Annotated in this window: 41 protein-coding genes; 29 read left to right on the forward strand and 12 right to left on the reverse strand. The window is 40.7% G+C overall.

The window, feature by feature from the left end; genetic code table 11:
• On the reverse strand, nucleotides 1-643 hold a 643-nt coding region (locus tag ICL16_RS42500), incomplete at its 3' end, for a tetratricopeptide repeat protein (protein WP_202895982.1).
• A gap of 189 nt (nucleotides 644-832) precedes the next feature.
• Here ICL16_RS42500 and ICL16_RS42505 point away from each other — a divergent pair.
• The 4 genes from ICL16_RS42505 (at nucleotide 833) to ICL16_RS45125 (ending at nucleotide 1,763) form a co-directional block, all read left to right on the forward strand.
• On the forward strand, nucleotides 833-1,051 hold the full coding sequence (locus tag ICL16_RS42505; RefSeq protein ID WP_273040177.1) for an element excision factor XisI family protein: 219 nt from the start codon (nucleotides 833-835) through the stop codon (nucleotides 1,049-1,051).
• 34 nt (nucleotides 1,052-1,085) lie between these two features.
• Nucleotides 1,086-1,142 carry a hypothetical protein gene (locus ICL16_RS47555; RefSeq protein ID WP_337907226.1) on the forward strand — a complete coding sequence of 19 codons (57 nt, stop codon included), beginning with the start codon at nucleotides 1,086-1,088 and terminating at the stop codon, nucleotides 1,140-1,142.
• A 93-nt stretch (nucleotides 1,143-1,235) separates the two neighbouring features.
• Nucleotides 1,236-1,502 carry a hypothetical protein gene (locus ICL16_RS42510; RefSeq protein ID WP_190838362.1) on the forward strand — a complete coding sequence of 89 codons (267 nt, stop codon included), beginning with the start codon at nucleotides 1,236-1,238 and terminating at the stop codon, nucleotides 1,500-1,502.
• 96 nt (nucleotides 1,503-1,598) lie between these two features.
• Nucleotides 1,599-1,763, forward strand: coding sequence for a putative toxin-antitoxin system toxin component, PIN family (locus ICL16_RS45125; protein ID WP_202895983.1), 165 nt, complete (start codon nucleotides 1,599-1,601; stop codon nucleotides 1,761-1,763).
• A gap of 18 nt (nucleotides 1,764-1,781) precedes the next feature.
• Here ICL16_RS45125 and ICL16_RS42520 read toward each other — a convergent pair whose 3' ends face one another.
• Nucleotides 1,782-1,904: a CHAT domain-containing protein gene (locus ICL16_RS42520; protein ID WP_190838429.1), complete on the reverse strand. Its 123-nt coding sequence runs from the start codon at nucleotides 1,902-1,904 to the stop codon at nucleotides 1,782-1,784.
• A gap of 230 nt (nucleotides 1,905-2,134) precedes the next feature.
• Between ICL16_RS42520 and ICL16_RS42525 the strand changes: the two genes are divergently transcribed.
• Nucleotides 2,135-2,557 (forward strand): hypothetical protein, encoded by a 423-nt coding sequence (locus tag ICL16_RS42525; RefSeq protein ID WP_190838364.1) that lies wholly within the window; start codon nucleotides 2,135-2,137, stop codon nucleotides 2,555-2,557.
• A gap of 199 nt (nucleotides 2,558-2,756) precedes the next feature.
• On the opposite strand, the gene ICL16_RS42530 is transcribed toward ICL16_RS42525, so the two are convergent.
• Complete coding sequence (locus tag ICL16_RS42530; protein ID WP_190838366.1) at nucleotides 2,757-3,371, reverse strand: hypothetical protein; 615 nt, start codon at nucleotides 3,369-3,371, stop codon at nucleotides 2,757-2,759.
• Between the two features lie 375 nt (nucleotides 3,372-3,746).
• On the opposite strand from ICL16_RS42530, the gene ICL16_RS42535 reads away from it, so the two are divergent.
• The 6 genes from ICL16_RS42535 (at nucleotide 3,747) to ICL16_RS42560 (ending at nucleotide 6,423) form a co-directional block, all read left to right on the forward strand.
• Entirely contained in the window at nucleotides 3,747-3,965 is a 219-nt protein-coding gene (locus ICL16_RS42535) for an element excision factor XisH family protein (RefSeq protein ID WP_420485340.1), read from the forward strand.
• A 58-nt stretch (nucleotides 3,966-4,023) separates the two neighbouring features.
• Nucleotides 4,024-4,359, forward strand: coding sequence for a XisI protein (locus ICL16_RS42540; RefSeq protein ID WP_190838369.1), 336 nt, complete (start codon nucleotides 4,024-4,026; stop codon nucleotides 4,357-4,359).
• A 54-nt stretch (nucleotides 4,360-4,413) separates the two neighbouring features.
• Nucleotides 4,414-4,581, forward strand: a complete 168-nt coding sequence (locus ICL16_RS42545; protein ID WP_190838371.1) for a hypothetical protein — start codon at nucleotides 4,414-4,416, stop codon at nucleotides 4,579-4,581.
• 122 nt (nucleotides 4,582-4,703) lie between these two features.
• The gene (locus tag ICL16_RS42550; RefSeq protein ID WP_190838373.1) at nucleotides 4,704-4,928 is read left to right on the forward strand and encodes a type II toxin-antitoxin system HicB family antitoxin; all 225 of its coding nucleotides are present in this window, start codon (nucleotides 4,704-4,706) and stop codon (nucleotides 4,926-4,928) included.
• Entirely contained in the window at nucleotides 4,921-5,163 is a 243-nt protein-coding gene (locus ICL16_RS42555) for a type II toxin-antitoxin system HicA family toxin (protein ID WP_190838375.1), read from the forward strand. The genes ICL16_RS42550 and ICL16_RS42555 overlap by 8 nt, the downstream gene beginning before the upstream one ends.
• 246 nt (nucleotides 5,164-5,409) lie before the next feature.
• Nucleotides 5,410-6,423, forward strand: coding sequence for a hypothetical protein (locus ICL16_RS42560; protein WP_202895984.1), 1,014 nt, complete (start codon nucleotides 5,410-5,412; stop codon nucleotides 6,421-6,423).
• 17 nt (nucleotides 6,424-6,440) lie between these two features.
• Here ICL16_RS42560 and ICL16_RS42565 read toward each other — a convergent pair whose 3' ends face one another.
• Entirely contained in the window at nucleotides 6,441-7,316 is an 876-nt protein-coding gene (locus tag ICL16_RS42565) for a hypothetical protein (protein WP_190838379.1), read from the reverse strand.
• A 172-nt stretch (nucleotides 7,317-7,488) separates the two neighbouring features.
• On the opposite strand from ICL16_RS42565, the gene ICL16_RS42570 reads away from it, so the two are divergent.
• The gene (locus ICL16_RS42570) at nucleotides 7,489-8,556 is read left to right on the forward strand and encodes a PstS family phosphate ABC transporter substrate-binding protein (RefSeq protein ID WP_190838381.1); all 1,068 of its coding nucleotides are present in this window, start codon (nucleotides 7,489-7,491) and stop codon (nucleotides 8,554-8,556) included.
• 333 nt (nucleotides 8,557-8,889) lie between these two features.
• On the opposite strand, the gene ICL16_RS42575 is transcribed toward ICL16_RS42570, so the two are convergent.
• From ICL16_RS42575 to ICL16_RS42585, 3 genes are all read right to left on the reverse strand, one after another.
• A complete protein-coding gene (locus ICL16_RS42575) occupies nucleotides 8,890-9,300 on the reverse strand; it encodes an RNA recognition motif domain-containing protein (RefSeq protein ID WP_190838384.1) in 411 nt (136 codons plus the stop codon).
• A gap of 172 nt (nucleotides 9,301-9,472) precedes the next feature.
• Nucleotides 9,473-12,451, reverse strand: a complete 2,979-nt coding sequence (pgmB, locus tag ICL16_RS42580) for a beta-phosphoglucomutase (protein ID WP_202895985.1) — start codon at nucleotides 12,449-12,451, stop codon at nucleotides 9,473-9,475.
• Between the two features lie 11 nt (nucleotides 12,452-12,462).
• Complete coding sequence (locus ICL16_RS42585; RefSeq protein WP_190838386.1) at nucleotides 12,463-14,877, reverse strand: sucrose synthase; 2,415 nt, start codon at nucleotides 14,875-14,877, stop codon at nucleotides 12,463-12,465.
• 787 nt (nucleotides 14,878-15,664) lie between these two features.
• Here ICL16_RS42585 and ICL16_RS42590 point away from each other — a divergent pair.
• From ICL16_RS42590 to ICL16_RS42620, 7 genes are all read left to right on the forward strand, one after another.
• On the forward strand, nucleotides 15,665-16,180 hold the full coding sequence (locus ICL16_RS42590) for a hypothetical protein (protein WP_190838388.1): 516 nt from the start codon (nucleotides 15,665-15,667) through the stop codon (nucleotides 16,178-16,180).
• A gap of 13 nt (nucleotides 16,181-16,193) precedes the next feature.
• Nucleotides 16,194-18,053: a protein kinase domain-containing protein gene (locus ICL16_RS42595; protein ID WP_190838390.1), complete on the forward strand. Its 1,860-nt coding sequence runs from the start codon at nucleotides 16,194-16,196 to the stop codon at nucleotides 18,051-18,053.
• A 200-nt stretch (nucleotides 18,054-18,253) separates the two neighbouring features.
• On the forward strand, nucleotides 18,254-19,564 hold the full coding sequence (locus tag ICL16_RS42600) for an ATP-binding protein (RefSeq protein ID WP_190838393.1): 1,311 nt from the start codon (nucleotides 18,254-18,256) through the stop codon (nucleotides 19,562-19,564).
• A 28-nt stretch (nucleotides 19,565-19,592) separates the two neighbouring features.
• A complete protein-coding gene (locus ICL16_RS42605; RefSeq protein ID WP_190838395.1) occupies nucleotides 19,593-22,448 on the forward strand; it encodes an AAA family ATPase in 2,856 nt (951 codons plus the stop codon).
• Nucleotides 22,449-22,594: 146 nt separating this feature from the next.
• On the forward strand, nucleotides 22,595-27,121 hold the full coding sequence (locus ICL16_RS42610) for an ABC transporter substrate-binding protein (protein WP_190838397.1): 4,527 nt from the start codon (nucleotides 22,595-22,597) through the stop codon (nucleotides 27,119-27,121).
• Between the two features lie 83 nt (nucleotides 27,122-27,204).
• A complete protein-coding gene (locus ICL16_RS42615) occupies nucleotides 27,205-29,169 on the forward strand; it encodes an ATP-binding protein (protein ID WP_190838399.1) in 1,965 nt (654 codons plus the stop codon).
• A gap of 15 nt (nucleotides 29,170-29,184) precedes the next feature.
• Entirely contained in the window at nucleotides 29,185-30,174 is a 990-nt protein-coding gene (locus ICL16_RS42620) for an ABC transporter substrate-binding protein (protein WP_238361201.1), read from the forward strand.
• Nucleotides 30,175-30,277: 103 nt separating this feature from the next.
• Here the strand turns inward: ICL16_RS42620 and ICL16_RS42625 are convergent, their stop codons facing one another.
• Nucleotides 30,278-31,183 (reverse strand): carbohydrate ABC transporter permease, encoded by a 906-nt coding sequence (locus ICL16_RS42625; RefSeq protein WP_238361202.1) that lies wholly within the window; start codon nucleotides 31,181-31,183, stop codon nucleotides 30,278-30,280.
• Between the two features lie 194 nt (nucleotides 31,184-31,377).
• Here ICL16_RS42625 and ICL16_RS42630 point away from each other — a divergent pair, with 194 nt between their 5' ends.
• The 5 genes from ICL16_RS42630 (at nucleotide 31,378) to folE (ending at nucleotide 36,146) form a co-directional block, all read left to right on the forward strand.
• Nucleotides 31,378-32,073: an aldehyde oxygenase (deformylating) gene (locus tag ICL16_RS42630; protein ID WP_190838403.1), complete on the forward strand. Its 696-nt coding sequence runs from the start codon at nucleotides 31,378-31,380 to the stop codon at nucleotides 32,071-32,073.
• A 115-nt stretch (nucleotides 32,074-32,188) separates the two neighbouring features.
• On the forward strand, nucleotides 32,189-33,214 hold the full coding sequence (locus ICL16_RS42635; protein WP_190838405.1) for a long-chain acyl-[acyl-carrier-protein] reductase: 1,026 nt from the start codon (nucleotides 32,189-32,191) through the stop codon (nucleotides 33,212-33,214).
• Between the two features lie 64 nt (nucleotides 33,215-33,278).
• A complete protein-coding gene (locus ICL16_RS42640) occupies nucleotides 33,279-34,274 on the forward strand; it encodes an acetyl-CoA carboxylase carboxyltransferase subunit alpha (RefSeq protein WP_190838407.1) in 996 nt (331 codons plus the stop codon).
• Between the two features lie 344 nt (nucleotides 34,275-34,618).
• Nucleotides 34,619-35,341, forward strand: a complete 723-nt coding sequence (locus ICL16_RS42645; protein WP_190838409.1) for an SDR family oxidoreductase — start codon at nucleotides 34,619-34,621, stop codon at nucleotides 35,339-35,341.
• 97 nt (nucleotides 35,342-35,438) lie between these two features.
• Nucleotides 35,439-36,146, forward strand: coding sequence for a GTP cyclohydrolase I FolE (folE, locus tag ICL16_RS42650; protein ID WP_190838411.1), 708 nt, complete (start codon nucleotides 35,439-35,441; stop codon nucleotides 36,144-36,146).
• A gap of 49 nt (nucleotides 36,147-36,195) precedes the next feature.
• On the opposite strand, the gene ICL16_RS42655 is transcribed toward folE, so the two are convergent.
• Nucleotides 36,196-36,825 (reverse strand): phosphoribosylanthranilate isomerase, encoded by a 630-nt coding sequence (locus ICL16_RS42655; RefSeq protein WP_190838414.1) that lies wholly within the window; start codon nucleotides 36,823-36,825, stop codon nucleotides 36,196-36,198.
• Nucleotides 36,826-36,935: 110 nt separating this feature from the next.
• On the opposite strand from ICL16_RS42655, the gene psaK (ICL16_RS42660) reads away from it, so the two are divergent.
• From psaK (ICL16_RS42660) to ICL16_RS42670, 3 genes are all read left to right on the forward strand, one after another.
• Nucleotides 36,936-37,190 carry a photosystem I reaction center subunit PsaK gene (psaK, locus tag ICL16_RS42660; RefSeq protein ID WP_190838415.1) on the forward strand — a complete coding sequence of 85 codons (255 nt, stop codon included), beginning with the start codon at nucleotides 36,936-36,938 and terminating at the stop codon, nucleotides 37,188-37,190.
• 245 nt (nucleotides 37,191-37,435) lie between these two features.
• Nucleotides 37,436-37,714, forward strand: coding sequence for a photosystem I reaction center subunit PsaK (psaK, locus tag ICL16_RS42665; RefSeq protein ID WP_190838417.1), 279 nt, complete (start codon nucleotides 37,436-37,438; stop codon nucleotides 37,712-37,714).
• A gap of 205 nt (nucleotides 37,715-37,919) precedes the next feature.
• Nucleotides 37,920-39,116 carry a site-2 protease family protein gene (locus tag ICL16_RS42670; RefSeq protein ID WP_190838419.1) on the forward strand — a complete coding sequence of 399 codons (1,197 nt, stop codon included), beginning with the start codon at nucleotides 37,920-37,922 and terminating at the stop codon, nucleotides 39,114-39,116.
• 5 nt (nucleotides 39,117-39,121) lie between these two features.
• Here ICL16_RS42670 and sipA read toward each other — a convergent pair whose 3' ends face one another.
• Nucleotides 39,122-39,367 (reverse strand): regulatory protein SipA, encoded by a 246-nt coding sequence (gene sipA, locus ICL16_RS42675; protein ID WP_190838421.1) that lies wholly within the window; start codon nucleotides 39,365-39,367, stop codon nucleotides 39,122-39,124.
• Nucleotides 39,368-39,433: 66 nt separating this feature from the next.
• Nucleotides 39,434-45,700 (reverse strand): EAL domain-containing protein, encoded by a 6,267-nt coding sequence (locus tag ICL16_RS42680; protein WP_190838423.1) that lies wholly within the window; start codon nucleotides 45,698-45,700, stop codon nucleotides 39,434-39,436.
• 47 nt (nucleotides 45,701-45,747) lie between these two features.
• Here ICL16_RS42680 and ICL16_RS42685 point away from each other — a divergent pair, with 47 nt between their 5' ends.
• Together ICL16_RS42685 and ICL16_RS46550 are read left to right on the forward strand one after the other, a co-directional pair.
• Nucleotides 45,748-48,351 carry an exo-alpha-sialidase gene (locus ICL16_RS42685; protein ID WP_337907224.1) on the forward strand — a complete coding sequence of 868 codons (2,604 nt, stop codon included), beginning with the start codon at nucleotides 45,748-45,750 and terminating at the stop codon, nucleotides 48,349-48,351.
• Nucleotides 48,352-48,373: 22 nt separating this feature from the next.
• Nucleotides 48,374-48,541 carry a Uma2 family endonuclease gene (locus ICL16_RS46550; RefSeq protein ID WP_190838440.1) on the forward strand — a complete coding sequence of 56 codons (168 nt, stop codon included), beginning with the start codon at nucleotides 48,374-48,376 and terminating at the stop codon, nucleotides 48,539-48,541.
• 95 nt (nucleotides 48,542-48,636) lie between these two features.
• On the opposite strand, the gene ICL16_RS42695 is transcribed toward ICL16_RS46550, so the two are convergent.
• The gene (locus ICL16_RS42695; RefSeq protein WP_337907225.1) at nucleotides 48,637-49,380 is read right to left on the reverse strand and encodes an Rpn family recombination-promoting nuclease/putative transposase; all 744 of its coding nucleotides are present in this window, start codon (nucleotides 49,378-49,380) and stop codon (nucleotides 48,637-48,639) included.
• Between the last annotated feature and the right edge of the window lie 37 nt (nucleotides 49,381-49,417).

Here is a 49,417-nt window from a genome sequence, read left to right on the forward strand (position 1 = left end):
CCACCGCACGATACAACGGCAGTGCTTGGTTGTAATATGAAAGTGCTTTGTGTTTTTCTCCTAAATCTGAGTAAACTTGCCCGATATTATTGAGGGTAGTAGCTTCCCCACTTTTGTCCCCCACCGCACGATACAACGGCAGTGCTTGGTTGTAATATGAAAGTGCTTTGTGCTTTTCTCCTAAATCTGAGTAAACTTGCCCGATATTATTGAGGGTAGTAGCTTCTCCACGTTTTCCCACCACCGCACGATACAACGGCAGTGCTTGGTTGTAATATGAAAGTGCTTTGTGCTTTTCTCCTAAATCTGAGTAAACTCGCCCAATACTAAGCAGTGCAGTAGCTTCCCAGCCTTTATCATCGACCTGTCTGTACAGTTTCAGCGCAATTTCCCATGAACCAATTGCCTGCCGCAAAGATTCTGCTGTTCCTTGCTGATAAAGTTTCTTTCCCTCGGAAAATGCTTGTTGGGCTGCCGCACGGGTTGCCTGCTGTAATTGAGGTTGCTGCTGCGCAATTTTTACCTCGTAGCGTCCCGCTGCTATCCCTACATCAGATAGCAACAGCATACTGAAAAATACAACAAATGTACGTTGCGTAAAAACTTGGATATTCCAATGTTGCTTTTTTCTTTCTTTGCCCATAACGGATCGCCTCTGCCTACAGTAATTAATAGAAGCCGCAATTACACTTATTTCTGGTGCAAAGCTGCTTATGCAATTCCCCAGCAGAAAACTCGATAGTCAGCAGTTTTGAGCGCATAAACATAAATTTTTCACCTCTAACCATCTATAACTATATACTTCTGACTTTCTCAAACCTAAGTAAATATAATGATGTATATTCCTCATTTTTCCAGTCAGGGATACCATGTTGTCAATGTAGAAAAGTGCAACATTATTTTTTTTAGTTGTGGTAAGAACACGGTTCGGTTAGAGACGAAAACCAGGAATCAAAGTCGGCGCGTGTATGGTTCCCTAATTCACATTGACTTAAAGGGCGATAAGATTTGGATTCAGTACGATGGTACAGCAAGTGTAAGTGGCGAATGAATTGGTGTCCCTTGGGATATCCAAACAAGATATTGTGTTGGCATACCATGCGCCGTTTATGCGACATTATAATGGATTTGCCGTTGGATAGCGTTTAATAGCTCTAGAATAGAAGGGATGAACTTTACATAGAAACTTTATAAAAATAAACCGATAAAATAAAATCAAACTAGGAATGTCAATCATGAGTACAGGTATTATTGTCAAAGTAACAGCTCAAGGACATCTGGAAATACCGGCAGAGTTACTAGCAAAACTTCAACCCTTAGCTGAATATGAAGTTTCGCTTAATGAGGATGAAATTGTGTTCAAAAAAATTCGTGAACCTATAACACTAAAGGAATTGAGGCAGCGTGTCAATGAACTAGGACCTGACCCCGATCAACCAACACTTGAAGAAATTAGTCAAATAGTCAAAGAAGTGCGGCAGGAACTGTGGGCTGAGAAATGAGAGTGATTGTTGATGTCAATGTTTGGATTTCAGCTTTACTATGGAGAGGTGTTCCAGATCAAGTCTTGATACTAGCTGAAAGCAGATGCTCCTCAATTGCGCGACTCAAAAGACACTATAGTTTTAGCTGCAGCTATTTCAGCTAATGCTGAGGCTATTATTACTGGTGATTTAGACTTATTAGTGCTAATTGAATTTAAAGGCATTCCGATTTTGACACATAAAGAATTTCTCAGTCGTTATTTCTCAAAATTACAGTAGGACTCGCGTCTGTCAACATCACTGCCAACCGCCAAAAGTAAAAGCTGACCAATAATAAGGATGATGCCATTTTTGCTGCTGCCACATACTCAATTGTGCGGTACGTAGGGCTGCAGTAGGCGACTTCCCTTGCTGACAGATGCGGAACCAGGTTCCACTTTAATTTAAGTGGGGGAAGCGCAGAAGTTGCCGCGATCGCGTTGTATATCAGTGTTATTATAAAACGTGGTAGCTTCTAGTTCTTTAAGGAACAACTTGATTTTGGTATTAGAGGGCGATCGCCGCACTGTTGTATAATACCCATTTTTGGTTTTGGATATTCTGTAATAGATAGAATAGAAAAAAATATCTATACTTTGCTCTACTTAATAATGGCTACTTACACACTCACGGTAGAATTACCTGAATCAGTATTTCAACAATTGGCTCGCATTGCTCAGTTAACAAATCAATCTTTGGAAACGATAGTCGCGCAAAGTATCACAAGCAATCTACCGCCATCTGCTGACAACGCACCGCCGCAGATGCAAACAGAATTGCTGAAAATGCAGACACTACCAATTGCTGAACTACAGGAAATTGCCCGTGCTCAAGTACCAGTAGAACAACAGCAACACCATTTGACATTACTAGAGAAAAATCAATCTGGATCTATTACTACTGAAGAACTGAAGCGGCTCAATAGTCTGCGGATAATTGCTGATGAGCTAATGGTACGCAAAGCATATGCATGGTCAGTTTTACGTTGGCGGGGGTATCGCGTACCCGCATTTGAGGATTTGCCCGAGGAATAACAGTGTCAGAGATTTCTAAATCTACTAGAGAGCAAGTAAATGTCCGTGCCGCTTACCGTTGCGAATATTGCCGCACGTCAAGTAAGTAGTTCATTAGCAATATCATCAGGGGGATTACCTGCCTCGCGCACGTCCAATCAACTGTCAAAGTAACAGCCCAAGGAGAATTGGAAATTACGTCAGAAGTACGATCGCAGCTTCAACCGTTTACTGAATTTGTACTAGTTACCATTGCCATCAGTATTCCTAAAATTTTATCTACAGGTGGAAACAAATATATGGTAGGGTCAATGGTTACTGCATTATTTCTTAGAGTCAAAAAAGTCCACTGTGTTGCTGTAGTAACTACACCAAAAACTTGTTGCATATCTTTATTAAACTTATTGGCAGCCACCATTTCAGCAATACATTGAGGTAAGCCTAAAGCTAGATCTGACTTTTTGGCTTCAACTACGGTTATTACGGGTTTAACGATTGTAATACTTATCGGACTTTTTGATATTAAGAAGTCGCACACACCGTTTAAACCATTTGATTTATCTACATTAAACGTTTCTCCTGAAAACACGTTAATAGGGGTACTGGAAATTTCTTGCAGTTCTGTTAATATGGGGCTGATGATTCGCTCACTTTTTTCTTTCTCACTTCTTAATTCTAGAACAACCCTGGTCGCGTTTCTTTTGAGAATTTCACTAAGTAGAGTGCTAGGTTGTATTGGTGGAGCGTCAGCAAATAACTGTGGTGTTTCTTGAATTAACTCTAGTTGAAATTGATTTATTACACTGGGTAAATCGTTGAAGTCTGAGTAAGCCATAATTTTTGTTTTATTCTCAAGAGTAATACACAACTGATTTGAGTCCCCAAAAGGATGGAACGGTAATTGTTAATCATGAAATTCTGGTATTACTAGATTCTTTCAGTTTACTTAAAAGATGGTGATTTTACCAACTCAATCTTTGGAAACGATATAGCAGTCCTAAATGATTCACAAACGCCAAGAAACCCGGTTTCGTAAAAGTTACCGGGTTTCTGTTAGCTAACATTTGCAAATTAAATAGGATTGCTATAGTCGCGCCGAGTATCACAAGCAATCTACGGTCAGTTTTACGTTGCTGTACCTTCATCGTTAACTATTTCCACGGCAACCGGATTAGGTTAAGATTTTTTTATAACGGGAATAGAGGCACAGGTGTCAGCAAAGGATAGATTTCACGATTTAGTTAAGTCTGCGCTCATCAGGGATGGGTGGACTATTACTTATGAGTTATTTCCAATAGATTATGGGGATGTACAGATGCAGATTGACTTGGGGGCTGAACGCCTAGTTGCTGCACAGCGAGGTAGTGAAAAAATTGCGGTGGAAGTAAAAAGCTTTATTTTTTCCGACTCCGGTTTATTCAAGAAGTGACCCAAGAGCATCGGCTTAACCTACTAATTTATAATGTGGAACAGGAGGCGATCGCGCAATGGATAAAATCGAGCAGTACCGCCAATTAATTAAGCAAGTGCTGATTGAACACAGTCAGATTAAACCAGTTTACGGTGATATAGAAGTACACACTGTGTTTGATGGTGAAGGAGATCACTATCAGGTAGTACGCTCTGGCTGGAATCAAAGTCGTCGGGTGTATGGTTCCTTAATTCACATTGACTTAAAGGGTGATAAAATTTGGATTCAGTACGATGGTACTGAAGTGGGCGTAGCGAATGAATTGGTGGAACTAGGGATACCTAAACAAGATATTGTGTTGGCATACCATGCGCCGTTTATGCGACAGTACGATGGATTTGCTGTTGGATAGTTGAATTCACCGCCATCCACGTTAGCATTTTTATTACAACAAAGGAAGGTCACTATGTCTATCATAAGTAAATCTAAAAATACAGCAAGGGCTATCCTATGGGAAATCAGCCAATGTGAGTCAAGCAAAAAATGTACTTGGGAGCTAGTAATTAAGAATCAGTCCTATGAAGAGTTAATTAAAGAAAGTCAAAAAAGAATTCCATTATTAGGAGAAGATTAGTCAATTTATAATGTCAGAAGTAATAGTTGTATTAGATAAGAATATGATTTTTTCAAAGTAAATAAACCCGAGTTAAAGGCGAATATTTATAGAATAGAAGAGACGAAGAGGAGACAAGTTATATGGCGTATCAAGTCAGCGTTATTATCGAAAAAGATCAGTATGGATATTATGCTTATTGTCCTGAACTTCCTGGTTGCCAATCTCAAGGAGATTCTTTAGAAGAAGTACGGGCAAATATCCAAGAAGCAGTTGAGCTTTACATAGAAACTTTATCAGATTCAGAAAGGCAGGCACTTCGTAGCAAACAAATATTAACAATGACATTGGAGGTACAAGTTGCCTAAACTTCCGCGACTGACAGCCAAGGAAGCGGAAAAACTTCTTTTGGATATTGGCTTTACCCAGATTAGAAGTAAAGGAAGTCACAGAATTTATCGCCGAGAAGAACTAAGAGTTGTGATTCCTTTTCATTCAGGAAAAATTTTACATCCTAAGGTGGTTCGACAGGTTATGCAAGCGATAAATACAGTTGAAGGTAATACGACTGAAGAAGATGAAATAGATGAGGAAATTCTATAGCAGTCCTCAATCATTTGTGAGAAATCCGTTGTTCGGTAAATTAGTGCGAAACCGGGCTTCTTATGATGTGCGATGTTCACAAATCAAAATAGTACGATGGATTTGCAGTTGGATAGCTGTGTTTACAGGCATTTCCAGGTTTTGCTCAAAAACTTCTGATTACTGACGGTCTAAACGCGCAGATTATGTGATAATGATCCGAGCGCATACAATACCTTGCTATAAACCGTGGAGTACAACGAGTCTATGGATGATCTGGCTGCAGCCCTGCAACAGCCAGCAGATTTGACATTCCAACTGCCCGATCCGGAAGATGAAGAAATTACCGAACCGGATTTTCAACAGCAGGTTGATGTAGCATGGCAGGTGTGCGATCGCTTTGACTTGCAAACGGAAATCTGGCGGGGACGCATTTTACGCATCATCCGCGACAGAGAGAAAAAGGGCGGTGATGGAAGAGGTGCTGGTTTCCTCCACTGGTTGAAGGAACGGGAAATCAGCAAAAGTCAGGCTTATGCTTGGATTCAACTGGCAAACAGTGCTGATACTTTGTTGGATGAAGGCAAATTAGAACCCAGCGCGATTAATAACTTCAGCAAACGGGCTTTTGTCGAAACAGCCAAATCCGCACCAGAAGTGCAACAAATGGTGAGTGAAGCAGCACAAAAAGGCGATCGCATTACACGACGAGAAGTGCGTCAACTTACCGATGAATGGACAGCGATGTCCTCCGATTTGCTACCCGAACCTGTCAAAGCCAAAGCAGCAGATAATTCCCTTCCTCCCCGTTACATTGCCCCACTGGTAAAGGAAATGGAAAAATTGCCAGAATCTCACCAAACAGCCATCCAAAAGGAAATTGCTGCCAACCCTGATGTAGATACGCTCAAACAGGCAACCACAGAAGCACGTAACCTGGCAAAATATCTCAAAGCTGCCGCACAAGTTCAAGCACTTAACGCTGAAGAAGTGGACATCGAAACAGCCCTAGAAGAAGCGCAAAGAGTCGGTTGTTTGAATGTAGCTGCTGACTTAGTAAATCAAGCATCTCAGTTAGAGCAAACAATTGCTAAGCTGTACATGACTTGGAAGCGGATTGGTAATTTATCAGATCGATTGTATGTGGATACAGGCGCGAGTACACCAAAATTAAGGTCACTCCTCGAATGCTTGGAACCTTTTGGTGGTGAAGTAATGGAATTACAACTTGGTGGTGCAACTGAGCGTACTATTCGGTTGCAAATTCAAGAAACTAGTTAGCACGCCAATTAAATCGATTAATTTGGGCTGTTTAATTCCGGTTGAGTTGGTATTTCTGGAACTAATATGTTCTGATTAAATAATAAATAAAATAAACCAATTACTGCTATACTAGTAGCAGCACCAAGACTGATACCCAGTAGTAATATATAGTTTCTCCTCAATAGCAAAGCAGGACTTTCAGGTGGAATATCCGAGTGGCGATCGCTTAAATGAAGTTGTTCAAGGGCTGGGGGGCGAAGGGTTTTAGTCTCATTCAAATCTTCCTTTTTTGTCAGCACATTGCTCAATGTCGTAACTACTTTGCCCTCTACATTCTTTGCGGAGATGAATATATCTATCAATTTTTCCTGCTTGAGATTCGCGTAAATTTGCTCACGAACTTCCCAGGGAATTACCACTCCTGGTTTTGCTGCTTGGTATTGATTTAAGTCTTTTAAAACCAAAGGCTCTAGGGGTTCGCAATTGTGCCGTTCTACCAATGCTATTGGTCCTTTTTGTAGACAAGCACAAACTTTTTCTATGCGTAAAGTATACAGTGGTTCCGCCAGATAGTAGCAATGGAAGTAAGGTATGTGGTTGTGACTAGTGTCATTTTGGTGGTATAGCCAGCCAAACAACCAACTCTCAGGTGCAATCTGAAGAATGTAAGTGGTAGAACCAAGGTTTTGATGTTCATCGGCATTGGAGTATCTGTTGACTATCTGATTCAGGAAGATTTGCTGAATTTCTTTGGGAACTTTCTCACTGGTGAGCAACTTAAAGCCGACATTGGCAAAGCTAGTATAAACAAGTTGGTTTAAGGGTAGATCTGTAGTTAATACTACTCGCGACTTATGTTGTGTATTACACAGTAAAGTTTCGCTGCTGGATGTATAATTAGTACACTGCATCAGAAGTAGTTCAAGGGTGTGTTTTTATATTTTCAGAAGAATAAATCTTTTGATAGGTAGGTTAGTGGTGACTTGGCAGGAAGGATTATACACTGGTGTAATTTTTTATAATTGCTAAATAATCGTAACAGCTTAGTATATTGATAATAACTTGATATCTTACATCATTAATATGGATAATACCAACCCACGCAGAACCTTAATTAATGCTGAAATTACAATCTTTGCGATTGGTCTAATTATAGGTAAAGTACTGACACTTATGGTTATAGGTGGGGTGTTTTGGTGGTATTTGAAACCACGACTATTGCTGTTCGGCAATGTTTCAACCTATAGCTCAAACACCTTCTCAAGAGCTACAGCAACTTTTGGCGCGAGTACTCAGGTTCCGATAGGCTCATTTAACTACGGTGGTAGTACAGTTTGGGCACCAATCAGACAATTAGTAGATGCTCAGATTCAAAGCGATCGCCCTGAACTACAATTACAATACGTCAACCCAAAGAATGGCAGCCCCAGTTCTAGCAAGGGTATCCGCATGTTGCTGGATGGGCAATTAGACTTTGCTCAGTCTTCTCGTCCCCTCACAGACGAAGAATACGCCACAGCAAAGCAACGTGGCTTCACTTTATCGCAACGTCAAGTAGGCATTGACGGGATAGCAGTAGTAGTCAACCCATCACTCCAGGTATCAGGTTTAACTATTAATCAGTTACAACAAATTTATCTGGGGCAAATTACTAACTGGAAACAAGTGGGGGGACCAAACTTACCCATTACCCCTTTCTCCCAACGCCCATTGGATGCAGACACACAAATATTCTCTCCTCAGCAACCTCCTAGCTCTCAAGTGAAGTACGTTAACTCCACTACAGAAGCACTGCGCCAAGTGAGTAAAACTCCTGGAGGCGTGTATTATGCTTCTGCTCGTACAGTAGTGCCTCAATGTAGTGTGAAGGCTTTACCATTAGGTAATACTCCCAATCAGCTAATTTCCCCTTATCGCCAACCGTTAGTGCCACCCCAAAAATGTCCTAGTCAGCGCAATCAAGTTAATACTGAAGCTATCAAGAATGGTAGCTATCCAATTACCACAAAATTGTACGTAATTATTAAGCAGAACAAAGGAAGAGAACAACAAGTTGGAGAAGCCTATGCCAAACTTTTGCTTTCCGAACAAGGGCGATTAGCGATTGAGCAAGCTGGTTTAGTTGGAGTTGGGGCTGGGTACGTACATTAATCCGCCTAGAACTTCAGTTCTGGGTTGCATAGCTCAAGTCGGTTAAAACCGACGCTTATTGTTGATTTGCAGTCCGTTAAAACGGACTTGGTGCTACTCGCGCCATGTACTTGAGTACATGGCGATCGCGTATAGAATGAAATAGCCCTAAGAAATTGCCGAGTGTAATTTTCACTTACCGCGACTTAAGCAATATTCAACTGCCATTGCTTACTAGTTGCTTGATTCGGTTTCTACATTTTAATGGTTCTGATTCATTTGCTGGATTTGATATGAGTCCTAGTGGTTGCGAATCAAGCATGACGATGGGCATAGAAATTTGCTAACTTTTAATTATTTGTTTTTAAATTCTTCTTCAATATATTTTAATGCTTTTAATTGTTCTTGAACTTCTTCGTCTGTTTTTGGATCTAGTTCATCAAGCCGATGTATTCTTCTTTGACTCTCTTTTATTAATTCTTGATAAGGCATTTGACCTATTATCAACCTACGTGAATTATTTGGCTCTCCTTTTGGAGCTTGATCTTGTTCTGACTGGAAAAGTTCAAGTTTTTGCCCTAACCATTCCTCACCATTAAGTCCTTGAATAGCACGTTCCTCATTAGCTTCACCTTCTATTTCTACTGTAATGTGATCAATTTTAGGAGAAATGCTTATATGACGGACATTGCCGTATTGGTTAAAAAGTTCGATTAAATCTGCTTGAGTTGCCTGAGAAGGCAAATTTTTAACTAAGATAGCCATACATCCCTCCAAGAAGTTTTGTTTATTGTGCTAATTATTGGTATTAATTCAGCATTTGAAATAATAAAAATTTAGAACCACAGATACACACAGATTAACACAGAAAATTTATCTGTGTGCATCTGTGTTAATCTGTGGTTCCATTTTCCTAAGTCTAATTAGTACAAGAAGTTTAATGTTGTTGCTTAGCTGCGTCATTCAATTTAGCTTTGATGTCTTCCCAATGAACCCCTTCTAGACTAGGTAAAACAACGTGAGCTGCTCCAACTCGTGATTCGGTCCCTAATCCTACTGCCCACATCCCACCTGCTAAAGCAGCTTCAACACCTGATGCGGCATCTTCTACAACTAAACACTGGGCAGGTTCTAGCCCTAGTTCTTTGGCGGCAAAGAGAAATAAGTCGGGTGCTGGTTTAGGATTTTCTACGCTGTAACCATCGGCGATCGCATCCATTCTATCAGCTATCCCCAGTTTCTCTATTACTGTACGAGCATTTTTACTTGCTGAGCCTAGAGCTATTTTAATCCCTGCTTGACGCAATTCATCTAACAAATTGAGTGCGCCTGGTAACAAATCAGAAGCGGAAATATTTTCGATGGAATCCACATAATAACGATTCTTGCGCTCCATCATTTCTTGGATTTGTTCTTCTGAATACTGTCGGTGGTTCCCAATTATTAGTAGTAGTGATGCTCGACGCGACACACCTCGCAGTGCTTCGTTAGCCTCGCGATTAAATGGCAAACCTTCTTCATCTGCCAACCGTTGCCAAGCGCGATAATGATATTCTGCTGTATCTGTAAGAACACCATCCAAATCAAAGATAAATCCCCGAATTTCAGCAGGAGGAGTTTGTGAGTTTGTGAGTGAGGGAGAAGTAGAAAAACTGATTGTTTGCTCCCCTACTTCCCTACTCCCCTGCTCCTCAGCTCCCCCTGCTCCGTGCATGGAGTGCAAATCAAACTCGTGCCACTTGCCGCGCCAATGTAGTTTGAAACTCAAACTTTTCCAACCTGGAGGTAGGTGGGGATTAGCTACAGGTTTATTATCTGCTATTTGGATACCAGCAAAGCCAAAAATCACGGCTTGCCAAATACCTCCAGCACTAGCCCCATGAATTCCATCAGCAGCGTTACCGCGAACATCTTCTAGATCTACCATTGCTGCTTGCATAAAATGTTTGTAAGCTTGTGCTGTTAAATTTAAATCTGCAGCTAAGATAGCGTGAATTGCAGGTCCAAGAGAAGAACCATAGGTAATATCTGTACGAGGTGCGTAATAGTCCCAGTTTTTCTGCAATACTTCTTTATTATAGGGAAAATCTTGTGATTGCCGCATTAAATACAGGAGCATCAAGACATCTGGTTGCTTAAGTACTTGTCGCTTGTTACCTTCTTCAATTCCGATGATGGCTTGAATCGAGCGGGTGCGTGGCTCATATTCTTCTAAGTTGATGTCTTTGAGTTGGAAAAATCCCTCGCACTGCTCAACTAATCCGGTAGAAGAGTCGTAGGGAATCCAAATATTTGTGGCTATATCTTGCCAACGCGATCGCCTTTCTGCGGTAATATGTAGTTTCTGTTTCAGTTCTGTTACTTTGTCAGGAAACTTACTTTCTAGCCAGTCGTATACATAAATCGCTTTTTCTAGATGCCATTGTACTATTCTATTCGTAAAGGCATTATTATCTACTTGTTCGTGGTATTCATCGGCGCCAATTACATCACGAATTTCATATCTTTCTTGCTTGGTATCCCACTCCACACGGCTAATCCAAAAGACAGCAGTATCTAAGATTATCTCCGCACCGTAGTCTCGCATCCACTCGTCGTCGTTGGTTGCTTGCCAATAGTACCATATGGCGTATACAATGTCAGCGCTAATGTGGATTTCGCGATCGCGACACCAAATCCGCACATCTTCTGCGTAAGGATCGTTAGGAAGCGCCCAACGAGGAGTTACCTCATCGCCTGTGTCAGCGCTTTCCCAAGAATACATTGCCCCTTTATATCCGTAGTGAGCCGCTTTACGTCTTGCCCCATTTATGGTATGATACCGGTAAGTTAACAAGTTACGCGCAAGTTCTGGTTGGGTATAAATAAAGAAGGGAAGGATAAAAATTTCTGTATCCCAAAATATATGTCCGCGATAGCCGAATCCAGAAAGCGTTTTAGCGGGAATACTCACTTTGTCATTATGCCGTGCCGCAGCGATTAGTAACTGAAAGAGATTGTAGCGAACTGCTAGTTGCGCTTTGGTATCTCCCTCAATGACAATATCACTTCTATCCCATACTTGATTCCATGCTTGCTCATGAGCATTTAATAGTGCCGAGTAGTCTGGTAATTGAGCAAGTTTTGTTTGCGCTGCTTTGACTGGTTCAGATTCTTCAACTGAGGTAAAAACTGTGACTATTTTATCTACCGTTACTGTATTTCCCGAAGTTGCTAAGAATGTTGTCGTCTGACTGGGATATCCTGGTGCATTGCTCACCTGTAACTTTGCTTCAGCCCCTGATATTGTCATCCCAGCAGCAATACTTAGTTCAATTCGAGAACTACGAGTACGTAAGTTTAACCATATACCTTGGTCTTTTTTGCCTTGCTCTAAGAATTCCCAATGATTGAAGCCTTGGTTTTCCGGGTAGCCGTTGATACTAGATTGTACTTCAATTTCGCCATCAAAATCAAGAGGTGTGAGCTGACAGCGTATACCCAATACATGTTCATCTGCCATGCTGGCAAAGCGTTCAAAGTACAGTTCTATTGTCTTACCGCTGGGGCTACGCCACTGTACTCTACGGCTAAGAACACCACGACGTAAATCAAGTTGACGCTCGTAGCTAAGTATATCACCTCGATCCATGCGGAAGCGATCGCCATCAACAATCACCGCTAGTGGCAGCCAATCTGGACAGTTTGCCAGTTCCGTATAGACTATTGGTACACTGTCGTATACTCCATGAATCAAGGTAGCTGATGATGCACGCGGATAACCTTCTTCAAAACTACCTCTTGTACCAACATAACCATTGCCAATAGTGAAGACAGATTCTCTAGAGTGCAACTGGTTAGGTTCAAATTGAGTTTCATTTAATACCCAGTCTGTGTAGATAATTTGCTGAGAATTACCTTTTGTATCTATCGGCATTACTCTATTCCCTATCGCTGCATATGTTGTTCTAGTATTTTTTCGGCTCTGGGTTTATAAAGCAAATAAAACACTGCTTCTATGTAACGTAGTAAGGCTTGACGGTTATTACTGTAAACATAGTTCCAAAATGTGTAAATTTTTGCTAACAATAGTAGTTGTTTGGTATGTATTTGCCAGTTGTAGTGTTCGTGAATCCTTTTGAGCGAACGTTCGGAAATCTCATGCCAGTACTGTGGATCAGTATCACACTGATTAATAAAGTGTAATATTTTCTCTGCCGTCCCTTCTAAGTCGGTAGGATTGACAAGAAAGCCATTTTGCCCATCTTGGATAATTTCTGATGAACCACCAAATTGAGTAGCGAAAGTTGGCAAACCGGAAATCATGGCTTCGAGAATGGTTTGTCCAAAAGCTTCAAAACGGGCAAAGTGGATGAATATTCCCGATGCATCAGCAATTACTCGGTAAGCTTCTCCAAGTTCATCTGGGCTGAGGCGCATCCCAATCCAGCGGATATGATTATGGAGATGGTAGTCTTCTATCACTTTGTGCAGTTTGGCGATTTCTTCTGCTTCTTCGGGATTAGTGGCTTGACTTTCATTCAGTTTGCTGGTAATAAGGATCAAATTACAATGTTCTTGTAATGCTTGACTTTTACCAAAGCATTCTGCTAAACCAGAAAGATTTTTGATGGCAGTAATTGGGGCAAAAGCAAAGATGGGGCGTAATTTAGGGTTATGTAATTTGCCTTGAATATGAGCGTCTTCTTGGCTAAAGAGCAAATTAGATACTTGATTACGAATACTTTCGTCTCTTTCTCCCGTTTGAGTGTAGGGGAAAAAGACATTTTCATTAATTCCCGGTGGCACTAAGTTAAATTTGGGACTAAATACATCAATGCCATCGACGACATGATACAGTCCAGGCATGGTAAAACATTTGTAAGATTCGTACTGTCCTACTGTATCAGGTGTCCCTACTATTTCTTGGTAAGAAGATGTGATAATAAAGTCCGCTGCATTCATTGTGATCAGATCAGCGGTGAATTGTGTGGAAAAGTGGTACTGTTCTTCTAGATCTTGCCAATATAAGTTGCTAAATAAGTTTTTTGGCTTTTCTAGAGCGTGGGCAATGTTGCACTGGGTGACTTGGAGACGGCGGGCAAGGAGAAATGCTACTAAGTTACCGTCACTGTTATTGCCAATAATTAAATTTGGGCGTCCCCCTAGTCTTGCTAATAGTTCCTTTTCTGCATCTAGGGCAAAGCTTTCTAAATAAGGCCAAATTTCATATTTAGAAATCCAGTTGTCGGTGACTTTTGGATTAAACTGTTGGAAGGGAACGCGCAGTATCCAGGCATTTTCTGTGTTTTCAACTTTCTCTAGGCGTAGATTGCACTGTGTTCCTTCGCAGTTTGGGATCAGGCGGGTAAGTATGATAACTTGGGGTTGGATGCGCAAAAAGTCCAGCCCAGCAAGTTTGATATCTTCGCGTAGTTTGTTTTCTAAGTAGCGTGCTTGGTCAATGACGTATACAACTTGACCAAGTGTCTCTGTTCTTCCCAACACGTTTTCTTGTCCTACCCAACCGTGGATAGAAACCGATACAATGCGGAAAATTGCCGGGATGCGGGAAACAAAGGCTTCTAAGATTGCAGGTTGTGGGGTGTCTATGAGTCGGTTGAAGAGTTCTAGGGTTTCGCGTACTCTGGTTGTGGTGTTACCCCAACCTGGTTCTAAGCCTAATTTTTGCAGTTCTGGGTGTAGTTTTTCGTAGGGTTCTTCTGGCGAGCGCTCTGTTAAAAAATTGATAGTTTCCTTGACAATTTGCACTAACTGTGTACCTGATTTGATGCGATCGCTGTTAATTAAGAGCGGAATTCCATCATGTTGGTGTTCTTTGAGAACTTGAAACAATGCCTCCAACCAATACTCAGGCTCTGTGAATAGTTTGTCACACAAGTAGTGGTTGAGAAAGTTTAATCCTTGACCAACGTTTCTGGGATCACCGATGGTGGGAGAATCGTAAAATGGACTAACGTCTATTTCTAAGATTTGAGGTTGGTAGTGGTTAGCCTTAGCGTCTAACACATCTAGCAACGCTTCTGGTTTCACGAGTTCAAAACCACTTGCATCCGTTGCTATACGCCATACTTGTTGACTGCCAATCCAAGGACGAACCACAAACCAGCTACTGTTGTCTTGTAAAATAATTTCATGAGTATGGTGAAGCAGTTTGCCTAACGCAGAAGAGTGGTAGAAGTGAGGTTGTTTGTGGGATTGGCGGGTGTAGTCGGCAAAAGCTTGCAAGATATCGTTTCTGAGAAAGTAGCTTTGATGTGAAGTACCTAAGGCACTCAACAATTCTCTCAAGGCTGTTTTTTCTTCACTGTTTAGGACAGATTTTATCAGTTCATAGCTCATAAAACTATACACATCTATGGTTATTTAATTTTCTTCACAACCACCCAGGAATGAATTGCTGGGCTAATAGCGTGCATTCCGTTAAAACAGACTAATAAGCATATTTTCTAATCTGGTTGAACCAACTTATGCTCTCAAGCCTTGGACTTAAGTTTTTCGCCGGTTAAGTGAGAATAAAATAGCCCTGCCTTACTTTGTTTTATTTTAACAACATATTTTTACTATGATTTCTAACATAAAAATTATTTGTAATACTTTAGGTTTGAGTAGATGAGTTAATTATTTTCACCCAAGACATAAGCTTTGTTATTAGAACAACTTTTCTACTAAAATTACTTAGTTATTTGACTGTTGTAGCAATCAAACAAAATAGTTTTAATGAAACTTTTTTATAGTTCTGTATTAACTTTAGCTTACCTGTAATCAGTCTATATCATCCATAGGTATTAAATTGCACATTTATTTAGGCAAAGACATCAACTAAGTTTATAAAACTTTATCTAAAGGTTAAGCTTTTTAACATAAGTTAAAAAATCCTGAGCATCGCCCACTCTCTTCACTTAATTCTTATTTTCTGGATGAGGTTTACTTGCCATTTGTCGCCATTCTTAGCTTGAAGCTCTTACCCAGCCGCTAATTGTAGTAAAAATTAAGCAAAAATGCTACTATATAAATTATTTTATTACTTAAATTTAGTTGAGATCATCTTTGCGGACATCAGTGAGCAAACAAGATTGTTATCAACGTCTGACTGTTATATTAAATTATGCTCTAAGTATAAAAACTTATGCATCAACCCAATTACAAACAAAATGATGGTCAGTTTTCTCATATAATGCCAGTATGGAAGTTTTGTACTTTATATATTTTTACTGCTGGAATATATCAACTGCCGTGGGCGCATAAGCAATGGAAGTTTATTAAAGAACGCGAGAATCTTAACATTAGCGCTTGGTTTAGATCTTGGTTTTTACCAATATTTTTATATAATTTAGCCCAAAAAGTTTTTGCCCTCGCTGAAGAACAAGGATATAGGGAAAAGCGATCGCCTTTTCAGGTGACACTTTTATATTGGGTATTTTGTGTACTTTATAGATTACCAGCTCCACTATGGTTGTTATCACTATTAGCTTTTTTACCATTATTAAGTATTTTAAAAGCAATTAATTTTTACTGGGAACAACAGCAACCAAATATGCCAGTACAAGAAAATTTCACAAAACGAGAGATTGTCTGGATTGGTTTTGGAGTAATTTTGTGGTTGTTAGTAATTATTGGTTGGTTATTACCAAATCAAACGTAAAAAAACTTTCATTATGAGCTACTGCCTCAATCCCAATTGCCATAAGCCCCAAAATCCTAGTAATGCTAACTTTTGTATTAGTTGCGGTACAAAGTTGCTGTTGAAGGAAAGATATCGTGCTATTAGTGTATTAGGTGAGGGTGGATTTGGAAAAACCTATTGCGCAGTGGATCAAGATAGGATGAAAGAATCATGCGTAATTAAACAATTTTTACCATCAGCAGAAATTCAAGGAAATTCGCAAGCATTAACTAAGGCAATTGAATTGTTTAACCAAGAGGCAATTCGGTTATATGAGTTGGGCAAGCACGAGCGCATTCCAAATATGTTGGCGTATTTTGAGCAAGATAAACGCTTGTATTTGGTGCAAGAGTTTGTGGATGGGAAGAATTTATTGCAGGAGTTGGAGCGATATGGGGTGTATAATGAAAGTCAGATTTGGCAGCTTTTGACTGATTTGTTGCCGATATTGAAGTTTATTCATGAGCGCGGTGTGATTCACCGTGATATTAAGCCAGAAAATATTATCTGTCGTCAGAGCGATCGCGCTCTTGTACTCATCGATTTTGGTATTTCTAAACAAGTATCTGGTACAATTATATCTGTTAATAGGGGTACGATCGCCGGCACTCCAGGATATGCTCCAGATGAACAAATGCGGTTTGGTGAGGCATATCCAGCTAGTGATTTATATGCTTTGGGTGCAACTTGTCTACATCTGCTGACGGGAAGGCATCCTAGTAACCTCTACAACCCGATGGAATCCAAGTGGTTATGGCGAGAACACTTGGTAGATCGTACTATTAGTAAAATGTTAGGGGAAGTTTTAGATAAACTGCTTCAAGATAGAGTAGGTAATCGCTATCAATCTGTTGATGAAGTACTAGCAGACTTGAGTGCCACTAATTTATCTGCCGACATTCCCGACACAATTATTTCTTACCCTACACCAACAACTCAAACATCAGCTTGGCGATGTGTAAGTACGCTTACAGCTCATGCCGCTTCGGTTCGTTCTGTGGCGATTAGTCCAGATGGTCAGACTTTTGCCAGTGGTAGTGATGATAATACCATTAAGTTGTGGCATTTGAATAGTAGCAGTTTGATTTGTACTCTCAGTTCGCAATCAGGTTTATTTAGAGGTTTTGCAACTTGGTTTACTTCGGTTGCTTTTAGCCCACAAGGTAATTTGTTAGCTAGTGGGAGTTTGGATAAAACAATCAAAATTTGGGATTGGGGCAGCGGTAAACAAATTCGCACAATGAAAGGACATTCTGACTCAGTTTATGCGATCGCCATTAGTATGGATGGTCAATCTCTTGTCAGTGGTAGTCGAGACAACATGATTAAGGTATGGAATCTAACCAAAGGACAACAGATTCGCAATCTTAGTGGACATTCTAACTTAGTTTGCGCTCTTACCATCAGTCCAGATGGACAAACTCTCATCAGTGGTAGTCGAGATAACACAATTAAGGTGTGGAACCTACTGAGCGGCAAGCTACTGCGCACCTTCACCGGGCATACAGATTGGGTTTGTGGTGTTGCCATTAGCCCCGATGGCAAGATGATAGTCAGTGCCAGTCGAGACAAAACCATTCAAATGTGGGATTTAGATAGTGGCACAATCATTCGTACCTTAACTGAGCATTCCGATTGGGTGAGTGCTGTGGCGGTTAGTTATCAAGGTGATTTTCTTGTTAGTGGTAGTCGCGACAAAACCATCAAGTTATGGAATATGGGTAATGGGCAAGTAATTGATACGTTGAGTGGGCATTTAGAATTTATTAATTCTGTGGCAATCAGTAGAGATGGTAAGAGTATTGTCAGTAGTAGCAGTGATGGTGCCGTCAAGATTTGGCGACGGCAGTGATGAACATTTACTATATGTCTGTTAACTTTTTTGTAGAGTTTATTGAGTTTTTTAAGTATAATGGCGATTAATTAAAAAATTGGAGTAAAACTAAAACAAGACATACTGATTTTTTATCAAGTATTTTATGATAATTATGCTAGGTAATATTTCACCATTGAATCAACCAAACTATATTTATGGAAAATTAAACAATAGTCATGTCTCTAAATCCCTTCGTCGTAGGAAAGCCAGTTCCTCCAGAACGTTTTGTGGGGCGGCTCTCTGAAATTGAAGCAGCATTTGATCAAATCTTTAACCGCAGTCACTTAGCAATATGGGGTGGTCCTGGAATGGGCAAGTCATCCTTTTTGCAGAAAATAGCATCGCCCGAAGCTTGGGAAGAACGTGGAGAAGATCCATCAAACGTTGTGATTGTTCTCTTGAGTTGTGAGAGCATTACTCCCTTCAGTGCTTCTAATTTTTGGCGGGAAGTCTTCACAATTATGAGGGATAAGTTAGATGGTAAGCCTGCATTACAAACTGAAATCGAGTCATTGTTAGATAAAGGACTAACAACGAAAGATAGCTTACGCCCAATACTGCGGAAATTGGGGAACACAGGAAAATTCTTGCTGCTGCTAGTAGATGACTATGATGCTGCTCTGCGCGAAAATGAGCAATATACTAACGTTGAGATGCAAATTTTCTTGAGTGAATGCCGTAATTTAACTTATCACTCTGCGGAAAGACAATATCTCTCAATGATCGTCACTTCTCTCAAGCGTCTCAATGAACTTGGTCCTCCTCTCAATCCTGCCAGTTCTCCGTGGTACAACCACTATCTCTTCCAGTCACTCAAACCATTTACGGAAACTGAAATTAAGCGACTACTTGGCATAATATCCCTGACACCAGAATTACGCGAGGTAATTCAAGAAATTGCTGGTGGACATCCAGCTTTGTTACAGATTGCTGGTTCTATTTTGTACAGAGAGCTACAAATTGGCAAAGGGCAAGCAATAGATTTTCAAGCATTTGCTACAAGCTTTGAAAGCGATACTATACAGATTTTCCAAAACATTTGGGCAAATTGCAGTGAAGTAGAGCAAACTTTATTGATACTGATGGCTCTGAATAATTTGAAAGGTCGTTTGCTTAATAAGCTCTATGACTTGAGCGGAATAGATCTCATCTTTAGCCAAAAAGAGCGAGAGTTGATCAATTTAGAAGAACAAGGCGTAATTATCCGCTCAGCAGATCGGGCAGGGAAAAAAGTACCATCTTTCACTTCATCCATTATGGAGAGGTGGGTGATTCAGGAGCTTGGGAATAGCGATAATGCGTCAGTGCAAAATCGGCAAAAGGTATTTCTCAATTTGATGAGTCATGAACAAGCTAAGAAAGTCACAGAGGCAATTCGCTGGTTATGGCAGCATAAAGATGAGATACCTTCTACTCTGGAATGGTTTGGTAAGATTTCATCTGCTTTACCAAAGGGAGCAATCCAAAGCTTATTTAATTGGATGTAAGGATAATAACTAGGAGTGATTAAGGAATATGAATAATACGAAAATTAATAGAAATCCTTATATTATTGGTCGCCCCATTACTGAACCAAAATTATTTTTTGGTAGAGAAAATTTATTTCATTTTATTGATGATAACCTAAACAACAGCCAAAAAGTTATCCTCTTACATGGTCAAAGACGTATTGGTAAGTCTTCTGTCCTTTCCCAGATTCCTAATTTTGTTAATCGAGAAAATTTTGTTTTTGTTCCATTTGATCTGCAAGACCAAAGTCAATTATCTTTGAGTGCTATTCTACACCGCCTTGCTACAAAAATCATCGATTGTTTTAACTTATCTCCGGATCAGGTAACGCTGCCTTTAGCTACAGAGTTGGAAAAAGACCTAACGATCTTTTCTCGTCACTTCTTGCCCAAAGTCTATCAAGCAGTGAACGGCAAAAATCTTGTGTTGTTGTTAGATGAGTTTGATGTTTTAAGTAATGATGTTCCTAACTTAGCTAATCAGCATTTCTTCCCCCATTTAAAATCAATCCTTCAAGAGCAGAAAAAATTATTTGTCATTCCAGTAGTGGGAAGAGAACTGGAAGATATGCCTAAACTGCTAGATTTATTTAAAGGAGCGCCCAAACAAAAAATTGGTCTGCTGGACGAGTCAAGTGCCAAGCAGCTGATTACCGAACCAGCTGAAGGTATGCTGAAATATGATCCCAATGCAATACAAGCAATTCTTGAACTCTCAGCGGGGCATCCCTATTTCACGCAAATAATCTGCTTTGCTATTTTTGGACAAGCTAGGGGAGAACAGCGATGGCAAGTAACTCGCACTGATGTAGAGAATATTGTAGACAAGGCAATAGAGATTGGTGAGGCAGGATTAGTATGGTTTCGGCAAGGATTGCCCATTCCAGAGCGAGTAATTTTCTCCACTGTGGCAACTAAACCTGAAGTTAAGGAACCGCTGAAACTACTTGAAGAATATGGAGTTGTTCATACACCGGAGCTAGATAGAGCACAGAAGTTATTGGTTGAGTGGGGCTTCTTGCAGAAGGTAAACAGTCCTCAGTTGCTAAATGTTGTAGTTTCTTCTTATCGTGTGACGGTAGAATTAGTCCGCAGATGGATGTTGAACCAGCATTCTTTGAAAGAAGAAATCTACGAACTAGAAAAACTTAACCCAGAAGCACATAATTCCTACTTAGAAGCGAGTAAACTACATGAACAGCGTCATATTGAGGCGGCGATTCAATTGTATGAGAAGGTATTACAAATTAATCCCAATCATTTCAGTACTCTACTTGGTTTAGTACAGGGATATTTAGATTTAGATACTAAGGAATTTCAAAAAGCACTAGAATTATCCGAAAGAGCCTACAAATTTAATCCAGAAGACACTAAAGAAGGGTTTATACAATTACTGTTAAACTACGGTAATGAGTTGATGCGACAAAAGCAGTTTCAATTAGCTGAACAGCAGTTTAACAAGGTATTAGAACTAGACCGAAACCATAAGCTTGCCAAAGATATTTTAGCAAAAGCAAAGAATGAAATTCGTAAGTCATCAACAAATCCTTATTTCATAGGTAGTATTGTTCCCCTAGAACAATTTGTGGGTCGAAAAGAAGAATTTGACAAAGCTTGGGATATTATTATGAACGGCAGTAGAATGTTTTTCTATGGCAGCGCAGGCACAGGTAAATCCTCATTCCTAAAGTATTTAGCAGCTCCTGAAACTTGGCAGGATCGAGGAATCAATCTTGAGCATGGTCAATATCTGATTGTTGAGATAAATTGCCAAGATATTCGTCCTTTCCAACCATCAGCTTTTTGGAGAGAATTGTTAATTCGGCTAAAAGATGTGTTGAGTGATTTGCACACGAAATTGCCAGAACAAGATCAAAGTGATACTTCTGTAAATTTGAGATTGATTCAATCCGAAATAGAAAATATTTTGCAGAAAACAACGGTGGACAAGGCTGATGTCAAGCAGATATTAAAGGAAATTAAGCGCCAAGATAAATTCCTAGTGCTACTGTTGGATGAATATGATGCGGTTCTCCATCCTAATGACAACTATGCTGAATCAGCAATACAGCAGTTTCTTTCTGAATGTCGTATTTTGCAAGAACAGGATGCAAATAGGTGTTTGTCTACTATTATGATTCTGTCCCAATCTCCGATTGGACTTAGTTCAACATCTAAGTACAATAACTTACCTGATATTTCCTCACCACTCAAACCGTTTAAAGATAATGAATTGAAGATTTTGTGGGAACATATGCCTACACCTTGGGATCAGAAGCAGAGCTTACAGAGAATTGTAAAAGAAATTACTGGTGGTCATCCAGCACTTTTTCAAATGCTTTGCTATCTTTTGTATAACCAGTTAAAGCAGAAAGGAATTCCTGATATTGAGACATTAAAAGCAGACTTTGAAAATATGACTGAAGAACTTCTTTTTAGGCGAATATGGGTATCACTAAATGAGACACAACGGATGGTTATGCGATTAATTTGTTTATACAGTTTAGAAGGTAAGATAGATAAAAAACATTACGATATGAAGGGTGTTGAAGATTATTTGAAAAATAATTATGCGATACTAAATAATTTAAAAGTGAGTGGATTTATTCAAAGTAATAGGGAAAGAAACAAAGAAAGCTATTCTTTTACTGCGTCAGCAATGCAGCAGTGGGTAATTAGGGAGATTGTCAGTAATAATGAAGGAGAAATTAAAGAGAGAGAAAGGGTGTTCGGTATAATGAACCAAGGACAGATCAACAAGATAACGCAACCAATAAAGTGGATAAGAGAAAATCCAGATGTTATCAAATCTGTGGCAGGAGGTTTTCAGGAATTAGCGAAAGTTTTTCTACCATCATTATAAAAAATAGGTATATAGGAACAGCTGAGCCAAGAATAGAAATTAGGCAAAACAAAAAAGACTATTATTTGACAGATGTTGTCAATTCTATTGCTGGGTAAATTCAGCACTAGTTAAGATTCTAATCTACTGAGAGTCTCTAAAAGAATATGGCTGCTGCGAAGGTTCCGCGAAATCCCTACATTATCGGTGGTCCAATTGATCACCATACATTAATTTTTGGACGGGAAACTTTGTTCAATTTCATTGAGCATAATCTGAAGCAAGGTGTACAAGTTATATTTTTGTTTGGTCAAAGAAGGATAGGTAAGTCATCTGTTATCAAACATATTCCTCACTTTGTTGCTCAAGACAAATTTGCCTTTGTTTCCTTTGATTTGAATGATTTGAAACAAAAAAGTCAATCTTCATTAGGTGCGCTTCTTCACTATATTGGTAAAGAAATTGTAGATTACCTTGAGCGAGATTCTCAAACAGTCAAACTGCCTTCAGTTACAGAGTTAGAAACAGATACAGATATCTTCTCTCTGAACTTATTGCCGAAAATTTATCAGAAATTAGGTGATAAGTATTTAGTATGGTTGTTGGATGAATTTGATGTTTTGAGTGAAGAACAAGCTGACACATTACCTCAAGATTGGTGTTTCTATTATTATTTACAATCGCTTATTCAAAAACATGAGAAATTATTTCTCATTCCAGTAGTGGGACGGAATTTGGGTGATATGCCAGATCTGCATGGTTTGTTCAACCATCCTCCTTTCAAAGAAATTGGCTTGCTAGACGAACTAAGTACTAAACGGCTGATTACTGAACCAGCTCAAGGTGTACTGGAATACGAACCGGATGCGATACAAGCAATTTTGGAGCTGTCATTAGGAAATCCGTATTTTACACAAATAATCTGCTTTGCTCTTTTTGGGAGAGCGCGGGATCTACAGAACTGGAAGGTATCTCGTGAAGACGTAGAGAGTATTGTAAATAAAGCAATTGAGCTTGCGGAAGCAGGTTTGGTATGGTTTTGGGAGGGACTGTCTATCCCAGAGCGGGTGATTTTTTCAGCTGTGGCGGAAGCTCAAAGGGTAGCCTTAAAAAACCAACAGTTGCCAAAAGACCCCTTAACGCTGCTTAAAAGCTATGGAGTTATTCAGACAGAGCAACTCGTTCAAGCAGGAAAACGATTAGCCACAGAGGGTTTATTAGATGACACAGGACATAGAGTAAAAGTTGAATTAGTTCGCCGATGGTTAGTTCAACGTCATCCACTGCGGCAAGAGATATGGCAACTGGAGAGACTTGAGCAACAAGAAGTGAATCCCCTTTCGGACGAAGCAACTAAATTGCATCAACAAGGTAAAAAGCGGAATGCACTAACTGTTTATGAGCAAATTTTGAAGATTAATCCCAATCATTTTCGTTCAATCGTAGCGCTGGCTGATGGATACTTAGAGGTTGAAGATTTTGACAAAGCTGTGGAACTGTACACGCGAACTTATCAAGTTGACCCAATCAGCAACAAAGAAGGACTTTTACGTGCGCTGCAAGCTTCCGGACAAAAGTTGATAACGCAACGAGAGTTTACACGGGCAAACGAACAGTTCAACCGCATATTAGAAATTGAACCTGACAACCTAGCAGTGAAGGAGAAGCTAGGAAAAGATTATGGTTGGTTTGAATCTAGAGGTCGAATCAGAAATCCTTACATCATTGGTCGTCCAATTGTAGAACGAGAATTATTTTTCGGACGAGAAAGTTTGTTCGGCTTTATTGAGGATAACCTAAGACAGAATGTTAAGTTTATCTTATTGCATGGTCAACGACGTATCGGCAAGTCATCTGTACTGAGACAGATTCCTAATTTTTTTAGTGGGCAAGAGTTTCAGGAGTTTGTTTTTATTAACTTTGATCTTCAAGATAAAGCATCGTTCTCCCTGGGTCAGGTTCTACACTCTCTTTATACCGACATTTTTCATCACCTTGTTGAGGAATATAAGTTAATAGCTGATGTTAGGCTTACCCGACCTTTAGAAGAAGAGTTAGAAACCAATCCAGATATCTTTTCTCAAACCTTTTTAATACAAGTTTATCAGGAATTGGGCGATAAAAAGCTGGTGTTGTTGCTGGATGAATTTGATGTTTTAAGTGGCGATCGCCCTTCATCAGCAGAAGATCATTTCTTTCCTTATTTACAAATGTTGATTGAGCGGCACGAAAAACTCTTTATCATTACAGTAGCTGGACGAAATTTGGGAGATCTGCCAAGGCTACTTAGTTTATTTGGGCGTGCACCCTACCAAGAAATTGGTTTGTTGGATGAGCTAAGTGCGCAACGGTTAATTACCAGACCAGCTCAAGGTAGGCTAGAGTACGATCAGGATGCGATCCAAGCAATTCTCGAACTGTCAGCAGGGCATCCCTATTTTACTCAAATCATCTGTGATGTCCTTTTCCGAAAAGCAAGGGGTGAAAATAGATTTAATGTTACTCGTGCAGATGTAGAGGATATTGTAGATCAAGCAATAGTGAACGCTGAAGGTGGATTGGACTGGTTTTGGCAGGGACTGCCTACCTTAGAGCAAGTAGTTTTCTCCGCCGTAGCAGAGGCTCAAGAAATAGCGAACTCCGAAAAGCAGCGAGTTCCGGAAGAACCGTTAACATTGCTCAAAAAATATGGAGTTACTCAAACAGATTCGCTGATTCAGGCATCCGAACGGCTAGCGAGAAATGATAAGGGTTTCTTAGATAACATAGGACGTAGAGTGAAAGTTGAATTAGTCCGTCGCTGGTTAGTCCAACGTCACCCACTGCGGCAAGAGATATTGCAACTGCAGACACTTGAACAACAAGAAGTTAATCAACTTTGGGAACAAGCAACTCAGTTGCGTCAACAAGGTAAAAGACGGAATGCACAAGCGCGTTATGAGCAGATTCTGGAAATTAATCCCAATCACTTCAGTACTGTCGCGGCTTTAGCTGAAGTATATTTGGAAGTGGAAGAGTTCGACCTAGCTGTGGAACTGTACGAGCGAGCTGATCAAGTTGACCCAAATCGCTACAAGGACAGACTTGTGCTTGCACTGCAAAAATCTGGACAAAAGTTGATGAACCAACGAGAGTTTACACAGGCAGATGCACAGTTCAATCGCGTACTGGAAATTGAACCTGATAACCAAGCAGCACTGGAAAAACTGCGAGAAATTAATCAAGAGCTTGGAGGGTTAGTCGAAAAAAACCAAACTACCATCAATCCCATTACCCGGTTTAAGCGTAAACAAATTCGGTTAAGAAGTCTAGTAGTTGCTGGAATTGCCCTGATTATTGGCATTGGTTTTGTTGATCGGTGGATAACTCCTTGTTCAGCAGGTGAACAGAAGGTATTCGGTATTGGTTGCGGAGCAGATTTAAGTAGAATTAGTCGTGGTGAGCGCACCCTCTTTCCTAAAATTAATAACTCTGATCGCGACAAAGGTATTGAAGCTTTCAAACAAGGCAACTACTCCCAAGCAGCTGAATTCTTTAAAAAATCTGTAGCAGCTAATCGTAATGACCCAGAGTTGTTGATTTACTACAACAATGCACAAGCTAGGCAACAACCAGGTTCTCCCTTAACTTTAGCAACTGTTGTGCCAGTAAATAATGCAGAATCAACAGCTCAAGAAATGCTGCGAGGCGTGGCGTTGGCACAACATCAGTTTAATGAGAAAGGGGGATTTAATGGTCGATTACTGGAAATCGCGATCGCCAACGATGGCAATGAAACGGACAAATCTAAACAAGTAGCGCAGGAGTTGGTGAAAGACTCATCTGTGCTGGGAGTAATTGGACATAACTCTAGTGATGCTACCAAAGTAGCAATAGACAAATATGAGAAAGCTGGTTTGCCTATAGTATCTCCTACCAGCACCAGTACATTTTTGTCTAGCGATGTTTTCTTTCGGACAGTGCCTTCTAATGCCGCCTCTGGAAAAATGTTAGCCGAATACGCCAAAAACTCCCTTGGCTTAAACAAAATTGAGATTTTTTATAATCTTAATAGCCTTTATAGCAATAGTATGAGGGAGGAATTGACAAAGTACTTTGAAATACTGGGGGGTAAGGTTGTTCGGAATATTGATTTGACCGACCCGAAATTGGATGCACAAACAGAAGTTGTAAAGAGTATATTTATAACTCAGTATCAAGCGCAAGCAGTTGTATTGTTTCCAGAAAATCAACAACAAGACACTTCTATAGCACTCAAAATAGCAATAGCTAAAGCCGACCTGATGGCTAGATCTCCAAATGCAAATAAGCGAGGGCTAAAATTGTTAGGTGGGAATACCCTTTATAAGCAAGAAACTCTGGACGAAGGCGGGACATCTGTTGAAGGCTTGATTCTGGTAGTACCCTGGTTTAGGGGAGCACCACAATCACAAAACTTTGCACGAACAGCAGCACAACAATGGGGCGGAGAGGTTAGCTGGCGCACAGCTACTAGTTTTGATGCCACTCAGGCTTTCATTGAAGCTTTAAAATATCCCAATCCCTCTCGCTTAAAAGTAGTGCAAAGACTTCGACAGATAAATCTTCTCCCTAGCGAAACTTCAGGAGAACCCTTACAGTTTAATGAAGGAGATCGCCAAGGTAAACCTATCCTTGTTAAGGTTGAGGGAGGTAAATTTGTATATTTGAACTAATGCAGGAGCAAAGGTAACTGAGGAGGGTATTAGACTATTGTTCTTAGTAAAATAACCAGTAGCTCAATAAATTGGGAATAAATATGACATATTCAACTACTCGCCGAAATCCTTACATCATTGGTCGTCCAATCAATGAAAAAGAATTGATTTTTGGCAGGGAAAGTCTGTTCCATTTTATTGAGGATAACTTAATACAAAACATCAAGGTTACCTTGTTGCACGGTCAACGACGTATGGGGAAGTCTTCTGTACTCCTAAATATTCCTAAGTTTGTTGCCCCAGATCAGTTTGCTTTTGTGCCTTTTGATCTTCAAAAACACACTCAAAAACCCTTCTATGTTATAGTGTACGCTCTCGTCACAGAAATCATCAATTATCTTAAGATAGATTTAGAGGCGATCGCACTACCCTCAACGACAGATTTAGAAAAAGATCCCTATATTTTTTCTCGCCAATTCTTACCTCAAGTTTATCGGGTACTCAATGGCAAAAAACTAGTATTGTTACTGGATGAGTTTGATGATCAAAGTAACGAGGTTTCAAACTCAGTAGTTAAAAATTTTTTTTCCTTTTTACATTTAATTGCTAAGACAGATGACAATCTGTTCATTATTCCATTTGCAGGACGAAAATCAGACGATCTGCCGAATTTACTTAATGTCTTTAAAGAAGCACCTTTCCAAGAAATTGGCTTGCTAGATGAACTGAGTGCTAAACGGTTGATTACTAAACCATCTCAAGGTATACTTGAATACGACTCAGATTCTGTCCGAGCAATTCTAGAATTGTCGGCTGGTCATCCATATTTTACACAAATAATCTGCTTTGCCCTATTTGGGAGAGCGCGGGAGCTACAGAACTGGAAGGTATCTCGTGAAGACGTAGAGAGTATTGTAGATAAAGCAATTGAGCTTGCGGAAGCAGGATTAGTATGGTTTTGGGAGGGATTGTCTATCCCAGAGCGGGTGATTTTTTCAGCTGTGGCGGAGGCTCAAAAGATAGCGTTCAAAACAGATCAGCCGTTTTCGGAGGAACCATTAACGCTGCTCAAAAGCTTTGGAGTTATTCAAACGGAACCCTTGATTCAAGCAGCTAAACAACTTACTCAAAAGGGTTTCTTAGATGACACTGGACAGAAAGTGAAAGTTGAATTGATCCGTCGGTGGTTGGTTCAACGTCACCCATTACGGCAAGAGATACGGCAACTAGAGGAAATTGAACTTGAAGAAGTAAATCCCCTTTGGGAAATAGCAAATAATCTAATTAAACAGGGCAAAAAACAGAATGCATTGACTATTTGTAAGCAGATTTTGGAAATTAATCCCAATCACTTTAGTACAGTAATTGCTCTGGCTGAGGAATACTTGGAGGTTGAAGATTTTGAGCAAGCTGTGAAACTTTACTCACGAGCCTACCAATTTGATCCAATCCGCCATCAAGAAGGATTGTTACGTGCGCTGCAAGCTTCCGGACAAAATTTGCTCAGCCAACAAGAGTTTATCCGAGCAAAAGAGCAGTTTTACCGCATATTAGAAATTGAACCTGACAACCGAGTAGCACGGGGAAAATTATTAGAAATTGAAGTTGAAATTGAACCTAAATTTGAAGCTACAGAACATAGCACATTCGTCTATGGTAGCAATTACAGTAGCAATCACAACCAGAGTAAATCCAACCGTACACCAATTCTATTAGCCGCAATAGTGGTAACAGCAGGGACAGTAATAATTGCCCTAATTGGTGTCGGTATTCAGCGATTTTATACAAATTGTTCTAATAGTCAACAAGAAGTATGCATAGATTCAAGTCTTTATATTAGTCGCGGTCAAAACACCTTATTTCTTAGTATAAAAAATCCTAATCGTGACCTGGGTATAGAAGCTTTCAAACAAAATAAATACTCCCTGGCTGCGGATTTTTTTCAAAAATCTGTGGCAACTAATCGCACAGATCCAGAAGTGTTAATTTATTATAATAATGCGCTGGCTCAGCAAAAGGGTTCCCCTTTAACTTTAGCAGTAGTTGTGTCAGTTAACAATGTATGAACTGCTCAAGAAATATTGCGAGGCGTGGCGCAGGCGCAAAATCAGTTTAATCAGAAAGGGGGATTAAATGGTCGATTACTGCAAGTCGCGATCGCCAACGATGATAATGAACCACGCCTCGCTCAACAATTAGCACAAGAGTTGGTGAAAGACTCATCTGTGTTGGCAGTGATTGGAAACTCTAGTGATGCTAACAAAGCAGCACTAGGCGAATATGAAAAATCTCAACTAGCCATAATTTCTCCTACCAGTGGTATCAACTCTTTGAAAGATGATTTTTTGTTTACAACAGTTCCTTCTGATGCGGTTACTGGAAAAACATTAGCTGAGTACGTCGGGAAAAAACTCGGCTTAAATAAAGTTGTAGTTTTTTTTAATTCTAATAGCGTTTATAGTGACACTTTGACAAATGAATTTACAAAAAATTTTGCACAATTTAGAGGTACGGTTATTAGAAAGATTAACTTAGTTGAAACGAGACTAGATGTAGAAAAAGAAGTTACAAACACTCTTTTAAAAGATCAAGCACAAGCAGTTGTGTTTTTTCCAGACACACAACAAACTCCGGCTGTACTTAAAATTGCTACTACTAATTTTCAACAAACAAAGAGGCAAGGGCTGGCGTTATTAGGCGGGGAAGCTTTATACAACAAAACAACATTAACCGAAGGCGGAAAAGCAGTTGAAGGCTTAATTGTGGTAGTCCCTTGGTTTAGGGATGCACCACAATCAAAAAACTTTGCACAAGCAGCAGCGCAGCAGTGGAAAGGACAAGTTAGCTGGCGCACAGCTACTAGCTATGATGCTACTCAAGCTTTTATTAAAGCTTTAGATTCTGCTAATCCCTCTCGCTCAACAGTGCTGCAAAGACTTCTCGAAGTCAAGCTTTCATCTAGTGAAACTTCGGGGGATAGCTTACAGTTTACTGAGGGAGAGCGCCTAAGTCAACCTGTCCTTGTTAAGGTTGAAAATGGTAGGTTTACTCTTGTGCGGGATCAAAGATAACTGGAGTCTGAGCGCGATGGCTAATCACTCTTTCAACAGAGGCGGAGCCTCACAGAATGCATTCCCAGGTGGAACCTGGGAACGAGTTGCTCTGAAGCACTACTCAATTCTTGATCCCTGTTGTGGCGATCCCGCGAAGAAATTGACGCTGACCGATGAGAAATAGTAGCATTACTGGTACAGTGGCTATAGTGACTGCTGCCATGAGTAAGGGCCAGTTGTTCGTGAACTGCTCTTGAAACTCTGCTAAGGCTAGTTGTACTGTCTTTAATTCTGGGCGTGTTGTAAACACCAAAGGTTTAAATAAGTCATTCCATTCCGCGATAAAGGTAAATAGCAACAGCGTTACCAATGCTGGACGAGCTAAGGGGAACATGACTCGCCACAAAATTTGTAGCCGATTGGCTCCATCTAGGGCTGCTGCTTCTTCCAATTCTACGGGGATTGTTTGAAAGTACTGCCGTAATAAGAAAATACCAAAACCGTTTACAGCCGTTGGTAAAATCATTGCCCAGTAGGTATTAATCAAATTTCCTGACTTCAGCACCAAAAAGATGGGTATTACCAAAAGCTGAAAGGGTATTACCAATGTGGCAATGACAATCAGTAGCAGTGTTTGCTGCCCCCGGAATTTGAGCCGTGCCAGAGCATAACCTGCCAATGCCGAAGTAAAAATTTGACTAGCTGCTACAGCTAGAGCCACTAAGCTAGAATTAGCAAACGCTAGTAAAAATTTTCCTCTGTGCCAAGCATCGCGATAGTTGGCAAAAGACCAATTATTTTTGAGGATCAATTCAGGAGTAGCTCCAGGAGGCGCAAAGGATGTCAAAAACACAACTAGCAGGGGTAACAGGATGATAACTGCCAACAACAGTAGCAATCCTTGGCTCCAGGGGATTTTAGAGCCACTTGCGTGCGGAGGGAAACTCTGTTGAGTAATGTGGCGTGATTTTGGGGAGTTTCGCGGCTCCTGGCTAGAAATCCCCATTTTTGTTTGGTCATCAGTCATTTGTCAATTGTCCCTCTTGTCTACCTTTTTGCCAATCTCCTATAAATAAGCTTGAGCTAGTTCCCAAGAGCAACAGCTAATCTATAAAATAGTAGGTTGTTAAGTTAAATTAAACCACACGAAGATTTGCCCTCAACCAATAGGGTAAAACACTTTTAGTATCAAATGATTCACATCATAGGAGTGAACTCACAATGCAGCAGCTAGCAGCCCAGTCGTCCATTGATTATCAGAGTGAAACATATAAAGATGCCTATAGCCGCATTAACGCGATCGTGATTGAAGGGGAACAAGAAGCCCATGAAAATTACATCAAACTAGCTGAACTGCTTGTGGAACATCAGGATGAACTGATTCGCCTCTCCAAAATGGAGAGTCGTCATAAAAAAGGATTTGAGGCTTGTGGGCGCAATCTTCAAGTCACACCAGATCTACAATTTGCCAAAGAGTTTTTTGCTGATTTGCACGCTAATTTTCAAACAGCGGCAGCATCTGGTAAAGTTGTTACATGCTTGCTGATTCAGTCCTTGATTATTGAGTGTTTTGCGATCGCCGCATATAACATTTACATCCCTCACGCCGATCCTTTTGCTCGTAAAATTACTGAAGGAGTGGTAAAAGATGAATACAGCCACCTCAATTTTGGCGAAGTTTGGCTGCAAGAACATTTTGCCGAATCTAAAGCTGAATTAGAGGAAGCAAATCGTCAAAATCTTCCCATTGTCTGGAAAATGCTCAACTCAGTTGAGGACGATGCCCGTACCTTGGCAATGGAAAAAGAAGCTTTAGTAGAAGATTTCATGATTCAGTACGGAGAAGCTTTAAGTAACATTGGTTTTACTACCCGTGATATCATGCGCATGTCAGCCTACGGACTAGCAGCAGCATAGGAAATAGTTGATGGTTAATTGTTAATAGTTAATGGCAATGAACAATTAACCATTCTTCTATTCCCATTTATAGTTACTTTTCAAATCTACCCAAGGCACGCCTAATAAACCGTTCATGTTTGGTCTAATCGGACATCTTACTAGTTTGGAACACGCGCAAGCGGTAGCTAGAAATTTAGGCTACCCAGAATATGCAGATCAAGGGCTAGATTTTTGGTGCAGCGCACCGCCCCAAATTGTCGATAACATTACTGTTACCAGTGTTACCGGGCAGAAAATTGAAGGGCGATATGTAGAATCTTGCTTTTTGCCAGAAATGCTAGCAACACGTCGCATTAAAGCAGCGACTCGTAAAATCCTCAATGCAATGGCACATGCTCAAAAGCATGGGATAAATATCACGGCTTTAGGCGGTTTTTCTTCAATTATTTTTGAAAACTTTAATTTGGAGCAGTTTAGACAAGTTCGTAACATTAAATTGGAATTTGAACGCTTCACTACAGGCAATACTCACACTGCTTATATTATTTCTCAACAAGTAGAGCAAGCTTCCAAGCAGGTGGGCATTGAGCTATCAAAAGCAACTGTTGCGGTGTGTGGAGCAACGGGAGATATTGGCAGTGCTGTTTGTCGTTGGTTAGACAACAAAACAGATGTCAAGGAACTGTTGTTGATTGCCCGTAACCCCGAACGTCTCCAAGCATTACAAACCGAACTGGGGCGGGGCAAAATTATGTCCTTAGAAGAAGCTTTACCCGAAGCTGATATTGTGGTTTGGGTGGCGAGTATGCCCAAAGGTGTGGAAATTGATCCCACCGTGTTAAAACAACCTTGTTTGCTAATTGATGGTGGTTATCCCAAAAATCTGGCAACAAAAATCCGGCATCCTGGTGTTCACGTACTTAATGGCGGCATTGTGGAACATTCTTTGGATATTGACTGGAAAATTATGAATATCGTCAATATGGATGTTCCCGCACGCCAATTATTTGCTTGTTTTGCCGAATCTATGCTGCTGGAATTTGAGAAGTTATACACTAACTTTTCTTGGGGACGCAATCAGATTACTGTAGAAAAAATGGAGCAAATTGGTCAAGCCTCAGTAAAACACGGATTTAGACCACTTTTAGTTGACAGTTAACAGTTAACAGTTAACAGTTAGCCGTTAACTGTTAACTCCACACTCTTCACTCTTCCTTTGGAAAATGGCTACTATTGAGCGTAAACCCTTACTGTTGGATTTTGAAAAGCCACTGGCGGAACTAGCAACCAGAATTGAGCAAATTCGGCAACTAGCAGAGGAAAATGGCGTCGATGTTTCTAGTCAAATTCGTCAACTAGAAGCACGCGCTATGCAATTGCGTGAGGAAATTTTTAGTAGTTTATCGCCTTCTCAGCGACTACAAGTTGCTCGTCACCCCCGTCGCCCTAGTACTCTTGATTACATTCAGGCAATTAGTGATGAATGGATGGAGTTACATGGCGATCGCTGTGGTTCTGACGATCCGGCTTTAATTGGTGGTGTCGGTCGTTTAGATGGGCAACCTGTGGTAATGTTGGGTCATCAAAAAGGTCGCGATACTAAAGACAATATTGCCCGTAACTTTGGTATGGCGACTCCTGGCGGTTATCGTAAGGCGCTGCGGTTGATGGAACATGCCAACAAATTTGGGATGCCGATTTTAACTTTTATTGACACTCCAGGGGCTTTGCCAACTGTCATTGCTGAACAACAAGGCGCAGGTGAAGCGATCGCCTATAATTTACGAGAGATGTTTTGCTTAGATGTGCCAATCATCTCCACAGTCATCGGTGAAGGCGGTTCTGGTGGTGCCTTGGGTATTGGTGTTGGCGATCGCCTGTTAATGTTTGAACATTCCGTTTACACTGTTGCTACCCCTGAAGCCTGCGCTGCCATTTTGTGGAAAGATGCTAGTAAAGCTCATATGGCTGCTGTGGCGCTCAAAATCATCTCTCACGATTTGAAAAACTTGGGCATTATCGACCAAATCTTACCTGAACCTACTGGTGGCGCTCATTCCGATCCCATCGGTGCGGCTACTACTCTCAAGCAAGCTTTGTTAGATAATTTAGAGCAACTTTACAGCTTCACCGCTCATGAAAGACGCCAACTTCGTTATGAAAAATTCCGCAAAATTGGTGTTTTTACTGAAGTTGCTCACTTGTCTGACTTGAGATGATTAATCGTTAAGCAGCAATGCTATAATACCTATGGCAAGTTAAGATTTTTTAAGAATCTTCATCTGTCATAGGTGGTAACTTTTGTTTTTATCAATCATTCCTGAGACGCCCCCACCAGGGCGTCTGTACGTTATTCATAGGTTAAAAATCTTTAACCTACTGACTAATCATTTTCAGAACAAGTTAATGGCAAGAATTTTTGCACCACATTTAGTTATGTAAGATAGCAGTTGAAAAAGGAAACTTATCAAAATTTAAGGTTTGTTTAATTTATCTCAGCCGAGAAATTTGAATAATCGAAGTGGCGATCGCGTAATTGCAGCTCAAAAAATTAGAGGAAAACATGAATTTTGAGCAAAAAAGACGCGCCTTAATAACTGGCGCAAGCAGTGGCATTGGCAAAGCGACAGCTTTGGCATTTGCAAAGGCAGGAATAGATGTTGCTTTAGTCAGCCGTTCTGCTGATAAATTAGCAGCAGTCTGTGCAGCAGCAAAACATGCAGGAGTAGAAGCAACAGCATATCCTGTTGATTTAGCTTGTGTATCCCAAGTCAAAGAAAAAATAGCAAAGATTGCCCACTCAGGCAACATAGATATTTTAGTCAACAACGCTGGGATGGGATACACAGCCAATTTGAGCGAAACCCCACTAGAAGATTGGCAACAAGTAATAGATTTAAATCTTACCAGTGTGTTTCAGTGCATTATGGGAATTTTACCCAAAATGCGCGAACAAGGACACGGCACAATTATCAACGTCGCCTCAATTGCTGGTAAACAAGCATTTGCGGGTTGGGGAGCATATTGTGTCAGCAAAGCTGGTTTAATTTCCCTTTCACAAACCCTAGCACAAGAAGAACGCTCACGGGGCATTCGTGTGACAGCAATTTGTCCTGGTGCAGTCAACACCGAAATCTGGGATACAGAAACTGTCAACGTCAACTTTGACAGATCTAAAATGTTAACCCCCGAAATTGTGGCTCAATCAATTCTCCACACTGCTATGTTGCCACCACAGGCAGTTGTTGAGGAATTAACTTTAATGTCAAATGCCGGAACTTTATGAGTAATGAGTATTTATTGCTCACTCCTGACTTTTGACTTTTGAATGCGTGATTTTTGACTTCGCCCTTTGGGCGTGACACCCTACCCAAGACTTAAATATGACTATCGCTAGTTCTAACGGTATCAACGGCTGTCAATCTCCTCTAATTCCTGATTTATCGGAAGCAATTAACACCAGACCAGATCGCAACACTCATAATGGAAGAGAACCGCAACTGCATCCGCCCAAAGAAGAGCAATTGGAGCCGATGATGGATGCCGTGAGAACATTATTGGTGGGTGTAGGTGAAGATCCCGAACGCGAGGGACTTTTAAAGACTCCCAAACGTGTCGCAGAGGCAATGCGGTTTCTCACTAGTGGTTATAACCAGTCACTAGAAGAACTCGTTAATGATGCCATCTTTGATGAAGGTCATAATGAGATGGTGTTAGTCAGGGATATCAATTTCTTTAGCTTGTGCGAACACCACATGTTACCATTTATGGGCAAAGCTCATGTCGCGTACATCCCTAACCAAAAAGTTGTCGGATTGAGTAAACTTGCCCGCATTGTGGAAATGTATTCTCGCCGCTTACAAGTTCAAGAAAGACTTACTCGGCAAATTGCTGAAGCCGTTCAAACTATTCTCCAACCACAAGGAGTTGCGGTTGTGATGGAGGCTACCCACATGTGTATGGTAATGCGTGGTGTGCAAAAACCTGGTTCTTGGACTGTCACCAGTGCTTTAATGGGAGTGTTTCAAGAAGAGCAAAAAACCCGCGAAGAATTCTTCAACTTAATTCGCCACCAACCATCTTTCTTTTAAATCTGTAGAGACGCGATGAATCGCGTCTCTACGTCTTTTCTGGAGATGTCTATTTTGTCGCTAGCCTTTCAAACAATTTAGCAACCTTATCCAAATCCTTGTCTCCGGGGGCGCGTTCTACACCACTTGATAAATCGATGCCACTAGGTTTAACTTGACTTAGAGCTTGAACAACGTTGTCTGGGTTGAGTCCCCCTGCTAACATCCAAGGACAATCAGGGTTAAATTGCTCTAACATTTTCCAATCTAATGTTTTGCCTGTACCACCAAGTTGATTTGGATGGTAGGCATCGAGTAGTAGGGTATCTACACTGCTAGTGTAGGCTCGCGCTTCCTCTAAATCCTCTGCACTACTTATTCTCAATGCTTTAATTATTTCCACATTGGGTAACATTTGCCGCAACTGCACAGCAAACTCCTTTGACTCATCTGCGTGCAACTGAACGCCTGTTAACCCAGACTCAACTACTATTTGAGTAATTTCCTCTATTGTCGAGTTGGCAAAAACTCCGATTTTGTGAACTTGTTGGGGCAGTTGTTCTACTACTGCACGAATTTGTGCCACATTGACGTAGCGTTTTGTGGCTGGAACACAAATAAATCCTAACGCAGTTGCACCCAGCGAGGCGATCGCCACTCCCTGTTGTGGTTGGGTAATTCCGCAAATCTTTACTCGCATTGCTCTGAAAATTATAAATTTTTGTAGCAATTATAACATACAATTGTAATTTAGTAAACAATTTCTCAGATAATCTGATAATCTTGTTGTATGTTTTGAGGAGAAAAAGCTTGATTTCACCAACAATACTTGCAGTCGCTTCCACTGTTCCTGTAACACCTGAATGGAATCAGAATGTCGGGATAATTATCAGTGTTAGTTGTTTAGTAGCTCTAGTATTAACTTTCAAAATTCAGAAACCCCAAGTTGGTCCCAAAGTGCCATTACTTCCCATCAGTATTCCGGCATTTATCGCGGCAATGTGTTTCGGTCATTTGGTTGGCGTGGGTATTGTTTTGGGACTAACCAACATCGGCGGCTTGTAGGGTAACCGTGAATTGTAGAGACGTTCCGGCGGATTTTGGAGACTTTCCGGTGGAACGTCTCTACGGGTAAACAATAATATTTATAAATTCAAAAAAATTTAAATTAATTCTATTCCTTTGATAATAATTGTCTTCAAAATATACATATAACCTGATATATTTCAATACCTCCTGGGATAGAAGATTATAAAACTTCATTCGACGGACTATAGTTAAGTCAATTTATGAATTTGGGAGAAATAACTATGATTTCTTCAATTTTATTCGCAGTTCAATCTACTGTTCCCAATAGTGCTGTTGAATTAAACGCAACTGGCACAGCAATTATCATCGTTGCTAGTGTATTATCCCTGTTGATCATACCCCGCGTAGTTCGCTACCCCCACGTTGGTCCGAAGATGCCCCTTCCTTTCCCAGCTATATTCAACGATCCCAGCGTTGGTACATTCCTCGCCGCACTAAGTACTGGTCATATAATTGGTATTGGTGCTGTTTTGGGATTAACCAATCTTGGTGCAATATAGAACTAAGTTGATGTGCGCTTAACAAAGCAGTTAGGAAGAGTCCGATGAAGCTCCTCCTGACTGCTTAAATTGTTTATGCTAGAGATATGATTCTAGAGTGAGCGCGGCTGATTCCTATTTAAGTAGGGCGCAAGTTATTCTGAAAAAAAGTTACAAATGATACGTAGATTGTAACAGTTGTCAATATTTGTTTTCGGATAGTGTAATGCAAGCAAACTGGAAAATCGGATCTTTATTTGGAATTCCGCTGTTTTTAGACCCCTTGTGGTTTGTAATATTAGGGTTGGCAACCCTAAACTTTGGTGTAGCATACCAGGCGTGGGGACCTGTTTTGGCTTGGAGTGCTGGGGTAGTAATGGCACTGCTGTTATTTGGTTCGGTGCTATTACACGAGTTGGGACATAGTTTAGTGGCGCGAAGTCAAGGCATAAAAGTTAACTCGATCACTTTGTTTTTGTTTGGTGGGATTGCTTCGATAGAAGAAGAATCTAAAACACCAGAACGAGCATTTCAAGTAGCGATCGCCGGACCTTTAGTTAGTATTGCACTTTTTTTGGTGCTCAAATTGCTAGGAGACGTATTACCTAACACCAGCCCAGCGGCGGAAATGGTGAAAGATTTGGCAAGAATAAACCTAGTTCTGGCGCTATTTAATTTAATTCCCGGCTTACCTCTAGATGGAGGACAAGTTTTAAAAGCGGCACTGTGGAAAGCAACAGGAAACCGCTTTCAAGCAGTAAAGTTGGCAGCCAAAGCAGGGCAAATCTTGGGTTATGGAGCGATCGCTTTAGGGTTTATTGTCGATTACATGACAGGCGAATTAGTAACTGGTTTGTGGATTGCTTTATTAGGTTGGTTTGGCATCCGCAACGCCACCAGCTACGATCGCGTAACCACTTTACAAGAAACTTTACTACAGCTAGTTGCCTCTCAAGCCATGACGCGGGACTTTCGCGTAGTAGATGCTAACCAAACTTTGCGCTCCTTTGCCGACTTGTACCTGTTAGAAAGTAACGCCCCACAAATTTATTTTGCCGAGTCAGATGGACGTTACCGGGGTATAGTTTCTCTAGCGGATTTGCGCTTGGTAGAACGTAGTCAATGGGAAACTCAAACTTTACAAAGTATAGTGCATCCCCTGACAGAAATTCCTACAGTGGCTGAATCAACCACAATAGCTGAGGTAATTAACAAACTAGAGAATGAACAACTACCTAGCATCACTGTTCTTTCTCCTGCTGGTGCTGTTGCAGGTATAATTGATCGGGGAGACATCATCCGTACATTAGCACAAAAGTTAAATTTACCGATTAGCGATGCCGAAATCAAGCGCATCAAAGAAGAAGGTAGCTACCCACCAGGTTTGCAACTAGCAGCCCTTGCCAAATCCACCACCAATTAACACAGCTACGTTAACTGATGAGATTCAGTAGAATTGTCAAGACTTTCAATGTACTGACTATCGAGCAGAAAAGTTCCTTGGGCAAAGCGTACACCCCAATATCCCCCAGGACGACGATCAATCACAACACCTTCTTCGTCAAGATGAATTACATCTGGTGGGCGTAGCATGGGCATAGGATCAGCAGTTTTCACGTAAGGTGGTAGTGCGACAACGCGAACTTTACTACCAATGGTAAATTCTTTAGACATTTTGAGGGAATTATAAGTTATGAGTTTTAAATTAACTCATAACTGCACATGGGCGATTAATTGCGTCTACCACTGAGGGTTAGTCATAATTAATGCGGATGCCGCAGAAGTATCTAATGCCGGAGAGAAAAAACATCCCTGTCCATATTCGCAGTTTAACTGTTTCAGGAATGCGAGTTGAGATGCTGTTTCGACTCCTTCGGCTGTCACATGATAACCTAGTTTATGTGCTAAAGTGATGATCGCTTCAATAATTTCCCGATTGCTAGCAGGAGCATTCATTGAGCTGACAAAGGAACGGTCGATTTTTAAGCTATTAATTGGAAAGCTGTGCAAACGAGCTAATGATGAATAGCCAATGCCAAAGTCGTCAATCGATAACTTAATTCCCAGCTGACGCAACTGCTCAAGTGCGTTCAATGCCACATCACCTTCCATAATAGCGCTTTCGGTAATTTCTAATATTAAAGCCTCAGCCTCAAGATTGGTGAATTGTAAAATATCAGATATCTGCTTGATTAAATCCGGTTGAGAAAATTGCTTGACAGATAAATTAACACTGATTAGCAGCGAACGTGTACTCGTGCGCCGCATTGTTTGCATAAAGCGACAAGCTTCCTCTAGCACCCAATTACCAATCTCGACAATTAGTCCAGTTTCTTCCGCCAAAGGGATAAAATCAGCCGGATAAATCAGACCGCGTTCGGGATGCTGCCAACGCACCAAAGCTTCAAAACCTGATATCATACCATTCGTGAACGAAATAATCGGTTGGTAATTAACTCGAAACTCACAGCGTTCAATTGCTCGACGCAAATCTGTTTCTAACTGCAATCTGGCTACAGCACGAGCGTACATATCCGAGTTGAAAAGTTCACTTCGCCCCCTACCCAGCGCCTTGGCTCGGTACATCGCTGTATCAGCATCTCTGAGTATATCTTCTGGTCGGTGGTAATTTACTGTCGAACTCAGGGCAATGCCAATACTTGCCGTAGTAAACACGAATTGCCCATCAAGCTCAAAGGGTAACGACAAGGTTTGTTGAATCTGGTTAGCAACATCAACTGCAACGCTGGCATCTTTAAGCCCAACCAGCAAAACTGTGAACTCGTCTCCCCCAAGACGTGCTACTATATTGCTAGATCCCAGACAAACTTTTAAGCGGTTGGCGATCGCAATTAGGAATCGATCTCCTAGTATATGTCCCAGACTATCATTGATCACCTTAAAGCCATCCAAGTCCAGAAACAACACAGCAAATAGTAAATTTTCTTGCTGTGCCAAATCAATGGCATTTTTAAGGCGTTCCATAAACAAAGCACGGTTTGGTAAACCCGTCAGTGCATCATGGAACGCATCATGATGTAATTGTGACTCTGCCCGCTTGCGCCCAGTGATATCAGTAGAGATTCCGCATACAGCATATACCTTTCCGGCAGAGTCTTTGAGGGGAACCTTGATCGAAATATAGAAGTGTAAGCCGTCTTCTCGAGGTATAACTTCCTCAAATTCTATCGGATTTCCTGTAGCGAAAACCTGACGATCGTTCTCCCGCATGGTGTCAGCAATCGCACTTGGGAGAAAATCGTAGTCAGTCTTACCCTTAATTTCCTCTGGGTTAAGACCTAACTTAGTCGCAACGTGGCGGTTTACCAGAATGAATTTGCCCTCAATGTCCTTGACGTAGATCAATGCTGTAGAATTATCCAAGATGGCTTGTAGTCGCTCCTGGCTCTGTGTTAGTGCTGACTCCATCTGCAAGCGATCGGTAATTTCCGCTTCTAGTTGCCTGTTAACCTCTAATAGTTCTGTATTTTTAACCTTAAGTTCTTGAGAGTATGCTTGTAGGTTAGTGTAAAGTTGAGCATTTTCCGTTGATATGGATATTTGCGCCGTTAATAATTTTAAAACGGACAATCTATCGGTGGTAAAAGCACTCTCGATCAGGTTATTTTCTAAGTAGAGTATACCCGTCAATTTGCCGCCCTTGAGCAGCGGCATACACAAAACTGATTTCGGCTGTATTTTAACTATATATGGGTCACGGGTGAAATTCCCTGAATGGATGGCATCATGCAAAATAATCGTCTCTTGGGTTCGGCTGACATAATTAACTATGCCTTGAGATAACATTGGGATATCGCTGCTGCCACTGACTGTTTCAATCGGGATAGATGGTAAAACTTTAAATTCATTGCGTTCGACTGTTCCTGATGCTTCAATCACCCATTTTCCCTCAGAACGCAAAGTCAGAAAATAACCTTTCTGTGCCCCCGCATTTTCCAGGACAATTCGCATCATCTTTTCTAACAGGGTATTTAGCACAATTTCGCCTGACAGGGCAAGTGATGCTTTGAGAACGCTGGTCAAATCAATTTCAGTAGATGTTGTTGAGTCTGTGGTTAAAATTGTTGCTGGGGCAAATTTCTCGCCCTGACATTGGGCAAAAAACTGAGGATAGCTTTGTTCCAAATCCCTTACCTTGCTCTTTGCTCCCCAGCAAATATAGCCATAGTGAGCCTTTGTCATATAGAGTTGGGCAAATTCCTCCATTCCCTGCGCCAGATAAAAATTTGCTGCTAACTCATAAGCTAAAGCTTCCTCGTGAATATATCCGTTATCCTTTGCTCCTTTTATAGCTCGTTCATAAAACTTCATTGCTTCAACCACTTGTCCCAAAACTCGTGCCTTTTCTGCCTCCACTAGATCGTAATTGTGCTGAAAATTCATCGGCGCATGAGCAGCCCAGGTTTTCATTTCCTTTTGGTTAGCTGCCACTTGTTCAATATATTGTTTTTGTTCTCGCTCTTCCTGGTTAAGATAATTGGCTAGAAGAGAAAGAGAGTAATAGAAATTATAGTCAGCACAAGCCAATAAACCTTGCATAGATTGTTTATTGACTGCTGCATTTTCAGCACTCTTAACTGCTGTAGTATAATTCTTAAATAAATAACTTAACCTTGTTTTTACTAAAGCAAGTGCAAACAGAGATTGAAGGTTATTTTTTCTTTGTAAAATGGGTACAATTTCAGCTTCATTGAATTCCATTAGTCTATTTGATTCTCCCTCCTCCTCTATTAAACTTAATACTAGCTGCCCCCATATTTTCACATAATACAGAGAAAACTCCTGTTGAATAGACTCAAGAATACTCAGGCAATTTTTATACTTTTGCTTGACATAATCTAAAGGGTATCCTACTAAAACTAAATTAGAGAAGTAGTTAATAGCTGCATAAGAAGCATATTCTATATCTCCGGTTTCAATTAATATTTGTAGTGTTTGCCACAAAGATGCCAAAGTTGTGCGTTTATGTTCTTTCCACTGTCGGATACAACAGTTAAACATTAAGTTAACTTTACCTTCTATTTTTTTGGCATCAAATTGCTTCAACATTTTCAAAGATAGCTTGCCCAGTTGATAGCCTAAATCGAGGTTAGATTGCGTTCGACAAAGAAGCAAGCCATATAAAACATAGGTAAAAGCGGCAAAAGATGAATTTCCATAGTTTACGCATAGCTCCACCATTGTAAATACAATAAATGGAGCTATTGGAGAATTCGTTGTATGAGCCGGGGACCATATAGTCTTTAAGATTCGCATAGCTACCAGTTTATCTGGATCGGTCATTGGGGGAAGATTTTCTAAATCATTAATAGACAGTTGGCTTGGCGATGATTTTGACAGAGATATGCCTAACATATTCAAAAATTCCAGCCCAATATCTATTGAGGCTTGCATCTGGTTTTGAGCAATATAAAGCTGAATTTTCGTTTCATACACATTAGCAAGTTCCCGCGCCGTCTTAACTTTTTGTATAACAACATTAGATAGCAATTCACTTCGGGCGTAGTTCGTGTTTAAATATTCTGCATATACTGCTGAATCATACAAATTTAGCGTCAAGTTGTAATTAGTCTGCCAACTATCTTCTGTTAATAATTTCAGCCCTATATTCAAATACTTGACAGCGGCTTCATAAGCGATCGCTAACTTCGCTTTCTCGGACGCCATCAAATTCAATCTGGCAATCTCCTCTCGTTCATCTGGATGTAGAGACGTACTTGCGGACGATACAACTATATTGAAATGCTCGACAATTTCAAAAATGTTTTCTGATAACCCTTCTGGCACAGTATTCTGCAACATTAGGCGACCAATTTGTAAGTGAATGGCAGTTTTTTGTGTAGAATCAATTAAGGAATAAGCAGCTTGTTGTACTCGATCATGTAGGAATTTAAAACTGACTTCACTGGCGATATTAGCTCCTGCTTCTATTAATTTGTATTTATTATTTAAAGGAATTACTAAACCTGCTTGCATTGCCCCAAACAAATCAGCCAAGACATCAACTGGTGGATGTTGATAGATAATCGCTAAAGTTGCTAGATTGAACTTATTGCCAATACAAGCTGCTAACTGTAAGACGGTTCGAGTCTTTTCTGCTAAAAAGTTAATCTTTCCCGTCATCAATTCCACCACATTGTCGGTGATATCTTTAGCTTGAATTTGAGTAATATCCCAATTCCATCCTACCCCCCTCTGTCCCCCCGAAGTTCGGGGGGATGAAAGAGGGGGGTAATTGAATGGTAATAACTCTTCGGTGTAGAGCGACTTCAAAAACTCAATAGTAAAAAATGCGTTACCTTGAGTTTTATCATAGACTAAATTAGTTAACGATTGACTCTTATTTGGTTCACAGTGTAAAGTATCAGCAATTAAAGCGTTGACATCTTGTACTTTTAAGTTATCTAATTGAATAAAGGACAAAATCCCTCGTTGTTTTTGGATTTCTTCTATTGCGAGCGTTAATGGTTGTAGAGACGTACTTGCGTTCGTCTCTACAACGTTGTCACGATACGCACCGATAATCAGTAAATATTGAAGATTGGTATCGCTCATGATTGTGCTAAGCAGATTCAACGATGCTCCATCTGCCCATTGCAAGTCATCAATGAATAAAACTAGAGGATGCTCAGGCTCGCTGATTGCTTTAACAAAGTTTTGAAAAACTAAATTGAAACGGTTTTGTGCTTCAATTGGCTCCACTTGAACAACGGGTGGTGCAGTGCCAATGATTCGTTCCAATTTAGGGATAACATCGATCAAAACTTGTGCGTTATTACCAACTGCTGCTAGGATTTTTTCTCGCCATTGATTTAATATAAATTCAGGTTCAGCAAGCAGCTGATTGCACAACTCCTGGAAAGCTTGAGAAAGAGCATAGTAGGGAATATTGCGTTGGTACTGCTCAAATTTACCCCAAATGAAATTTCCGCGTTTTTCTGTTATCGGTTTATGAACTTCTCGAACCAATACTGATTTACCCACCCCAGAATATCCAGTAATTAACACCATTTCAATGGCACCGCTGCTCGTTCTTTCAAATGCAGCGAGTAATGTTTCCACCTCACGCTCTCTGCCATACAATTTCTGCGGAATTTGAAAGCTTACGGAAATATCATGCTCACCAAGGGGAAAGACATCAATTTGCCCAGTTGTTTGTAGCAGGTGCAGACATGTTTCTAAATCCGCCTGAATCCCATCAGCTGATTGATAGCGATCGCCGGCATTTTTTGCCATTAACTTCATGATAAGATCGCTGACTATGGATGGTAAAGGCGAACAACCCTTTGCCCCGACAACTAGATGCGGTGGTACTGGCTGTTTGGCAAGATGACAGTGTACCAATTCCAACGCATCTGAACTTTCAAATGGTTTAATACCAGTCAGCAATTCATAGAATGTGACACCTAGAGAGTAAAAATCGCTGCGCAAGTCAACCGCCCGATTCATTCTGCCAGTTTGTTCTGGTGAAATATAAGCAAGCGTGCCTTCTAAAACATTGGGATTGCTCCAAGTAGGATTTTCCCGTGAAAGTACCGTTGAAATGCCAAAGTCGATAATTTTGACTTGCCCGGTGTTGGGATTGAGAACTATGTTGCTGGGATTGATGTCTTTGTGGATAATCTTGGCGGCATGAATTTGACCTAAAATTTTAGTTATAGCTAGAGCCAACTGCAAAAACTCTGATAACTCAAGTTTTCCCACTATTCCCAGTAGCTCCAAAGAGTCGCCACCAAAATCTTCTAACACCATTAAAAGGCGTTCACCGTCACGGAGCAAAGCATAAGCATCAACCACCCCTGGGATTTTTAAGTTACGGGTGACTTTATATTCTCGCTCAAACCAAGCAATACGCTCTGGAGTAGGATAGGCATCTTTAAGAATTTTTAGCACAACGGGTTGCTCTGTGTCTACCCGCAGACCACGATAAATTACAGAATTAGCGCTTTCATACAGTTGAGCCACAAAGCGGTAAGCGGAAATCATAATTTATCGGTGTGCATCTGTGTTTATCTGTGGTTAATTATATAAAAGTGAATGATTACAAGAGATTTGTTGCCAAGAATCATCAAAAATGGACAATAATAGAGACTTTCTCCTGTCAACTAGCGATGCGCACACGTAAACGTTTATTTATTTTACTTTTATCTACTGCACTATTGTTGTTTTTTGTCAATGCTTGCAGGCAAGCTGCTGTCGTCTCCACTCCACCAAAACTTCCCACCCCAAACTACGTATACGCTGCACCCAAGAATTCTCAATTATTCAACTGGAAGAATGTCAATATTCAGGGGATGGGCTATGTGACTGGTTTAGTCGTTAGTCCTGTGTCACCTCATAATGTTTATATTCGCACAGATGTGGGTGGTCCTTACAGATATGACCGAAACAGTAATCAATGGATACCCTTAATGGATAAATATGATTCCAACTTTTGCCAAGGAGGGGTAGGAGTAGAGAGTGTTGCCGTTGCGCCTAAATTAGCGAACACTGTGTATGTAGCAGTTAATTGTCGCAGTTCTACTTTCAAAGAAGGTGACGGTAAGATAAAATACAAATATTCTGGCGAGGTGCTGGTTTCTAACGATAAGGGTGCAAACTGGGCTGCCACAGGTTTAGGAAAACATAATATTTACGTTGGTCCAAATAACGCTTATCGTTCAGATACAGGAGAACGTTTAGCAGTCGATCCGAATAAGTCTGGATTACTTTATTTTGCCTCAAGAAGAGATGGTTTGTGGCGCAAGGATGGAGCGGCTTGGGTGAATGTTAGTGGTTTGCCCAATCCTAGCAGTTTACCAGAATATAAAAATGCTGACGGTTCTGATAATAAAGATATACCAGGTTTCACTTTTGTTGTGTTTGACAAGAATACGGGAAAACCCAACAACCCTACGCAAACTATTTATGTTGGGGTTCATGGTAGTGGTGTGTGGCGCAGTACAAATGGGGGTAGCTCGTGGAGTAATATTGTCGGTGGTAACAATCCGTTGCGTAGTGCGATCGCCTCTGATGGTACGCTTTATGTTAGTTTCGGCACACCAGGAAGCAATGGCAGCAAAACTACTGGTGGTGTGCGCAAGTACTCCAACGGCTCTTGGACTGATATCCATCCCGATGGTACAGACAGAGTTTATTCAGGAATTACTGTGCAGAATAACTCTACCACAGTTATGACCATTTCCGATAAATACGTGTATCGCTCTACAGACGGGGGAAAAAACTGGAAAAAACAAACTATGTACATGGGAGCTTTCGATCCTAATTACCCAAACGATCCGGTTAATTCATCTGCTCCCGGTTATTATCAATCTTACTCCGCAACTGGTGCTGCTGCGATATTTATTGATCCTGGCAACCCCAAACAAGTATGGTGGACGAACGGTTGGGGCGTAGCACGGACAAATGATGTTACCGTTAACACACCAAATTATACATGGTTGATGAGTAATTTGGAAGAGTTGGACGCAAACATGGTGCGTGTTCCACCTAAGCCCAAGCAGCAGGGAGGCGCAGACTTGTTATCTGCCGTGCAAGACATGATTGGTTTTCGTCACGTTAATTATACTCAAGTTCCTAGTAATAAAATTAACCCTAAAAATGTTCGCATCAACCCAGCGTTTAAATGGACAAACCCCAAATGGACTGTATATCCTGTACCTTTTCCCCATGTAGCAGGTGCCACAGGTATGGATTACTCATATAAAAAACCTGACTATGCGGCATTTGTCGGCTTTCACCAATGGCAAGGTTTTTGGCCCGTACATGGTAAGACTAGTGATAATGGTAAAACTTGGCAGGCGTTTGAGTCAATTCCGACAGAAACGTTTTGGAAAGCAGATAAATCTGGGCAGGAGGAAGTTGTCGCGATGGGTGGGCAAATTGCCATGTCCCCAACTAATCCGCAAAACATGGTTTGGGCACCAACTTGGGGAGTTTGGCCTCACTATACTATTGATGGTGGGAAAACGTGGAAGTTGGCTTACAATTTAGATCATGAGGCAAAACCCAATCCCTACGATCCAAAAAATAATGACCATACTCATTATGCAGTTTTGCCTAAGTCTTGGTCTAATAGTATTTCACCGTGGCTAAGTTCTTATGTTTTGGCAAGCGATCGCCAAGATCCACAAGGTAAAACGTTCTACTATTATGATGGTTGGAAGTTCTACTATAGTAAAGATGGTGGTGCGAATTGGCGAAAGGGCGCATCAGGTTTTCCCTCATGGTTAGTTCGTCCAACGATTGTTCCCAATCCTACGCAACAAGGTGATGTTTGGATGAGCTTGGCTCGTAATGTAGAGGATGTTAACGGCAATAAGTTGTATCGTTCTACTGATGGTGGCAAGACTTTTAAAGTTGTTTCATCGGTGGATAGTTGTGAGTTTATCACCTTCGGCAAGGGTAATTCTGAGCAAAAACCTTATATATACATCTTCGGTCGTGTTCGTGGTGCAAGTAAAGATACGATGTACAAATCAGAAAATATGGGGCAAAGCTGGGTGCAAATTAGTAATCCTAATGTACTGCAATTCCCTGGTTTGACACATATGGAAGGGGATATGCGCACACGAAATTTAGTTTATACAGCTTTGACTGGTCGTGGTATAATGGTAGGCTACGCTGAGCGCAAGTAAGTTGATGCGATCGCTATGAGGAATTCCTGAATACTGGATTATCGATCCCACTCAGGGGAAAATTACTGTACTAACTTTAGTAGATGGATTATACGAAGAAGCTGTATTTCAAGGAAGTGCAAACCTTACCTCAACTACTTTCCCCAACTTGAAACTGAAAGCAGCAGAAGTTTTGGGTGCAGGCATGTGAAGTGACGGCAACTTGTGGCAATACTTTTTCAAGAGGCGTTTACTGCCCCCCTTGCTAAGGGGGGTTGGGGGGTTCTTTACGTCTCACTCTGACTGCTAGTTTTGTGCAGCAAGCCTGACTTGCTCTACACTCAATTCTAATGCCTGCGCTACTTGTTCCACAGTCAATCCCAATGCCAAAAACTTGGGTACTGCTTCTAATTTGACTTGCTGGGTGACTTGCTGGGTGACTTCTCGGCGCACTTCCTGCTCCACTTCCTGGCGTACTTCTGGTCGAGCTTCTTTCAAAGCTTCCTGATAAAATCTAGATTGCTTGATATCACTAATTTTAAACATTGCTGCTATCTCCTCCCGACTCATATTGAGAAACTTGTAAACTAAGATTGTCTCTACTAATTCTAACAATTGGCGTTGTTGCGCTGGTGATTCGATTTGTTGTCTGGTTCTGTTGATTAACTGCCTTGCTTTTTCAATGGCTGTATTTTCATTTTCAATCACTAATTTAATGGTAGCAATCCCCACTGGTAGCGATTCAGCTTCCCCTAATTCATCAATATATATACGACTGACTCGCCCGGAAGCAAAGTATTCTTGGTAATGTTTAATATCTCCTGTGTCTAAACTTCGGGTGGGATGGATGACGACTGCACGCCAGTTATTTTTGGGTTGATTCTGCCTCAGGTACAAACAGACTTCCGAAAAAAGCCTTGAGTACATTTCATCATCTGATTGAAACTGCACCTCTACGAAGTAAGTTGTGTTTTCATTTTCAAGTTTGGGCAGAAATACACCATCAATTCTGGTTCTCCCGTATATATGGTGATAAGCTGTTCTAATCACCAAAGCAAGCTAATAACCGATTCCGGAAATTGTTGAA

The sequence above is a fragment of the Iningainema tapete BLCC-T55 genome (assembly GCF_014698965.1).
GTDB classification, from domain to species: Bacteria; Cyanobacteriota; Cyanobacteriia; order Cyanobacteriales; family Nostocaceae; genus Iningainema; species Iningainema tapete.

Bases quoted from the DNA above. Each gene is read 5' to 3' on its own strand.
- ICL16_RS42525 (WP_190838364.1), top strand. From the start codon at position 2,135: ATGGCTACTTACACACTCACGGTAGAATTACCTGAATCAGTATTTCAA.
- ICL16_RS42560 (WP_202895984.1), top strand. From the start codon at position 5,410: ATGGATGATCTGGCTGCAGCCCTGCAACAGCCAGCAGATTTGACATTC.
- pgmB (WP_202895985.1), bottom strand. From the start codon at position 12,451: ATGCCGATAGATACAAAAGGTAATTCTCAGCAAATTATCTACACAGAC.
- ICL16_RS42630 (WP_190838403.1), top strand. From the start codon at position 31,378: ATGCAGCAGCTAGCAGCCCAGTCGTCCATTGATTATCAGAGTGAAACA.
- sipA (WP_190838421.1), bottom strand. From the start codon at position 39,367: ATGTCTAAAGAATTTACCATTGGTAGTAAAGTTCGCGTTGTCGCACTA.
- ICL16_RS42540 (WP_190838369.1), top strand. From the start codon at position 4,024: ATGGATAAAATCGAGCAGTACCGCCAATTAATTAAGCAAGTGCTGATT.
- ICL16_RS42595 (WP_190838390.1), top strand. From the start codon at position 16,194: ATGAGCTACTGCCTCAATCCCAATTGCCATAAGCCCCAAAATCCTAGT.
- ICL16_RS42570 (WP_190838381.1), top strand. From the start codon at position 7,489: ATGGATAATACCAACCCACGCAGAACCTTAATTAATGCTGAAATTACA.
- ICL16_RS42640 (WP_190838407.1), top strand. From the start codon at position 33,279: ATGGCTACTATTGAGCGTAAACCCTTACTGTTGGATTTTGAAAAGCCA.
- psaK (WP_190838417.1), top strand. From the start codon at position 37,436: ATGATTTCTTCAATTTTATTCGCAGTTCAATCTACTGTTCCCAATAGT.
- ICL16_RS42680 (WP_190838423.1), bottom strand. From the start codon at position 45,700: ATGATTTCCGCTTACCGCTTTGTGGCTCAACTGTATGAAAGCGCTAAT.
- ICL16_RS42670 (WP_190838419.1), top strand. From the start codon at position 37,920: ATGCAAGCAAACTGGAAAATCGGATCTTTATTTGGAATTCCGCTGTTT.
- ICL16_RS42550 (WP_190838373.1), top strand. From the start codon at position 4,704: ATGGCGTATCAAGTCAGCGTTATTATCGAAAAAGATCAGTATGGATAT.
- ICL16_RS42585 (WP_190838386.1), bottom strand. From the start codon at position 14,877: ATGAGCTATGAACTGATAAAATCTGTCCTAAACAGTGAAGAAAAAACA.
- ICL16_RS42565 (WP_190838379.1), bottom strand. From the start codon at position 7,316: ATGCAGTGTACTAATTATACATCCAGCAGCGAAACTTTACTGTGTAAT.
- folE (WP_190838411.1), top strand. From the start codon at position 35,439: ATGACTATCGCTAGTTCTAACGGTATCAACGGCTGTCAATCTCCTCTA.
- ICL16_RS42610 (WP_190838397.1), top strand. From the start codon at position 22,595: ATGGCTGCTGCGAAGGTTCCGCGAAATCCCTACATTATCGGTGGTCCA.
- ICL16_RS42505 (WP_273040177.1), top strand. From the start codon at position 833: ATGATGTATATTCCTCATTTTTCCAGTCAGGGATACCATGTTGTCAAT.
- ICL16_RS42600 (WP_190838393.1), top strand. From the start codon at position 18,254: ATGTCTCTAAATCCCTTCGTCGTAGGAAAGCCAGTTCCTCCAGAACGT.
- ICL16_RS42645 (WP_190838409.1), top strand. From the start codon at position 34,619: ATGAATTTTGAGCAAAAAAGACGCGCCTTAATAACTGGCGCAAGCAGT.
- ICL16_RS42545 (WP_190838371.1), top strand. From the start codon at position 4,414: ATGTCTATCATAAGTAAATCTAAAAATACAGCAAGGGCTATCCTATGG.
- ICL16_RS42575 (WP_190838384.1), bottom strand. From the start codon at position 9,300: ATGGCTATCTTAGTTAAAAATTTGCCTTCTCAGGCAACTCAAGCAGAT.
- ICL16_RS42615 (WP_190838399.1), top strand. From the start codon at position 27,205: ATGACATATTCAACTACTCGCCGAAATCCTTACATCATTGGTCGTCCA.
- ICL16_RS42605 (WP_190838395.1), top strand. From the start codon at position 19,593: ATGAATAATACGAAAATTAATAGAAATCCTTATATTATTGGTCGCCCC.
- ICL16_RS42510 (WP_190838362.1), top strand. From the start codon at position 1,236: ATGAGTACAGGTATTATTGTCAAAGTAACAGCTCAAGGACATCTGGAA.
- ICL16_RS42625 (WP_238361202.1), bottom strand. From the start codon at position 31,183: ATGACTGATGACCAAACAAAAATGGGGATTTCTAGCCAGGAGCCGCGA.
- ICL16_RS42590 (WP_190838388.1), top strand. From the start codon at position 15,665: ATGCATCAACCCAATTACAAACAAAATGATGGTCAGTTTTCTCATATA.
- ICL16_RS42530 (WP_190838366.1), bottom strand. From the start codon at position 3,371: ATGGCTTACTCAGACTTCAACGATTTACCCAGTGTAATAAATCAATTT.
- ICL16_RS42655 (WP_190838414.1), bottom strand. From the start codon at position 36,825: ATGCGAGTAAAGATTTGCGGAATTACCCAACCACAACAGGGAGTGGCG.
- ICL16_RS42635 (WP_190838405.1), top strand. From the start codon at position 32,189: ATGTTTGGTCTAATCGGACATCTTACTAGTTTGGAACACGCGCAAGCG.